Consider the following 55,862-nt stretch of genomic DNA (forward strand, 5'->3'; position numbering starts at 1 on the left):
TACAAAATAAAACGACAGAATATTAAAATAGTTATACTTAAAATATTATTAAATACTTATTATAATAAAACTATATGGTTTGAATTTATGTTTTATTTAAAGTTAGATTAAGAGTAAATTTTTTAGACTTTTATTGTTTTCTGTGTTTAGATTATAATCACTTCATTTTCTAAGTTTATGCCAAATTCTTCAAAGACTTTTTTTCTGGCTAATTTGATAAGAAAAAACGCATCTTCAAAACTTGCATTTCTTTTATTGATTAAAAAATTTGCGTGTTTATCGCTTAACATAGCATCTCCTTTGCTAAATCCTTTAAGTCCTACAGCTTCGATTAAACGTCCTGCAAAGTCGTTTTTTGGATTTTTAAAGATAGAGCCAAAGCTTGCTCCACTAGGTTGGTTGTTCCTTGCATTTTTTAAAGCTTTATCTTTAAGGGTATCAAAGCCAAAGTTTAGTTTAAATTCAGCCCAAAAAAAAGGCATATTTAAAGGACAAAAACGATAATCAAAATTTATATTTTCTCTTAAAATTTCGCCTTGAAAAGTAGCAATTTTGATTAAATTTTGACTAATACACTCTCCTTTAAGTCCTGCATTCATTTTCAAAAGCCCGCCAAGTGTACCAGGAATTTTGCTTAAATACTCAAAACCCTTAAGATTATTTTCTTTGGCAAAGCGATATATTTTGCTTGATTTTGTTTTGCAGCCTATGCGAAGATGGGTGAAATCTTTATTTTGATCTAAAATTTGTATAAAATCAAAACTATCTCCTAAAATTCCTATATTTTTAGGTTTAGGGCTGACTAAAAGGTTATTTGCGCCGCCTATTAAAAAACCATCAAAATCACAAATTTGATCCAAAACTAAAACTTCAAATTTATTTCCTATACGCACAGAAGAGTATTTTTTAAAATCAATGATCATTTGATAAAAGTTGGAATTTGATTTAGTATGTTTTCGGTAAAGTCAATCATAGTTGTAGTCATCCAAGGCATTAAAAAGATTAAAATAACTACAACCAGGATGATTTTAGGAACAAAAGAAAGTGTCATTTCGTTAATCTGTGTAGTTGCTTGAAAAATACTGATTACAAGCCCTGCAATAAGCCCTGCTAAAAGCATAGGCAAGGAAAGTAAAAGTGTGATTTTAAAGGTTTGCACTCCAAGAGCAACCAAGGTACTTTCATCCATTTTTATCCTTTTTAAGAATTTCTAGCTTCTTCGTATTCGCTAGGGATAAGATAATCATTTACATGTATGATTTTATCATAAAATTTATAATCATATCCTAGTTTAAAAAGCGTATCTACAGCTAAAAGTTGAGTTTGATTCATGCTAATAGAGTTTTTATTGGCATATAGATTAAGATAAGTATCCAGTTTTTCTTCATCAACACGGATAAGTTTTCTTTCCATAAGCATAGGGGTTAAAATTTTACGATTTGCATCGGCGATTTTTACAGCATTGGTTAAATCCTTTTCGATTTTAATCGCATCGCTTAAAGGCAAAGAGCGACGCAAAGCCATTCCACCTAAAGGCAAAGGTAAATTTTCTTTAGCAAATTCAAGCCATATATCCCAAAGTTCTGCTTCCACGCAAAGACTTTGATCAAATTCTAAAATGCTTTCATGGATCAAAACTCCTGCATCTACTTCACCACTTAAAACTGCATTTTCAATGTCTAAAAAATTCTTATAAATAATTCTAGCTTCAGGGTATTTCATACGAAAAATCAAAGCATTGGTGGTATTTGCTCCACTCAAAGCGACTTTAAAATTTCTTTTTAAATGCGTGTCTTTTTTCTTGATGAGTTTTGGCCCATAACCTTCGCCAAAACTCACTGCTGTGCGTAAAAGCGCATACTCAGAAGCAATTAAAGGATAAAGCCCAAAAGAAATAGCCGTAGCATCAAATTCATTTTTCAAAGCAAATTCATTTAAAGTTTGTATATCTAAAGCTGTATTTTCATAAGCAAAATCATTCCCCATCCACCCAAATTTAATAGCCATATACATAAAAATATCATCAGCATCAGGAGAATGTGCAATAGTAATTTTTTTCATCTATGCTTCCTTTAAATCTTTGCTTTAATTCTAGCAAAATAAACCATTATTTAATTTTATTTTGTTAAAATTCTAACTAAAAATTTAGAAATTTCAAGGAAAGTTATGGATGATAATAAAAGAAAATCCCTAGATGCTGCCCTAAAAAGTTTAGATAAAACCTTTGGAAAAGGCACTATCTTAAGACTAGGGGATAAAGAAGTCGAGCAAATCGATAGCATAGGTACAGGTTCAGTTGGGCTTGATCTTGCTTTAGGTATAGGCGGTGTTCCAAAAGGAAGAATCATAGAAATTTATGGGCCTGAAAGTTCAGGTAAAACCACTCTAACTTTACACATTATCGCAGAATGCCAAAAAGCAGGTGGAGTTTGTGCTTTTATCGATGCAGAACATGCGCTTGATGTAAAATATGCTAAAAATTTAGGTGTAAATACAGATGATTTGTATGTTTCTCAGCCTGATTTTGGAGAGCAAGCCTTAGAAATTGTAGAAACTATAGCAAGAAGTGGTGCAGTAGATCTTATCGTAGTAGATAGTGTTGCAGCACTTACCCCAAAAGCAGAAATTGAAGGCGATATGGGCGATCAACATGTAGGACTTCAAGCAAGACTTATGTCTCAAGCTCTAAGAAAACTTACAGGTATAGTTCATAAAATGAATACCACAGTAATTTTCATCAACCAAATTCGTATGAAAATCGGTGCTATGGGTTATGGTACTCCTGAAACCACAACAGGTGGAAATGCGTTAAAATTTTATGCTTCTGTGCGTTTAGATGTTAGAAAAGTAGCAACCTTAAAACAAAACGAAGAACCTATAGGAAATCGTGTAAAAGTAAAAGTAGTTAAAAATAAAGTTGCTCCTCCATTCAGACAAGCTGAATTTGATGTGATGTTTGGAGAGGGTTTAAGCCGTGAAGGTGAGTTGATTGATTACGGTGTAAAACTTGATATTGTAGATAAAAGTGGTGCGTGGTTCTCTTATAAAGATAAAAAACTTGGACAAGGTAGAGAAAACTCAAAAGCTTTCTTAAAAGAAAACCCTGAAATTGCAGATGAAATCACAAAAGCGATTCAAAATTCTATGGGAATAGAAGGTATGTTCAGCGGTAGCGAAGATGACGAAGGAGAAGAATAATGTTAGTAATTGAAGATGTTAGAGCCTATGAAGTTCTTGATAGTAGAGGAAACCCAACCGTAAAAGCTGAAGTTACGCTAAGCGATGGAAGTGTAGGTGCGGCCATAGTTCCAAGTGGTGCAAGTACAGGTTCAAAAGAGGCTTTAGAATTGCGTGATAATGATGAAAGATTTGGCGGAAAAGGCGTTTTAAAAGCTGTTGTAAATGTCAATGAAACCATTGCAGATGAAATTTTAGGGCTAGATGCTTTTAATCAAACTCAACTTGATGATACTTTGCGTGAGCTTGATGGAACAAATAATTACTCAAATTTAGGCGCAAATGCGACTTTAGGCGTGTCTATGGCAACAGCTCGTGCAGCTGCGGCTGCTTTGGGAATGCCTTTGTATCGCTACTTAGGTGGTGCAAATGCAAGCATTTTGCCTGTACCAATGTGTAATATCATAAATGGCGGTGCTCATGCAAACAACAATGTAGATTTTCAAGAATTTATGATCATGCCTTTTGGTTTTACTAGTTTTAAAGAAGCTTTGCGTTCAGTTTGTGAAATTTATGCGATATTAAAAAAAGAACTCGCAAATTCTGGACATTCTACGGCTTTAGGTGATGAAGGCGGTTTTGCTCCAAATTTAGCTAACAACACAGAACCTATCGATCTTTTAATGACTTGTATCAAAAAAGCAGGTTATGAAAATCGTGTAAAAATCGCTCTTGATGTAGCAAGTACAGAATTTTTCAAAGATGGTAAATACCACATGGAAGGCAAGGCTTTTTCAAGCGAGGATTTGATCGAACGCTATGTAGAACTTTGTGCAAAATATCCAATTTGCAGTATCGAAGATGGCTTAGCTGAAAATGACTTTGAAGGTTGGATCAAGCTTACTGAAAAATTGGGCAATAAAATTCAGCTTGTGGGTGATGATTTATTTGTAACCAATGAAGATATTTTAAGAGAAGGCATCATCAAAAAAATGGCAAATGCTGTACTTATCAAGCCAAATCAAATCGGAACTATTACCCAAACTATGAGAACTGTGCGTTTAGCGCAAAGAAATAACTATAAATGTGTGATGAGTCATAGAAGCGGCGAAAGTGAAGATGCTTTTATAGCAGATTTTGCCGTAGCTTTAAATACAGGACAAATCAAAACAGGAGCTCTAGCAAGAGGCGAAAGAACCGCAAAATACAATCGCTTGCTTGAAATTGAACTTGAAAGCGATGAATACTTAGGAGAAAAGCTCTGAGCGATTTACTTAAAGAATACGATGAAAGCACAAGAAAAAAAAGTTTTTATACCCATGTTATAAAAATGATTTTTTGGGCTTTTCTTGTTGTAATTGGAGCGATTTATTTTGGCAATATGTTTTTTGGGCAGTATTCTTTGGATACTTTATTAAGCTTAGAAAATACCAAAGAAGAGCTTAATAAAAAGATTATTTTACTTAAAGAACAAAACGCTAAAGCACAAAAAGATTATTTTGAATTAAAAGGATTATATCCAAATGAAAACTAGAATTTTAGCAATATTTTTTATTTTTACCTCTCTTTTATATTCTGATGAAAATCCTTTCAAGGCAGATCAAAATATAACCTTGGTTGCTCCACCTGAATTTCAAAAAGAGGAAGTTAAATTTAATTCTAGTGCAAGAATTTTAAAAAGCATCACTTTTAATTATATCAATTTAGACGGAAGTGAAGATAAGATTGATTTAGATGTTAATAAAAGTATTGATTGGCACGATACTTATACTATATCAAGATTTAAAAGCCCTGATCCTTCAAAAGTACTCGATGTTTCAGTTACTATACCTGAAAAAAATAGCTCTAAACAAGAATCAAACTCAACAGCCAATGTTGAAATACCTTTACAGGTTGCAAAGATTTATGATTTTATTTCTTACGCGGTTTATAAAAACAAAATAAAACTTAACACTAGTGATGAAATGATCACAGATTTTTCAGTAGGAAATCCAAGCAAAATCGTTATAGATTTTAGATCTAACTTGATTAGTCCTACAAAAAACATACGCCTTAGCAATTCTATTTTTAAACGCATAGACTTTGGATCTCACAAAGGATATTATCGACTTGTAATATATCTTGATGGAACTTATAATTATAATATTCAAAAAGATGCAACTGGATATATGATTAATCTGCTTTGATGAGATTTATTTTTTTAATATGTTGTGCTTGTTTAGTTTTTGCTAATGAAATTTTACTTCTTAGCAAATTCGATAAGCAAGATTTTAACTCTAAAGATTTTAATGCTTACTTGATGAGCGAAAAATTTGATGGAGTACGTGGAATTTGGGATGGAAAATATCTAAAAACTCGCCAAAATTATAAAATAAAAACTCCTGACTTTTTTACAAAAAATTTCCCTCCTTTTGCTATTGATGGTGAGCTTTGGATAGCAAGAAATAAATTTGATGAAATTTCAGCTTTAATTCGTAGCGGAGATAGCAATTTGACCTTATGGAAGGAAGTAACTTATAATATTTTTGATGTACCAAATGCTTGTGAAGAATTTCAAATTTCTACTTGCACCCTTAAAAATCGTTTGGCTGTTTTAGAAGAGTATTTGCAAAAATATCCTAGTGCCTATATAAAAATTATTCCTCAAATTCCAGTTGAAAATCAAAATAATTTAAATCAATTTTACGAAAGCATTATAAAAAATCAAGGTGAAGGTATTGTCATACGCAAAAATTTAAGTCCTTATGAAAAAGGCAGAAGTAAAAATGCTATGAAATTAAAACCCTATGATGATGCAGAGTGTGAGTTAGTAGGATTTCGCAAGGGCAAGGGTAAATTTGAAAATCAAGTAGGTGCCTTACTTTGTAAAATGCCTAATGGACAAATCATTAAAATAGGCAGTGGTTTAAAAGATGAAGATAGAAAAAATCCTCCAAAAATTGGTAGTATTGTGACTTATAAATTTAATGGATTAACCAAAAATTCCTTACCTCGCTTTCCGGTGTTTTTAAGAATAAGAGATGAAAATCCTTGACTTTAAAATTATTTTGTGATAAAATATTTCCTTTTATTTATTCGGGGTGTAGCGCAGTCTGGTTAGCGCACTTGGTTTGGGACCAAGGGGCCGAAGGTTCGAATCCTTTCACCCCGACCATTTTTTATAAATTTATACAAAATGGTGAGTGTAGCTCAGTCGGTTAGAGCATCAGATTGTGGTCCTGAGGGTCGTGGGTTCAATTCCCATCACTCACCCCACTAAGCGCTCGTAGCTCAACTGGATAGAGCAACAGACTTCGGATCTGTAGGTTATGGGTTCGATTCCTATCGGGCGCACCACCAAGATTTTATATGCGTTCATAGCTCAGCTGGATAGAGCAACGGCCTTCTAAGCCGTAGGTCAGAGGTTCGAATCCTCTTGGGCGTACCACTTTAGCGGATGTGGTGAAATTGGCAGACACGCCAGACTTAGGATCTGGTGCAGCAATGCGTGAAGGTTCAAGTCCTTTCATCCGCACCACTTACTTTTATCATTTTCAAACAAGAGTTGATTTCTCATAAATTTTTATTTCATTTTAAAATTTCTTATGATTGTTAGATAAAATGCAAATTTAATTTAGATAAATTTAAAAATTATCTTGCAAAAGATTTGAAAAATAATTAAAATATACAAAATTCAATTCAAGGAGATAAAATGAAAAAATTAGGTTTAGCGTTAGCAGCTTTAGTTGCTTTAAATGTGTCAGCATTTGCAGATTTGATAGTTATCAATAAAAAAGATTTAGTTCCAGTTTCAGCAAGTGAAATGCAAAACAAATATTTCCAAGAGAGCATCAAACCAATTATAGGTCAGCCACTTTTTAAAAAGGCAACTTTTTATGAAGCAGATATTGTTGCAAAAGTTGATCCAAAAGAATATAATTCAACTCAAGCTATAATACAAAAAGAATATTCAGATAAAAGCAAATATGTTTATTATAAGACAGTTCTTATATTAACTAGTGATGGTAAAAGAGCTAAGCTCTCTACTCTTTCTTGCGAAATTGCAAGTTTTGATAAGAAGGGGTATTTATGTGGAGGAACAAGCGATCATAATTATTCTATTAAGTAAATATTGCAAATAAAAATCCGCCTTGAGTTTTCACTCTTGGTGGAAATCCACTATTAGAACATACTATGAAAAAACATAGTAAGTATAAAGTATATCTAAATTTTAAGCTTTTTAAGTTAAAAAATTCTAGTTTTTTTTAAAATCGTTTTATCTTTTATATCTTTGCCGTAAAGACAAAATCAGCACCCATTAAAAATCTTTTTCTTGATTAAATTTTTGTAAATTCATTTTTAGTGTTAAAAATGTGATGGTATTAACTTTATAAAAGTATTATTACATATTTTTTACTTAGGATAGCAATTATGAAAAAAACAATTTTAACCATTCTTTTTTTACTCACTCTTACGCAGGCTAAGGAAATACAAGTTTATGAAAGTCCTACTTGTGGCTGTTGTGATCTTTGGGTTGATTATATGAAAGCTAAGGGTTATGAGGTTAGTATTCATAAAACCAATGATTTTCTTAAAATCAAAGAAAAAATGGGTATAAAAGATGAGTATCAAAGTTGCCATACGGGTGTGATCGAAGGCTATGCTATTGAAGGGCATGTTCCTGAAAGTGCTATAGCATGGTTGCTTGAAAACAAACCTAAAGACGTTATAGGAATTTCAGCTCCTGGCATGCCGCAAGGAAGCCCAGGAATGGAACAAGGTTATAGTGAAAAATATCCTGTAATTTTGATGAAAAAAGATGGAAGCTATGAGCTTTATGGATATTTTATAGGAGATAAAAAGCTTTAAAGTAAATTTTAGCTTTTTACTTTTTTGATTTCTTTTTCAAGTATGCTATAAGGAGTTAAGCCTATGAATTTTTCATCCATTTTTCCTTCTTTGAAAAAACTAAGCACAGGCACTCCATATATTTCCCCAATGGCACTTGAAAGGTATTTAGCTGCTCTTTTTTCATAAAACATTGCTAAATTAGATAAACCTTTTTCATCAGCCCAAGCTTTTGCATCATTTGCATCATTTGCATCGCCTAAAACCACAAAGATATTAAAATCATAATTTTTAGCCAAATTCTGTAAAATAGGAATTTGTTCTTTGCAAACTCCACAATCTTTTGTGAAAAATATTAAGGCAAAATTTTGTGCTTTATCATTTAGTTTTAGGCTTTTTTCAAAACCATTGTAGGCAAAATTATAGGTTTTATCACTATTTAAAGCTTTAAAATTTTCTCCACTATCACAAGCTACAAAAAATAAAGCTATGATTAAAGCAAAGAAATAAGCTTGGATTCGAAAAATTCCCATGGTTTTTCTCCTAAAATTCTATCTTTTATCATCCCATCTTTAATGATGATGGTAGTAGGGGTTGCAAACACAGCATAACGATCATTGGTGATTTTAAGATCGTCTTTTAAAACTTTTACATTTTTAAAGTCAAATTGTTCGGCTAAAACTTTAACCACATTGGCATTATCGATGGAATTTATAGCATAAACACTGATTTTATTGGGGTGATTTTGTATGAATTCATCCAAAGAAGGGAGTTCTTTTAAACAAGAAGGGCAGCCATTTTGAAAAAAGACTAAGACTTTTAAACTTGTATTATCATCAGCAAGTTTTACAGCTTTTCCTAAAGTATCTTTAGCTGAAATTTCAGCGCTTTTTTCTCCAACTTTTCCAGTATCTTTTGAATTTTCAAAAGAACAAGCATTGAGCAAAAACAAAATGCTTAAGATTAAAAGGCTTTTTTTCATTTTAACACCCCATGTTGTAAGATAAGGGTTCGATCTGCGAATTTGGCTAAATCAGGATTGTGTGTGATTAAAACTATGGTTTTACCTTCATTTTTTAATTTTTGCAAGGTTTGAAGAACGATTTGTTCATTGGCTTCATCTAAATTCCCTGTGGGTTCATCTGCGAGTAAAAGCTCTGGGTTGTTGATCAAAGCTCTTGCTATACAAACTCTTTGTTGTTCCCCGCCACTTAATTGGCTAGGTAAATGAGTGAGTCTATGTGAAAGTCCTACTTTTTCAAGAACCATTTTAGCATCTTCTTCATCTACGCTTGAGTGATAATACTGAGAGAGCATAACATTTTCTAAGGCGTTAAGATAGGGGATAAGATGAAATTGTTGAAAGACAAGTCCTATTTTTTCACGACGCAAGGTGATTTTTTGCTCTTCATCCATTTGCTCTAGGTTTTCATTGTCTAAGATATACTCCCCAGAGCTTGGAGTATCCATGAGTGATAGTATGTTTAAAAGCGTTGATTTTCCACTTCCTGATGGACCCATGATGGCAAGCCATTCTCCTTCATAGACGCTTAAGTTGATATTGTTTAAGGCTTTAACTTTGCCAAATTCTTTATTTAAGTTATTTATTTTAATAAGTTCTTTTTTCATCATTCACCTTTCAAATTTTCACACACATTGATTTTTAATGCTCTTTTTATAGGAAAAAATGCAGCCAAAAAGGCAAAAATCAAAGAAATGATTAAGGCTATAAAAACAGCTATAAATCTAAAATCAATACTAGAATTAAAAATCAAATAACCAAAGACATTGGCTAAAAATATCCCACAAAAAGCTCCGATTAAACTAGCAAAAAAACTTACTATAAAGCATTCACTAGCAAAAAGTTTAAAAATTTCACTTTTTTTTGCACCCAAGGCTAAACGCAGTGCGATTTCTTTTTTGCGAGAAAATATAATAGAACTTAAGGTCGTATTAACGCTAGTAGTGACTATGATCAATACTACAAGTATGATTAAAAACATTAAAGCTTTGATTTTTCCAAGTACTAAACCTTCGCTTAAGGATACTGAAGATATAGGTTTTGCATCGATGAATTCATTGTTGATTGCTTGTGTTTTGGCTTTAACTTCATCAAAATTTCCATAAACTACAGCATTAGCATAGTTAATACCGGCTCTATCGCTTAAATTTTGCACCACGCTTAAAGGGGCTAAAACAATGCTATCAAATTCATCATTGCTTGAAAGTATGCCTTTTATGGTAAGTTTTATGCTTTTTCCGTTGTTTGGATTGTAAATTTGAAGTTCATTGCCTGTTTTTAGGCCTAGTTGCTTGGCTAAATTAACCCCTAAAAAGGCTGAATTTTCATCAAAATCATTTAGAGAAAAGCTTCCTTCTTTAACTTCTAAAAAAGGTTTAGTGATTTTTAAAGCCCTAAAATCAGTGCCTAAAACCACTCCGCTTGTACTACCTAAATTTAAAAAATCATACAAAAAAGGAGTTAAAGCTCTAGCCTTTAAATTTTCTTTTATTTTTTCATACTCAGCATTGGAGATAAAATTTTCATCCTGCTTCGGGCTTATCATTACATTTGCTCCATAGGCTTTTAATTCTTTAGAAAGTTTGGTGTCAATATCAAAATAAATATTTAAAAAAGCTGAGCAAGTAAGTGCTCCTATAAAAACACTTAAAACTATTATAAAAAGTCTTTGATAAGAAAAGCTAATGCTTTTAAAAAGCTCATTAAGGAAAAACTTATCTACCATAAAGCACTCCTGCAGCTGAAAGTTGTGTGATATTTTTGATAGGAAGCAAGCAACCTAGCAAGGCAATAAGTCCTGCAAAAATAAAGCTTAAAGGTAAAGCTACAAAGGCTATATCAATAAAATATCCAAAAATGCTAAGGCTGATGATTTGAGAAAGTGCTGTGCCAAAAATAAAGCCAAATAAAGCAGCAAATAAAGCTACGATTAAATTTTCACTAGCAAAGATGAGATAAATTTGAAAAGTATTAGCACCAAGTACTTTTAAAAGTCCTATTTCTTTTTTTCTACGATGAATTTCAGAACTCATCAGACTTGAAATCGCAATACTTGCAACAATAAGACAAATAATACAAGTAATGCCCATTAAGGATTGGATCTTTTTAACCACCAAGCTTTGAGCATCGCTTATAGCATTTAGAGCTTTTGCATCAGCACCTGGTAAGCCATCACTAATTTGACTAGCGATTGAGCCTACATAAGCTGAGCAATACCATTTGTCATATTCTAACTGATCTAATTTTTCTTCGCCCATGCGACGCACTTTTTCAGAAAGGGCTGATTCAGGTATGGTAAAAGCTCTTACTTCTGCACTTGAGTAAAGCCCTTGTTTGTTGAGTAAATCTTGAGCTAAATTTAAAGGAGCGATGATTTTATTTGACATTTTAGGATTGGCATGAAGTAAAATGCCTACGATTTTTGCTTCTTTGCTTTGATTGTTTTCTCCTATGAGTTTGATAGTATCTCCTAATTTTAGTTTATTGTTTTTAGCAAAGTCTTCGCCTAGCATGATTTCATTGCTATCATCTTTTGCCCATTCCCCTTGGACTGCTAAATAAGGATAAAGACTTTTTATACCTGTGATAAAATCATCATCATCTTTAATTTTTATGGCTTTTTGAAAATAAGTGCCATAAATAAGTGCTTTTTGCTGGGAGTTTTCAATTGCGATTTTACCTTCTAAAAAAGGAGCAAGTGCGGTGATGTTGTTACGCCAATAAATGTCTTTAATCATATATAAATTTTTTTCTTCTAGGTAGTTTTTGTTTTTTAAGGGTTCATAAAGTTCATTACCTATTTCTATACTAAGGCTTGAGCCTTTGGGTAAAACAAGGATATTAGAGCCATAGCTTTTGAGTTGTTTAGTTACTTCATCGCCTATACTTAGGGTAATATTTAGCATAGTAGAGAGTAAAAGCGTGGCTAAAAAACAAGTAAGAAAGGCTAAAAATTTTTGAATTTTGTTTTTAAATATAGAGTTAAAAATCATTTTAGCCAACATCGTTTCTCCTTTGGATTAAAAATTGGGCTTCGTTTTCTTCTACATATTTTGCAGGATCTTTTTTAAATTCTTCATAGTTGTTTTGATTTGAAAAATAATAAGTAATCCCTTTATAGCTATAAGAAAAAGGAGCTTGGGTGTTTATAATTTTTGTTTTTGATACAGGATCTTGCACTTCGATTTCTTTGATTTGACTAAAATAATTAGATCCTGCTATTACATCTTTAACATCTATGGTGATTTTTTTACCATCGTATTCGTATTTGAGTGGGATAGGATTGCAACCCCCGCTTTTGCCTACACTAGGCAAGAAAATACGCACATTGCAAGAAATGCAAATGAGTTGTCCATCTTTTTTGATATAGCCCATATCTCCACAAATCATACAAGCATCAAAAACAGCTACAGGAGAATCCTTATCTTCTCTTTTGTTGATAAGAAAAAACCTTATCACTTTGCCTTCAGCACTGATATAAGCAAAGCGGTGGAGTTTGTTATCCCTTAAAAGAGCTATATCAAAGATAAATTTGCCATTCTTATCGGGTAAAATTTCTTTAGGCTCATCTATGGTTAAAGGCTTAGAGCTTACCATAAAAAAGTATAAAACAATGCAAAAACTTATAACACAGGAGATAAAAACACTGGAAAAATAGCGATTAATAAGACTTGTTTTAGCTTCATTTTTGCGATAATTTATATCTAAAATTTGTTTTTTGCTTATATTTTTTTTGCGAATTTTTAAGCTTAAGAATGCTAAAAAAGTGATGAAAATTAAATAAACATAAATTCCAAAAACACCAAAATAATTACTTTTTCCTACAAAACTCACCAAAAAAGCATGAGTTTCTATGATGGAATTTCGCATTAAAGCAAGCAAGATATTGGCTAGAGCTTTATCGCTTTCTATAAGGATAAGCAGTAAAAACAGCATAAAGCTTGTTTTTTGATTAAAATTTTTTTGCCATTTTAAAAAGAAGAAAATCAAAATACAAACAAGCAAGGCTAAAGCAATAAAACCTAAAGAACTTATACCTTCGCTATCGATTAAAGAGCTAGTAAAAATAGGGAAATCTTGACTTAAAAAATAATAATGCAAAGCGGTGCAAAAACTTAAAATTCCTAATAAAATAAAATTTAAAATTTCAATTTTTTTCCAAAAATAAAATATAAAGCTTACTAGCAATAAACCTATAAAAACAAAATCAAAATTAAAGATTAAATTTTCGGTTTTTAAAAATTGTGCCGCGATAAAAAAAGCAAAATATCCAAATAAAAAGCCCAAAAAAACTACTAAAAAACTTTTAAAAATATATTTTTTATCAGGAGTGATAAAGGCTATTAAAATACTTAGTGGCAAAACACTGATAAGAAAATGCACAAAATATATACTCATAATTTACTCTTTAAACATTGTTATTTTAATTTTTTCAAATAAAAATAAAAATATTTAAACACTCGGAAAATCCGAGCGTAAAATTATTTTGGCGTGCCTGTGTATTTGAATTTATAATCTACTTTAAAAGGCTCAAACCACTTGCCCACGCCTGTTTCTTCATCAACATGGCGTCCAAAACCTTGTTTTTCTGGATTTGAGATATAAAAAGTAAGTTCATAATTTCCTACGCCAAAGCCACCTTTTTTATCTTTTTCCATAGCAATATTTGCACCATAGTGAGGACCATCATCAGCCACCATAGGCATCAAAGTTCCACGTTTAATTGCACCTGTGTCGGTATTTTTAAGTTCATAAGCTATAGTTAAATAAGGCATCCAAAAACCTTCTGGAAAACCATTTGGATTGTTTTTAAGTGCGTGAATGTCAGCTTCTAGGTGAATATCTGCTAAAGATGCAGCTAAATCAATACCTCTTGGCTCCATTTCAATAGGTTGTAAATAAACAGCGGCTATTTCCATGCCATTAAGTTCTTTTGGATCGCCGATCGGCACTTCGCCTGCAAATAAATTTGTACTAATAACCGCAGCTGCAGCAACTACTGATAAAACTTTTTTTATCATGATTCTACTCCTTTTTTTGAAATTTGTTTTGTTATCAAAATGCCAATAATTAGCATGATCAAAACTATAAATTGAGGGATTAAGGTTTCATAGTAAGGATAAATTCCAAGCCATAAAATCGGTTCAAAATTCATAGGTATAAGACTAGGAATGATGACTTTTCCTTCTATGAGTTCAGCTATGCCTTTGCCTGTAAAAACAAAAACCATGTAAAAAATAATGTAAGAAGTGATATAGAAAAATTGTTTTACAGGTATGCGAATGGCTCCTGCTTTTAAAAGAAAATATAAAACAATAAGTATTAAAATTCCAAGTCCAAGCCCACCAAAAACAGCACTAAAATCAGTGCTTGTTTTAGCATCAAAAAGCAAGGCTTGATAAAAAAGCACAGTTTCTGCACCTTCTCTATAAACAGCTAAAAATACGGTGATCCAAAGGGTTTTTGCACTATTGTTTGATATAGCATCTATAGCACCTTGTTTGATAAAGCTTGTCCATTTTTTATTTTGTGCGTTTGAAAGTAGCCAAAAGCCCACATAAAAGAGTAGTAATACGGCTATAAGCATGGTAATACCCTCTATAAGCTCTCTACTTTGTCCTGTATTTTCTTTGAATAGCCAAGAAACTCCAAAAGCGGTAATAAAACTTAAAATCACTCCTGTAAAAAGAGCACTATAGGCGATATTTAGACGATTTTTGTTGCCACTTTGCACAAGATAAGAAACAATGGCTACAACGATAATCAAAGCTTCCAAGCCTTCACGCAAAATAATGCCTAAAGCCCATATAAACAACGAATAAGGGGTGGAATCTTGAATTTTGTCCACGCTACTTGCTATGAGTTGTTCTAAGTCATTAAAAGTGGCTTCAAGCTCTTTTTTATCTGCACTTGCTTTAATCAGTGCTACGCCTTTGGAAAATAAACTTTCTATTTTAAGTTTTAAGCCGCTATCTACAGCACCGATTTTATTTTCCATACCGCTTGCTTCAAAAGTATCTAGATAAATTCCTTGCAAATCATCTACTATAGAAGCGCTAAAGCCATCATAATTTTTCAAAATTCCATCTAAGGCAAGTTTGATATCATTAGAAACTTTGGCATAATCTTTGCCTTTTGTTTCATCATTAAAGCCTGAAATTTGCAAACTTGAAAGTTCTGAATTTGGAATTTGTAAGAAAACATCAAAAATTTGTTCTTCTATGTTATCTAAGCCATTTCTTAAGTCTTTTTCATCTATTTTTGCATCGTTGATTTGGCGTATAAGGGTGCGTATGGCTTGTTGAATTTTTTGATCGTTTCCTGCTTTGGTAAATTTATTTACTAAAATTTCTACTTTGGTATTGCGATAATCACTAAATAAGGCATCATTTAAAAAATCTTTACTAGCTTGGTAGTTTTTTTCTTTAAAAGCATTAGCAGCCTGTGAAAATTTGGTAGAGATATTATCTAGTATAAATTGCAATCTTGCGTCCATTGCAGCAGCAGCTTGTAAATCAGCGCTTGCATTATCATCTGTAAGTTTGCTCGTGTCGTTGTTTGTAGGTGTATTAGGAGTTTGAGTGCCTAAAGAACTTTGTGCTAAATCTTTTTTGTCCACGCCCATCATTTGTGCGATTAAAGCTTCTGCATCAGCTTCGCGTTTGGCATTGGCTTCTAAGCTTGATTTTTCAGCTTTAGCCTTATCATAGTTTGTATCGCTTGCTTCTGCTTTTAAACGATATCCATTTTGTAAGATTGGGGCTACTTCATCAAGATCATAATAAAGACTATCAATTAAAGCATTAATTTGTGTCAAAGGAGCTTCATCTTTATACATGCGACGCAAATTTACAAATTTACGCTCCATGGTGATGGCTTTTCTTCCTATATTTCTTCCTATAGGGCCTTCCATATTTTCAAAATGTTGAAAATACGCATCTTCGCTAAGCTTTTTAGCACCTAGATTATCCCCCTTTTTATAAGTTTCTATGCTTTGTTTTAGCATATCTTTGATAAGATTTGCTTCATTAATATAATCATCAACTCTAGCAAAAGCTGAGCTTGATAAAAAAATACTTATAATTAAAAATATAATTTTAAAAATTTTCATTATCATTATCCTTGGTTTTTGATAAAAATAATATTTATTATCAAAATAAATAATGGCTAGTATAATATTAAAAATCTTAAATAGAACTAAAAAATAAGCTTTTGTATCGATAATATTTTTTATTAATTATATTTAAGATATATTTTAATAAATTTTTAAATATATTTTATTTTTGTGATTTAATATGGGTTGTTTTTAAGTATCGCAAGGTTTTCTTCTAAGCTATGCACTTTGGGATATTGTTTTTGTATTTTTAATTTTTCCTTTTTTGATGTTTTAAAAGCTTAATAAAAATCAAAAAATCATTTATTGTGTATTCTTCAAGGAGATGGTTATAGCATATTTTAGATTAAGTAGATATATCCAAAAGTTTATCTTTTTTGTTGGTATCTGTGTTTGTAGAATTGCTATTGTCTTTATTTGCTTCTTCTTTCTCAGCTTTAGCTTCTACTTTTTCTTTTTTTTCTTGAAATTTTAAAGTTGAAGTTATATTAATTCTTTTACTTTCAAAATTTGTATCTACTATTCCCCTACAAGGTGTATTAAGTAACATTAGCAAACTCCTATATAATTGTAATAGCCTTTTAAGTTGTAATTTTTGATTATATTATAATATAGTATAAAATAAGATAAAACTTAAATTTATTGAAGTAAAATTTTATCTATTTAATTTGCTTCTAAAAGTATCAACCATTTATATTTTGCTTATTGCTTCATAGTGTAAAATTTTTTAAAATAGGATTTTATTTTAAAAAATTTATGATTTTTAATTTCAGATATTGGTTTCCTTAAAAATTTTAAAAAGTTTAGTAAAAAATATTAAGTTTTAAAAATATCATCCGATTTAAATAAAGTCTTAAGACTCAATCTAAAAGGAGGATGATATGGTTTCAGATGTTTCTATGGGTAATGCTAATTTAATGACTGCTGTTAATACTTCAGTTTTGAAAAAATCTATGGACACAAACGAGGCATTGATGAATGAACTCATCGAAGGTATGGAAGGTGTCTCTCAAGCCTCCGCTCCACAAGTTTCTAGCTCTAGTGGTTTGGATATTTACGCTTAAATATCTTAAGAACAAGCTTAAGAACTTGTTGGTATCTTGGGCTTGTTTTTTTAAATAATTATTTCTTTAGTATTTTTTCGTTATAATTTTGCCATTTTATTTATCGTATTAAATTTTTATAATATTTATTTAGGAGCAAGGATGCAAGTGATAAAGAAGATGGTTTTAAGTGAAACTTTCCCTGGTATTTTGCTTATATTTTTTACATTTTTAGCCTTATTATGTAAAAATTCTTCTTTAAGTGTTATTTATACAGATTTTTTTCATGCTAATTTTACAGTAGGATTTGATCATTTTCAAATTTCAAAGTCGTTGGATTTATGGATAAATGATGGTTTGATAGCTATATTTTTTCTATGTATAGGACTTGAGTTAAAATATGAAATTTTACGCGGACAGCTTAAAAATATAAGAGCTGTATCTTTACCTATATTTGGAGCTTTGGGGGGTATGATTACTCCTGCTTTAATTTTTGCTGCTATTAATTATTCTCATGATTTTGCTATGAAAGGTTGGGCAATACCTACAGCAACCGATATAGCTTTTGCAGTGGGTATTTTGATGCTTTTAGGAAATAAAATTCCTACAAGTTTAAAGCTTTTTTTACTTTCTTTAGCTATTTTTGATGATTTGGGCGCTATTGTTATTATTGCTTTATTTTATACAGATCAGCTTTCAGCTTTGGCGATTATTATTTGTTTGTTTTGTATATTTGCTCTACTTTTGTTAAACTATTATCACATCACCCATCTTTCTTTGTATGTGTTAGTAGGTGTTGTATTGTGGATAGCTATGCTTAAAAGTGGAGTGCATGCGACTTTGGCTGGTGTGATTATTTCTTTATTTATACCGCTTGATACAAAAAATAAAAAACCTTATTTGCATGAAGTTCTTAAGGATTTAAATCCTTGGGTGGTTTATTTTATCTTGCCTTTATTTGCTTTTGCCAATGCTGGAATTGATATCAGAGATATGCATCTTGGTTCGGTATTTTCACCTGTAAGCCTTGGAATTATTCTAGGATTATTTTTAGGAAAGCAACTAGGTGTTTTTACTTTTTGTTTTATTGCTATCAAACTTAAGCTTGCAAAACTACCTGAAAATATTAAATATGGAAAATTTTATGGTATATGTATTTTAACAGGCATTGGTTTTACGATGAGTTTGTTTATTGATGGTTTGGCTTATAAAAATAGTGATATTTTTGAACATGCGGATAAACTTGCTATTTTAATAGCTAGTTTTTTAAGTGCCATTGTTGGTTTTATTTATCTTAAGATTGTTAAATGAATAATATAGTACATAAATTAAAAACTTTAGTTTTAAATGAGGCTTTTGGTGGTGTTTTACTTATAGTTTGTACTTTGCTTGCTTTGCTTGTGCAAAATGGATCTTTTAGCGAACATTATCGAGAATTTCTAAATTTAAAAGTCGGATTTAGTGTAGGTGAATTTGAGCTTAATAAACCTTTTTTGCTTTGGATAAATGATGGGCTTATATCTATATTTTTCTTTGCTATAGGGCTTGAGCTTAAGAAGGAATTTTTGCATGGGGATTTTAAAAATCCTAAAAATATTGTTTTACCTTTTATGGCTGCTTTAGGGGGTATACTTATACCAGCAATGTTGTTTGCTTTGGTGAATATAGGAGATGCTTATACCTTAAAAGGTTGGGCTATACCTACAGCTACAGATACAGCGTTTGCCTTAGCGATTTTAATGATGTGTGGTAAGCATATTCCATCAAGTTTAAAAATTTTCTTACTTTCTTTGGCTATTTTTGATGATGTGGGTGCTATTTTAATTATAGCTATTTTTTATACGACAAAATTATCAATAGTTGCTTTTGTCGTTGCAGGAATTGCTATTTTGGTAATGCTTGTTTTAAATATTTTAGGAATAACAAGAAAGTCTTTTTATTTTATTTGTTCAGTTATTCTTTGGATTAGTGTTTTAAAAAGTGGTGTGCATGCAACTTTGGCTGGAATCATAACAGCATTTTTTATACCGATGCAAACTAAAAATGGAGAAGCATTTTTAGAAGAAATCTATGAAAGTCTAAAATTTTGGATTGCTTTTATTATTTTACCTTTATTTGCTTTTGCTAACGCTGGGGTAAATTTATCCAATATCGATATGGGAGCAATTTTTTCAGGTGTAAGTATAGGTATTTTCTTGGGGCTTTTTGTAGGTAAACAAGTGGGTGTATTTTTGTTTTCTTATTTGGCAATCCGCTTTAAATTTGCAGCCTTGCCCCAAGGTTCAAATTTGAAACAACTTTATGGGGTTTGTATACTTACAGGTATCGGTTTTACAATGAGTTTGTTTATCGATGGCTTGGCGTATGAAGTCAGTGATATTTTTAATTATGCAGATAATTTAGCTATTCTCATAGCTTCATTTTGTTCTGGGATTTGGGGTTTTATTTATCTTAAATTCTTTGCTGCTCGATCTTAAGGGGACTGATGAGGCATATTTTTTTCATCATCACGATTGTATTCTTTATAAGTGGATGTAGTTTTTATCAGAATTTAAACTATACTCGTCCGATTTATAATACAAATAAAGAAACAAAACTTAAGACTATAGCAAATGAATGGAAAAAAACTCCTTATGTTTTAGGTGGAACTACTAAAAAAGGTGCTGATTGTTCAGGATTTACACAGAGTGTATTAGCTCAGCTTAATATACGCATACCTCGCACTACAAAAACTCAATTAGGTTCTGGGAGAAAAGTTTCTAAATCAAAATTGCAAACAGGAGATTTGGTATTTTTTAAGACAGGTAGAGGGCCAAATGGTATGCATGTTGGTATTTATACGAGCAAGGGAAAATTTATACATTTATCTACTAAAGGTGGAGTAAAAGAAGTCGAGTTAAATAGTTCTTATTGGAAGGCTCGTTATATAGGAGCAAGAAGGTATTAAAGTGAAAATAGGTGTATTTGATAGCGGAGTAGGGGGGCTTAGTGTTTTAAAATCTCTTTATGAAGCTAGACTGTTTGATGAAATTATCTATTATGGAGATACCGCAAGAGTTCCTTATGGGGTGAAAGATAAAGATACTATTATAAAGTTCTGTCTTGAAGCATTGGAATTTTTTGAACAATTCCAAATTGATATGCTTATCATTGCATGTAATACTGCTAGTGCTTATGCTTTAGATGCTTTAAAAGCAAAAGCACATTTTCCAGTATATGGTGTAATTGATGCAGGGGTTGAAGCAACGATAAAAGCTTTACATGATAAAAATAAAGAAATTTTAGTCATTGCAACAAAAGCAACCATTAAATCAGAAGAATACCAAAAGCGTTTATTATTTCAAGGATATACAAATATAAATGCTTTAGCTACAGGGCTTTTTGTGCCTATGGTTGAAGAAGGTATTTTTGAAGGAGATTTTTTGCAAAGTGCTATGGAGTATTATTTTAAAAATATCACAACTCCAGATGCTTTGATACTCGCTTGCACTCATTTCCCTTTACTAGGTCGTTCTTTAAGTAAGTATTTTGGCGATAAAACAAAATTAATTCATTCAGGAGATGCTATAGTTGAATTTCTTAAAGAAAGAGAAAATATAGATTTGAAAAATCATAAAGCAAGATTGCATTTTTATGCTTCAAGCGATGTTGAATCTTTAAAAAATACTGCTAAAATTTGGCTAAATTTATAAGGAAATAAAATGATAGAATTGAAAAAACCAGATGAAATAGAAAAATTAAGAATAGCAAATCAAATTGTAGTAAAAACTTTAAATTTTTTAGAGAATGAAATTAAAATAGGAATGAGTTTAAAACAAATTGATAAAATGGCAGAAGATTATATTTTAAGCCTTGATGCCAAGCCATCATTTAAGGGACTTTATGGTTTTCCAGGTGCCATTTGCACATCTTTAAATCAAGTTTGTATCCATGGAATTCCAGATGATAAAATTATCAAAGAGGGTGATATTTTAGGTCTTGATGTGGGAAGTTTGATTGATGGGTATTATGGGGATGCAGCAAGAACTATTGCTATAGGAGAAGTTTCACCCACTGATAAAGCTTTAATCTCTTGTGCTAAAGACGCGTTATATCATGCTATAGATATTATTCATGATGGAATGCGTTTTAAGGAACTTTCAGCTGCTTTAGGCGAATTTATCCATGCAAGAGGTTTTGTCCCACTTCGTGGATATTGTGGACATGGTATAGGACGAAAGCCCCATGGAGAGCCTGAAATTTTAAACTATTTAGAAAAAGGTGCGAGTGCAAAAAGTGGCCCTAAAATTAAAAATGGAATGGTGTTTTGCATAGAGCCTATGATATGCCAAAAAGATGGAACACCAAAACATTATAATGGAAAATGGGATGCTGGAAGTATTGATGGGCTTAATGCGGCTCATTATGAACATTGTGTTGCTGTGATTAATGGGCGTGCTGAAATTCTTTCTATGATATGATATTAAATTATAAAAATAATATTTTTTTCTTAAAATCCTAAAAATTTAAAATTTTTTAAATAATATTGTAGTAATATTCTTTAATAATTTAAGTTACTAAATAATATTTTTATCATATATTAAGTGTTATTAGAATAAAGTGTCACATCGTATTAAACTAAAACATAAATATGGTTTAGATAATTTAATAATTTTTATTAAATTATCTAAATATTTATTTTAGTTTAAAGAGATCTTTTAAGATCTCGTTTGGGTTAGGCTATTTCCCTCCCCCTTTTTATTCGTAGCCTAACTCTCTTTTAGAGTTTGGAAAATCTCTTTAAGCTAAAATATATTATATTCGCTTAAAGAGAACAAATGATTACTATTCTTATTTAAATAAATTTTTAAAATCCATTGTAGAGTTATAAATTCCAGCATTATCCATAGTTTCGCCCATGGTGATTGCGGTTGCTAACTCTGATAGAATGATTTTTATTTCATCTTTTTTATCTTGTATATAGGCCAATACACCTTCGTAATTACTTGTTTGAAGAATTAAAAGTGGATTAGCAATTTCAAATTCAAAAAGTTTTTTACCAACATAAACATTGAAAATATTTCCAAAAAGAGCTGTTCCCATGAAAGAGCAGTTTTGTATAAGTTGTGATGCTGTGGCATCAAGAGTTCTTTTTTGCATATCATCTGAATTTTCATCTATTCTTTCTAGAATGCTTTTTTCTATTTTTTTTAAAGACATATCAAGTACTTGAAGTGCTCCTATAAAATCATTTGTATCATTGATTTGAGAACAAATTTGATTTGCTTTAAATTCATTCACGCTTTGAATTTCGCCTAAGTATTTTTTAAATATATCTAAATCACTTTTCATTGTTTACCTTTCAAAAATATTGCTAAATATTTAAAAAGCAAAAAGTGTTCCTAAATTAGGATAAATTAGAATTTACCCAAAAAACAATCTCATTTCCAATTTTATTTAAGGCTTTTTGAAAAGCATTATAAGTAGAGCGGATATCTTTTTTTTCTATTTTTTCTTTAGTATTGAAAATTTTATGAGCTATTATTTGATTGTTTTCAAGATTTATGAAATTTACGCTTATAGAAATTTGGGCGTAGTTTTCATTGTTGTTAAGAATTTGTTCAAAAGAGTTAATCCTGCTTTCAAGGGCATAATCCGCATTTAAAGAGCTTGTTGAAGAAAGTAAGGTTGTAAAAATATTGCTTTGTTCAAATTTTGATAAAATTAAAAAAGAATAAAGATTGCTTGGTAAGTCTCCCCAGAAATAATGTGCGTATTTGTTGCTAAAACCATTATCTATATAAACAATAGCTCGCGAGTTTAAATACAAAGGTGCATTTGCATTGCGAATTTTAAGAATTTTACCGGTTTTTTTAAAAAAAATATTTGAGTCTATTCCTTCATCTTTTAATATGATATTTTCATTTTTGTTGATGGTTTCGTGTCTTAAAGAGCATCCGCATAATATAAAAATAAAAGTCAAAATATAGAATAATTGCTTTAGCATTATTTTTCTCCTGGTCCTAGTTTAGGTTTAGTTTCTTTAAAAATCAAATCAGCAGGGCTGTTTTGTAAATTTTCTATTAGAATATTGCTTTCAATTAAAATTCGTTTAAAAAGCTCTAAATTTTGCATCAAAGATGCTTTAATATCATCATAAGTGTTTAATTTTTCATCAGCTTTTTTTATGAAATTTTTTAAAATCATCGTGCTTTCTTTTATGTCTTTAAGACTGGAGTTGAAATTTTGCGCACTAAGGCTTATATTATCAGCCATTTTTCCTATTTTTAAACTTGTGTTTGAAAGATTAAGGCTTAAATTTTTAGAATTAGCATTTAAATTTGCACTTAATTCTGCTAGATTTTGCAAAAAGATTTCTAGATTTTTAAGATTTTTTTCGCTTAAAAGTTCTTTTGATTTATCATCGACCGTTTTAACCAAAGAAAAAATATGTTCACTTTGTCTGTCTATGGTTGCTAAAAAACTTTCTTTAAAAGGAATGACTGGAAGTTTTCCCTGTATAGATACTAAATCTTTGCTATTTTTACTTCCGCCTTGAAGTTGGACAAATTTAAGTCCTGTGATACCTTGAAGTTGCAAAGTAGCAAAGGTGTCTTCTTTTATAGGGGTATTGTTTTTGATCTTAATGCGTATGTTAACGCCGAGTTCATCTTGATTGTAAATGCTGATTTCTTCTACGCTACCTACTTCCACGCCCAAAAGCCTTACGGGTGCTTTTATGCCAAGTCCTGCAACGGATTCTTGTGTGTGAATTTCATAATACTTAAAACTTTCTTCTTTAGAGTATCCACCAAGCCAAAGTATGAAACCAAGGCTTGCAAAAAACACTCCAAAAACAAAAAGTCCTACAAAAAAATAATTTGCTCTATTTTCCACTTTTACTCCATAAATCTTTTAAAAAGTCGTTTATTTTGCAGGCGTAATTCTTCATAAGTACCGCAAAATCCAACTTTTTTATTTTCTAAAATGATAAAGCGATCGAGTAAATTTTTCATACTTTCTTTATCATGTGTAACCAAAATGATATTTAAATCAAAACTTTTTTTTAATTCTAAAACCAAATCGTCAAATTCGCGACTACTATGAGGGTCAAGTCCTGAGGTAGGTTCATCTAAAAAAAGTAACTTACTATCAAGTGCTAAAGCTCTGGCAATTGCCACTCTTTTTTGCATACCACCACTAAGTTCGCTTGGAAATTGTTTTAAAACACTTTCGTTTAAACCTACCATTTTTAACTTCATTAAAACCAGTTCTTGTATGCTATTTTCATCTAAATGAGTGTATTCTTTTAAAGGAATGGCGATATTTTCATAAACATTAAAAAAGCTAAAAAGTGCAGCAAACTGAAAAACCACACCCCATTTTTTACGCAAAGCAAGTGCATCTTCTTCGTTGATATTTTTAAGCTTATAGTCTAAAATTTCATATTCTCCACCATCAAAATGTTCAAGCATAAGCATTTGTTTTAAAAGGACGGATTTTCCACTTCCGCTACCTCCTAAAATACCAAAAATTTCGTTTTTTTTGATTTCAAAACTTACGCCATCATGGACGATTTTTTCTCCAAATTTTGTAATGATATTTTGCGCTTTAATAACCATTTAAATTCCTGCAGAAGTTAAAATAACAGAGAATAAAGCATCAAAAGCTATCACCCAAAAAATAGCATTTACAACGCTTTTTGTGGTATAAATTCCTATGCTTTGTGTAGTGTTTTTTACCTCAAAACCACGAAAACAAGCAATAAGCCCTATTAAAAATCCAAAAATAGGTGCTTTTGCAAGTCCTATAAAGATATGTTTTATATCTACAGCTTCTCTAAAGCGTCTTAAAAATTCGGCAAAAGAAATATCAAGATTTAATTTTGCAACCATCATTCCACCTATAATACTGATCGCATCGCTAATGGCAACGATTAAAGGCATAGCCACTACCAAAGCCATGACACGTGGAATAATAATAAATTCAAAAGAACGAAAACCCATAGTATTCATAGCTGCAATTTCATCAGTGATTTTCATCACTCCAATTTGTGCGGTATAAGAACTTGCACTTCTTCCTGCGATCACTATGGCAGCAATTAAAGGTGCAAGTTCTCTAGTGGCTGAAATTCCCATCAAATCTACTATGAAAATATTGGCTCCAAATTGTGCGAGTTGATAAGCGGCCTGATAGGCTAAAACCACTCCTACTAAAAGAGCAGTTAAAATAACTATAGGTAAGGCTTTAAAAGCAGAATTTTCTATATGATATAAAAAAGCAATAAAGCGAAAATTTTTAGGATTTTTAAGGCATAAAAAAAGACTTGTGAAAAAAGCTCCTGTGAAATTGATGAATTTTCTTAAAATTTTTAAAAGTTCTAAACTTAATTTTCCAAGATCGATAAAGTATTCACTGAAATTTTTATGTGATTTTTTTGTTTTGCTTAGTCTTTGGTAGTTTTTTTCACAAAGTTCAAAAAGGGTTTGAAAGCGTGAATTTAAGCCTTCTTTGGTGATTTTAATATTTTTATCTTTAAGGTCATTTTCCAAAGCAAGGAAAAATATCACTCCAGCGGTATCGATTGCTTTTAGATCTTTAAAATCAAAAATCACTTCCTTGCTTTGAATCAAAGCTAAAAAATCTTTTATTTTTAACTTATAAATACTTGTTTTATCCCAAATTCCAAAGATAAAAAGAGTGTTATTTTGAAATTTGAAATTTGTATTCATTTTATTTGCTAAGGATAAAATTTACAAGCTTTGAAACGCTAAAGCCAAAGTGTTCAAACACATCTTTGTCTTTGCCACTTTCTCCAAAACTTTCTATACCATACACTTTATGGCAAAATTTATAAAGTTCATTAGAATGTGCTGCTTCAACACCTATAACTTCACCTTTTAACAATCTTTCTTGATAAGCTTTATCTTGTTTTTCAAAAAGTTCAAAACAAGGCATGGAAACAACATTACAAGCAAAACCTTGTTTTTCAAGTTCGTTTGCACTTTCTAGACAAAGCCAAACTTCGCTTCCGCTCGCTAAAAGTGTAAATTTAGCATCTTTGCTTTCTTTAAGTAAATATGCTCCGTTTTTTACATCTCCAAAAACGGGTTCATTTAGAGCTTTGAGTTTTTGGCGTGAAAGCACAAAAGCACTTGGAATACCTGCATTTAGGGCTATTTGCCAAGCTTTGACATTTTCCACTCCATCAGCAGGTCTAAAGGTTAAAAAATTTGGCATAGCCCTAAAAGTGCTAAGTTGTTCTATAGGTTGGTGTGTTGGTCCATCTTCGCCCACACCTATGCTATCGTGTGTGAAAATGAAAAAATGTTTGATTTTCATTAGGGCTGCTATTCTTGCGGCAGGTTTTAAGTACTCACTAAAGATGAAAAAAGTTGCTGAAAATGGTAAGAAAATTCCATATCTTGCAAAAGCATTGTTAATCGCTGCCATAGCGTGTTCTCTGATACCAAAATGGATATTTTTACCTTCTACAAAGTCTCCCATGCCGTGAAGTTCTGTTTTATTTGAAGGGCCTAAATCCGCACTTCCACCTAAAAATCCTTCTAAATTTTTAGCTAAAACATTTAAAATTTCACCATTGCTATCTCTTGTAGCAAGATCTTTTCCTTTAAAATCAGGATAAGCTATCTTGTTAAAATCAGGATTTAATAGCCTTTCTAAAAGTTCTTTTTTACCACTTTTTTCAAGCTTATCTTTCCATTTTGCTTCTTCTAAATCCCCAAGTTCTACAGCACTTTCAAAGCGGATTTTGCTTGCTTGTGGGATATGAAAACTGATATTTGGATCAAAACCTGCTTGTGCTTTGGCTTTTTTAATCATTTCTTCGCCCAAAGGTGCACCATGGCTTTTATGACTGCCTTCAAGCTCTCCTGCACCCTTTGCTATAGTTGTTTTTGCGATGATAAGACAAGGTTTTGTGGATTTTTTAGCTTGTTCTAAGGCTTTATTGATTTCTTCGTAATTGTGTCCATTTATACTTAAAACTTCAAATCCTTGTGCTTCAAAACGCATTTTTACATTTTCGTTAAAGGCTAAACCTACATCGCCTTCTATGGAGATATTGTTGCTATCGTAAATAAGTATGAAATTATCAAGCTTGTGAAGTCCTGCTAAAGAACAAGCTTCATAAGAAATGCCTTCTTGTAAATCCCCATCTCCGCAAAGACAATAAATTTTATGATCGATTAAATCACTGCCTAGCAAATTTTGCGCTTTTTTTGCTGCCATAGCAAAGCCTACAGCATTTGCAACGCCTTGTCCTAAAGGGCCTGTAGCGATTTCTACTCCAAGAGTTGAAATTTCAGGGTGTCCAGGAGTTTTAGAATGAAGTTGGCGGAAATTTTTAAGATCTTCTAAGCTTAAATCATAGCCACTTAAATGTAAAAAACTATAAAGCAAAGCACTTGCATGTCCGCCTGAAAATACAAGTCTATCACGGTTTAGCCAAGTGGGATTTTTAGGATTGTGTTTTAAATGATAACTTAAAACACTTAAAATATCTGCCAAACCCAAAGGTGCACCTGGGTGTCCTGAGTTTGCTTTTTGCACCATATCAGCACTTAAAAATCTTAGAGTATTTGCCTGTTCTTGTAAAATTTGAATGTCCATTTTTTGCCTTTATAAGTATTGAATTATTAAATTTTGTATCATTTGCGCGAGTTTTTCATTGAGTTTTTCTAAGTCTTGTTCGCATTCACTAAGAAGATTTTCTTTTGTTTTTATGGCTTGTTCAAGTCCAAGCAAATTGACAAAAGAATTTTTATGAGTATCGTTGTTAGTAGGCTTTCCACTTTGTTCTTGGCTTGTAGTTACATCGATAATATCATCATTGATTTGAAAAATCAGTCCTAGTTTTAAACCAAGTTTGTAAATTTGATTGTTTTCTTCGTTGTTAAGTTCGCAAATTTCACAACCCATTTTTAAAGCTGCAGCGATTAATCTTGCGGTTTTATGTGTGTGCAAAAACTCAAGTTCATTTAAACTCAGTCTTTTGTCTTCAAAAAAACAATCAATAGCTTGTCCTATGACCATTCCATTAAGCCCTGCATTAAAGGCAAGAGTTTTGATGAGTTTGATTTTGATTTCATCTTTTAAATGAGCATGACTTAGAACTAAAAAAGCTTCAGTATTTAAAGCATCGCCCACTAAGATGGCTGTAGTTTCATCGTAGCTTTTGTGTAAGGTTGGAATTCCTCGTCTAAAGTCTGCATTATCCATAGCGGGTAAATCATCGTGTATGAGTGAATAAGTATGGATAAATTCCAAAGCCAAAGCCACATCTAAAGCTTGATTTAAAAGTTCAGGTTTATTGCTTTGTACTACGCTTAAAAGCAATTGTGCGCGAAAATGCTTTCCTCCTGCTTTTAGCATAAGGGCTAAAGCTTCATTAAAAAAAGGATGAAAGCTTTCAACCTTAGGTAGATTTTTTTCTAAGTGATGGATAAAAAGTTCTTTTAAATTCACTTAGTAAGCCTTATGAAAAATTGAAATTTACCATCGCCACCTGAGTTGGCATTTCCGCCTAGTTCATTGTTGAAATTTGATAAAGGTAATTTAGTACTTTTGCGTTCAATCAAGATGCTAAAGTCATTACCAGCGCTTAAAATATTTTGTAATTCTTTAAAATTATTTAAAATAATATTATTAACACGTAAAATTTTATCTCCTACCATAAATCCTGCATTTGATGCTTTTGATTTTGGATCTATTTTGGTTACAACAAGACTAGTATTAACCGTTAAACCAAGATTGCTTGTGAAATTTGTAATTTTTGGTTTTGGTTTAGAATCAGGAAGGTTAAATTTGCTCAAATCTTTTGCAAAAACTTCAGTAGAAATATTTAAATCCATATTATCACGCAACACTTGAAAATAAAGAGTGCTTCCGCGATCTGCAAAAAGAATTTTTTCATTGAGTTTTCTTAAATCATTGGCGGGCAAGCCATCAACACTTATAACTTGATCGTTGATTAAAAATTGTGGATTTTTTCTTACATTGTTAACATAAATTTTATTTTCTCGAACAACAAAATCAACGCCAATATCCCCCCAATAAACATCGTTATATTTCATAAAATGTTTTAAATAGCGATTGCCTATAAAAGAGCTATTATTTAAAGCAATCCCCATCATTTCACAGCATGGAGTCCCTAAAAGTCCTATTTTAGAATTAAAATCAAGTTGATCTTTTTCATCAATATTTTGAGCTAAATACTTAATATGCCCTATATAAGGTTTATTAGGATCCCAAATTCCAACCCAATCATTACGAGTAAGTTTTTCTTCATCACCCATAGGAGTAGGGATTAGGCTAAAGTCAGTTCTTACAAGATATAAATTTAAAAATGGATCGTATTTTACATATTTGTTAAGCTTAGCATTAGGTTGTTTTAATACAGCAAGTAAATTTTCACTGAGTGCAAAAGCTGGCATTCCTTCATAGTTGAGCATGCTTGCCTTATTTCTTTCATAACCTGCTAAAAAATCTTCAAATTTAGGTCTTTCTATACCAAAAGACAAAGTAAAAAGCATGCAAATAATTAAAATTTTTTTCATAATTTCATACCTCCAAAACCGCCTAAAACATCATTCGCCATATTGGAACGATTTTGCGCAACCATAGCCAAAACATCATTAATTGCAGAAATAAGTAAAATTTGCAAGGACTCTTTATCTTCAAGTAAAGAATCATCAATGCTAACATCGATAATTTCACCTTTTCCATTGGCGCTTACTTTAACAAGTCCTGCTCCACTTTTGGCGCTAAATTCACGATTTGCAAGTTCTAGTTCTATATTTTTTGCTTTTTCTTGAACTTGATTTAAAAGTTCTCCCATTTTAGAAAAATCCATATTTTCAAACATTGATTATCCTTGATTTTTTAAAATTTCATTAACAACTATTTTATCGCTAAAAGGATATTTTATCCCTTTAATTTCTTGAGTAGTTTCATCACCTTTGCCTAAAATAACGACTAAATCGTCATTTTCTTTTAGTTCTAAAGCTTTTTTTATGGCTTCTTTTCTATCTTCTATCATTAAAACTTTTTCTTTTTTAGCAAAGCCTGATAAAATTTCTTCCATGATGGTTTTTGGTTCTTCGCTGCGTGGATTGTCACTTGTAATGATAGCAATTTTTGCAAAATGTTCGACGATTTTTCCCATTAAAGGGCGTTTGGTTTTATCCCTATCTCCACCTGCTCCAAAAACAACGATGAGCTTTTTATTTTTAAGAGCGTCAAGCACTTTTTCAATGCCATCAGGCGTATGAGCAAAATCCACAATCACGCCTTTTGCTACTTGCTCTACTCTGCCACAAACCCCACCAAATCCACTGATAGCATTTTCCAAGTCTTTTAAATCAGGCTTTACGAGTTCATTCACACAAGCACTAGCAACTAGAAGATTGTAAAGATTAAAAAGTCCTAGCAAGGGCGAGTCTATGTGAAAAGTTTGATTTTTATTTTTTACAATAGCGCTAATACCTTCTTCTAAAGAATAAGCTTTGATTTGATATAAAGCAGGATTTTCTATGCCATAAGTAAAAGCATTACGCACATTAAATTTAATAGCCAAAGCATCTTTGTTGATAAATTTTAAACTCTCATCGGTAAAAAAAAGCTCTTTTGCTTCTTTATAATTTTCAAAAGTACCGTGAAAATCTAAATGATCTTGAGTGATATTGGTAAAAATTTTAGCAGCAAAATTTAAGCCTTCGATGCGGTTTTGAATTAAGGCGTGTGAGCTTACTTCCATGATAAAAAAATCACATTTTTTTTGAGTGGCTATTTGTAGGTATTCTAAGGTTTTAAGAATAGGGGAGGTGGTTAAGGATTTTTCATCAATTTGTTCATCGTTGATAAAGGCCCCTCTTGTCCCACAAAGCCCACACTTATAACCTAAATCCAATAAGATAGAATAAATCGCTGCTGCGGTTGTGGTTTTGCCATTGGTTCCTGTGATTCCTATGATTTGAATCTTTTCATCGATTTTTAAAAGTTTTTTACACTCATTTACATCAATGATTTTTGCACCTTTTTCTAAGGCTTGAGCGTGAAATTTAGCATTTTGTGTGGTTTGCAAAAAAAAGCATTCTTTTTCACACTCTAAGGTATTATCTGTAATGAATGAATTTTCAAGTTTTAATTTCACTTTTAAATCCCATGAGTTTTTCTTGGAGTTTGATAAATCTATCATTTGCCCAAAAATGAGGCATAACATTTTCTATGTAATTTAAAGTCATATCTTTATAGCCATTATCAAGTAATTTTTCCAAAAAATCTAAAAAATCATCACGATTATCAATAACTAATTTAGTGCTGTTAATGATATTTTCAAAACTTTTTTGAAAGCCAAGTTCTTCTTCGCTTTTTAAAAAATCTTGATAATTTAACGCATGCCCATCTTCAAATTCGTTTTCCTGTTTGTTTTCTTGTTTTTTAAATTCAATTGTACTTAAAATTTCTTCTAAGTCTTTATCAATGCTAGAGATTTTGTAATGTTCTATATAAAAATCAAAAAGTAAAGAAGCTTCTTTAGGAGATTTTAAAGCAAGATCACAAAGGCAGATAAAATTTAGCAAGCGTTTATTTTTGCGTTTTTCATAAGCCATAGAAAAATATATTTTTGCAGTTTTAAAATCTTTCTTGTAAAAATGTTCAATTCCAAGTTTTTTATAATTTTGCAAATTCGTCTGCTCCGCCGTTTAAATTGATTATAGTGATTTCTGGATGAATATCAATCTTAAGTTGCCTTTCAAGACCATATTTTAGCGTTGTTCCACTCGATGCACAGCCTTTACAAGCTCCTATTAAATGGATATAAACGATCCCATTTTTAATTCCTAAAAATTCAAGCCCTCCGCCATCACGTTCAAGCATAGGCAAACTCTTTTCTAAACTTGCTTTAACAGGATTTATAAGCTCTTCATCACTAAAAGGAATCATAATTTATCCTTAAAAATTTTTATATACTTTAGCGTGATTGTGTTTAAAAAAAGGTAAATTAAGGCTTGAAATTTAAATAAATTAAAAAGGTTCGTCATTATCTTGCGCGCTAAATCCTAAATCATAAACTGTAAAGTTTTTATTGCCAAAAATTCCATTTAAGTTTCTAAATGATTGTTGCAGAATTTCTTCGTTTTTTTCATATTTTAAGAAGCTTAAATATTCTTTTAAAAAATTATTTAATTCTTCGGTATTTAAATTTTTAATTAGAAGATTTAAATTTTTATCAATAAGCGTAAAAAGTTGTTTTTTTAATGCGAGTGTAGAATTTTTAATTTTTACATTGTTTAAAAAAGCTAAATTAACCTTGCAAATACCTAACAAGAATTCGCTATAGTTTAAATTTTTTCGAATATTTTTACTTTCAAATTCTCTAATATCACTATCTTCATAACCTTTTTTTTCTAAAATTTTATCCAATAAAATTTTATGCTTAAAACAAACACTATCACTAATTTGCTTAAAATCGTTGCATATATCTGGATGCTGTTTTAAAAAAGCTATAAGTTCTAATTCTGCAATGTGAATTTTTTCTTTAGGAAAATTGTATTTATTTTGAGAAATTAAAGGGGTTTGTATGGTTTTTTTTGAATTTTGTGATAAGACGATAAATTTTTCATCCACTTTTAATAAATTTGAAACTAGACTAGTGTAAGAATTTGCCACTAAAGGTTCAAGATTAAAGGTAAATTTTTGTATAGTTTCTAAAGCTTTTTGTTTATCAAGAGCAGAAATTATGGAATGAGTGGATATTAAGTGTCGGATATAAAATTCGCCAAGCTCTATTCCTTCATCGAATATATTATGGAGTTTTGCGCTTTCATTTTTTGCTACGAGCTCAGCAGGATCTTTTCCGCCTTGCAAAATTGCCACTTTACCGTCTATTTTATTTGTGCTTAATAAAAATGCAGATCGTGTCGCAGCTTTTAATCCTGCTTCATCATTGTCAAAACATAAAATCACTTTTGCATCATAACGGCGGATTAAAGGTAGATGATGTTCGGTTAGTGCTGTTCCAAGAACTGCTACAGCATTGTTAAACCCTGCTTTGTGAAAAGCTATTGCATCCATGTAGCCTTCACATACTATTATTTCTTTTTTTTTGGCTATATTTTCTTTAGCGATGTTAAAAGCATAAAAAATTCTACTTTTATCAAAAAGTATATTTTGGGGTGAATTTACATACTTTGCCGGTACATTGGGATTTAAAGTACGCCCTCCAAACCCTACTAATAAGTCTTTATGATCGTAGATTGGAAAGGTGATGCGCCATATAAAACTTGCGTAAAATTCATTATTTTCATCTTTTTTTAAAGCTCCAACACTCATAGCATCTTCTAAAGAAATTTTTTGATTTTGCAATAATCTTATACTATCTTCACTTGCTCCTGCAAAACCTAATTCGAATTTGGCTATATCTTTGTCGTTTAAAGATCTTTGGTAAAGATAGGTTAAAACTTCTTTGTGGTGTTTGAGATTATCTTTAAAATACGCATTTAAGCTTGGTAGTATAGATTTTAGCTCTTTTTTATTTTCTTGTTTTTCTTTTGTATAACTCAAAGTAAAATTACTAAGGCTTGCAACTTTTTCAACTGCATCGGAAAAACTTAATTTTTCATAATCCATTACAAATTTAAAAGCATCTCCACCAGCTTTGCAAGCAAAACAATGATAAAAACCTTTGGTAGGATTGATATGCATAGACGGGTTTTTATCCGCATGGAAAGGACAGATACATACAAAACTAGAGCCTTGTTTTTTTACTTCAATATAATTTTCTATAATATCAACAATATTAAGTCTTTGGGATAAATTTTCTATACTTTCTTTAGTTATCATTTTACAAACCTTGTTAAAATTATACAAAGATTTGGCTATAATTTGGCATAAAATTTTTAGAGCGAGACTATGGATTTTTTCTTTGTAGAATACAGAGACCCTTTAGTAGGGCTTATAATTTTAACCATTTTAGTATTTGTTGTAGCTGTTGCAAATTATATTTGGAAAATATTTGCTAACAAAGATGAAGAACAAAAGCTTGAAAAATTTATAAAAAAATTTGAAATGGATAACGCTCATAAAGAGTTGTTAAGAAATAGTAGCTTGAGTTTTGGAAATTTAAGTTTTTTGGCTGAAATTTTTACTAAAAGCGGGGAATTTGAAAAAGCAACTCAAATTTATTTGATTGCTCTTGAAAAATGTAAAGATAAACAAGAAAGAGAATTTATTTTCCTTTCTTTAGCAAAAGTTTATTTTAAAGCAGGATTTTTAGAGCGTGCAAAAGAAGTTTTATTACAAGCTTTAAAACTGCGTCCAAGAAATATACAAGCCTTAAAACTTTTAAAAATTGTTTATTTAAAACTTCGTTCTTATAAAGAAAATTTAGAACTTTTAGAATGTCTTTTTGAGCTTAATGAGGATGTGCAAAAAGAGCATGATTTTATCAAAGCTTTAGAACTTTGTACTTTTAATATCACTGATGAAGAAAAAAAGAAAAAACTTTTAGAATTTAAAATAGAAGATAATCCTATGTTAGGGCGTTTAGTTTTTGAAAAATATCATATGTTTTTAGGGCAAAATTTTTTTGATATTTGTGATTTGCTTTATAGAGAAAATGAAGCGTTTAATTTAGAAAATCAAGATTTTTTAGAATTCTTTTATGCTTTGGGTAAAATTTCAAAGCATGATGATACGCATCAGTTTGTTTTTAAAAATTCTAATTTTAAAATGTTAAAAATTTTAAAAGATAATTCTTTTAATGCGAGGTTAGAATTTTCATACCGTTGTTCTGAGTGTAAAAATGTTATGCCTTTGTTTTTTTATCACTGTCCTGTTTGTTATGAGTTTAATACTTGTAAAATTATTTATGAAGTGAAAAACAATGAAACACATTGAAATTTATACAGACGGTTCATGTCTTAATAATCCAGGTTTTGGCGGATGGGCTTATATTTTGCGTTATAAAGAGTATCAAAAGGAAGGTTTTGGAGCTGAGGCTAATACCACTAACAATAGAATGGAGCTAATGGCAATTATTGAATCTTTGAAGGCTTTAAAAGAGCCTTGTGAAATTTCGCTTTTTACAGATTCTAACCTAATGGTTCAAAGTATTAATGAATGGCTAGAAGGATGGATAAAAAAGGATTTTAAAGGTAAAAAAAATATAGATTTATGGAAGGAATATATTAAAGTGGCAAAATCTCATAAGATTAAGGCTTTTTGGGTAAAAGCACATAATGGACATTTGGAAAATGAAAGATGTGATACATTGGCGCGTGAAGCTGCTTTGAAAATTGCAAGGGAAAATGATGAAAAACATTGAAAAACTAGAGCAGAGTTTAACTTATGAATTTAAAGATAAAAATCTTCTTATACATGCTTTAACCCATAAAAGTTTTAAAAAATCTTACAACAACGAACGCTTGGAATTTTTAGGTGATGCCGTGCTTGATTTAGTTGTGGGTGAATACCTTTTTCATAAATTCGCCAAAGATGCCGAAGGAGATTTATCTAAGCTTAGAGCGGCTTTAGTGAATGAAAAGTCTTTTGCAAAAATTGCAAATAGTTTAAATTTGGGCGATTTTATTTTTATGAGTGTTGCTGAGGAAAACAATGGAGGAAAAGAAAAGCCTTCTATACTTTCAGATGCGTTAGAAGCCATTATAGGTGCTATACATTTAGAAGCTGGGTTTGAGTTTGCAAAAACTATTGCTTTAAGGCTTATAGAAAAAAATTTCCCTCAAATTGATGCAAAAATTCTTATAAAAGATTATAAAACAAAATTACAAGAGATTACACAAGGAAAAATCGGACAAACTCCGCAGTATGAAACAGTGCGTGCTTTTGGTCCTGATCATTTAAAGCAATTTGAAATCGCTTTAATGCTTGATGGTAAAGAACTTGCAAGAGCTATTGCGGGAAGCAAAAAAGAAGCACAACAAATGGCAGCAAAAATTGCACTTGAGAAATTAGGAGCTTTATAGTGAATACCTTTGGTACAAGATTGAAATTTACAAGTTTTGGTGAGTCTCATGGTGTGGCTGTTGGATGTATTATTGATGGAGTGCCTGCTGGAGTTAAATTTGATGAAGAATTTTTACAAAATGAGCTTGATAAACGCAAAGGCGGAAGTAAATTTGCAACACCAAGAAAAGAAAGCGATAAAGCTCAGGTTTTAAGTGGAGTTTTTGAAGGATATACAACGGGTCATCCTATAGCTATAGTAGTTTTTAATGAAAATGCTCATTCTAAGGATTATGATAATTTAAAAGATCTATTTCGTCCTGCTCATGCGGATTTTGCTTATTTTTATAAATATGGCATAAGAGATCATAGGGGTGGAGGTAGATCAAGCGCTAGAGAAAGTGTTGCTAGAGTGGCTGGTGGTGCAGTTGCAGCGATGCTTTTGCGTGAATTTGGTATTTGTGTTCAAAGCGGTGTTTTTGGAGTAGGAACTTTTGTATCAAATTTGAAAGAAGAAGAATTTGATTTTGAATTTGCTAAGAAAAGTGAAATTTTTTGCCTTGATCCAAAACTAGAAAGTGACTTTAAAAATGAAATTTTAAATGCTAGAAGTTCAAAAGATAGTGTAGGCGCTGCCGTTTTTACAAAAGTTAGTGGTATGCTTGCGGGACTTGGAGAAGTTCTTTATGATAAGTTAGACTCTAAATTAGCTCATGCTTTAATGGGAGTTAATGCTGTTAAAGCAGTTGAAATAGGTGAAGGTATTAATGCAAGCAAAATGCGCGGATCGTGTAATAATGATGCTTTAAAAGATGGCAAGTTTTTAAGCAATCATAGTGGAGGAATTTTAGGAGGAATTTCAAATGGAGAAAATCTTATTTTAAAAACTTATTTTAAACCTACTCCTTCTATTTTTGCCAAGCAAGAAAGTATAGATAAATTTGGCAATAATTTGGAATTTGAACTCAAAGGTAGGCATGATCCTTGTGTAGGTGTTAGAGGAAGTGTTGTAGCTAGTGCTATGGTGCGTTTAGTTTTGGCTGATTGTTTGCTTTTGAATGCGAGCGCGAATTTAAACAATTTAAAAAATGCTTATGGATTAAAATAAAAAAAAGCCCATTTTAATGGGCTTGATTGCAATATTTTGAAAAGATTCGAATACTATATCGCTTGTTTTGCTAAATACTTTACACTTTAACTAATAAAAAATTGATTAATATCAGCCTTATTTTCAAAAGCTATACTTGTATAAGCTTGATTTTTAAATTTAAGTTCATAGCTTTTTCCTGCTTCGTGTTTAGTATAGGTAAGGGCTATTTTTAAGGCAAGTTCTAAGTCTTTTTCTGAAATTTTTTCATCTACCAAAGAGTAAGCTCCGATTAAATCCCCAAGTTCTATTACTTCATATTTAGAAGTTTTTAAACCTTTTAAAAGAGTATTTTCAAGTTCATTTCTACCTATGATCATTTTAGCTCCATTAGGCAATCTTAAATGACGACCATATTTTAAAAGTTGTGCGTCATTAACCTGCATATCTTTGTCAAATTCTATGAAATCTCGAATTTTTTTAGCAAAACTATCAAGAGTTAGCAAACAACCTCCACCTGGACTTTCAAAGTCTTCTAAGCCAAATTTAGCTGCAAGTTCAAGTTGTCTTTTGCGACTTCTTCCACTAATACCTTCGAGTTTTTCTCTATCTACCCAACCTTCTCTTTCGGGTTTGGTTAGTGGTAGGTTTTTTGCACACATAGGACGCAAGATTAAATCTTCTTCATCAAGAGCAAGTTTTTTAACTTTTGCCATCGCATCACTTCTTTGACTCATAGGGCGTTGTCCTAAAACTTCTCCTGTGATGATAAAGCTTGCATTTTCTTCTTTTAACATAGCAAGAGCAGTTTTAAACATAAAAGCATGACAATCTATACAAGGATTAAAATGTTTGCCATAGCCATATTGTGGGTTAAAAAGCACTTCTTGAAGATAGGAATTTCTTACATCTATCATTTCAAAATCCGCACCTACCATTTCCGCACGCTTTTTCATGATTTCGCTTTTATCGCTTGTGCTTCCAAAACCTATGTTGATATTTAGGGCTTTAACTTCTATGCCTTGCGCAGTGATGAGTTTCATTGCAAGCATACTATCAAGCCCACCGCTAAAAAGAGCTAATGCTTTCATTGATTCCTTTCTAAGATTATAAAATTTTTTAAGATTTTGTCGATTATAAAAGGTATAATTTTAACTAAAAAATCTTTAAAATAAGGATTGGAAAGTGTTAAAAATAATTTTGGTTTTAAGCATTTTGAGTTCTTTTGCTTTTGCAAATTCTTGTGCTAACTACGAGCAAGAACTTAAAAAGTGTAATTCTTTAAAAAATTCACATGAGAGAAAAATGTGTCGTTTAGGTTTATTTGCAAAATGTAAAAAAGGATAAATAATGAAAATCGATACTTCTGCTAGTTTAACCCATTCTTTAACTAATAATGTTGATAAAAAAGAGCTTAGCGTATTAAAAAAAGAAGATCAAGATAAAATTCCCGTGCAAGATCTTTCGAGTTTAAATAGCGATGGTGTTAAGGTTGTTTTTGAAAATAAGCAAGGTGAACTTATAGCTTTAAATTTAAGCGATGAAAATTATAGTAGTTTGCAAAAAAATTTTGGTTCTTATACGAATTATGTTGCTAGAAATGATGGTAGCATAAGGCTTAATGGCGAAGCAAATCAATTTGTTTCAAATTGGTTTGAAAGTGTAAAAGATAATTTTGATTCTTTAAATTCAAATTTAAATAATAAACAACAAAGTGTAAAATTAAATTTTAATACAAGTACCCTTCAACAAAGTATGCAAAATTTAGGCTTTAAAACAAACGATGAAAAAATATCTGATGATGCAAATATAGAAGAAAAATTAAATTTTTTTATTGATAAAGATGTAAATAAAGATGGTAAAGTTGATGATAGCGATGTTAAAGAACCTAGCATGAGAGAAATTTTAAGTGACATTAAAGAGGCATCAGGTGGTGGAGCTAGTGCTATGAAAACCATAGATCCGCAAAAAATCAATAAAAAAGATGATAAGGAAAGTAATATTAAAGAAAAAGAAGACGAAGATTTGCTTCAAAAAGCCCAAGAAAAAGGTTTAAGTGCTTTAAGTGCTGATGAGCAGGCAAAGCTTGAGACTAGTAATCCTGAAGAATTTGAAAAACTGAAGCAAAAATCTTTGCAAGAATTAAGTCAGAATTTAAGTAAAGATTTTCAAAATAAAATTGAAAATCAAGAAACACAAATTGTAGATAAGAGAGTGTAGTAAATTATAATTTTACCCTCTTAGGGTTTTAAAATCATATATAATAGGTAGTGTAATTCTTAAATCTCCGTTATACTGTGGAAAATTTAAAGAAGCTTTTTTTATGCTTTCTAAAGCACTTTTATCTAATAAATCATATCCTGAGCTTTCTATGATTTTTAAATCTGCTAAAGTTTTGTTTTCTTTCCATAAAAATTCTACTTTTACAGTTCCTTGCATACGCATTTTTTTTGCTTGCCTCGGATAAAATTGTGCTTGTTGTATAGCTTTTTGAATTTCTTTTAATACAGGGTGATTATCTTTTCCTTGTGTTAATTGGGTGATTTTAGGTTTGACATTTGTATCAGTTGTTTTTGTAAAAGTTTTAACTTCTTGAGTTGGTGCTATTGGGGTTTTATTTGGTATTGGATGTGAAAGTGTTTTTTTTATCTTTTTTTGAATTTTTTCAGGAGTTTTTTTAATAACTTTTGGCTGAGGTTTTGGTTTGATGGGTTCTATAATGGATTCTGTTGGTTTAGTCTCATTTGTTGGATTAGTTTGGGTAAATTGTTTTATTGCTAAAGAAAAATAATCTTCATTTTTAATTTCCATTTTAAAAAAGTCATTTGAGTGAAAAATGACAAAAAGTAAAGGTATAAAGACTATAAAAGTTATATAAGAAGCTTGGTATTTATGATTTAAAAATAAAGTTTTCATTTGTTTTTCTCAGTAAGAATTTGAAAATTTTCATGTTCTTTGGCTTTTAAAAAATCTATAATTTTTACAAAACTTTCAAATTTAGCATTTTTATCGCTTTTTAGTTCTACTATGGTTTTTTTATCAAGCGAAAAAATAGCATTTTTAACTTCATTTAAATCAGCTAATTTATCATTTAAATAAAAAGTATTTTTTTCATCTATGGCTATAAGAAGTTTTTTTTCATTATTACTTATATTGGTAGCATTTTCACTTGAAGGAAGTGAGATTTGAATTTTTCCATGCGCAATAAAGGTTGAAATACTAAGTACTATAGCAAGCAAAACAAGCATAATGTCTATAAATGGAACTATATTTAAACCTTCATTTTTTGGTAGTTTAAGCATTTTTATTTGCCTTATAAGCATTGCTTAAGAGGGAAACTTTTCTAAGTAAGGCATTATAAGCCATTAAAGCAGGAATAGCAACCAAAAGTCCCAAGGCTGTAGCTTTAAGAGCTAAAGAAAGTCCTACGACTATAGATTTGACATCTATATTGCCTGCCAAGCCCATTTCGTAAAATGTAACCATTATGCCTATTACAGTGCCTAAAAGTCCTATATAAGGGGCATTAGAATAAATGATATATATAGTGGTTAAATTTTCACTAATTGCATCATCAAATTGCTCTTGATTCTCATAATTTTTAAAGTTAATTTTTCTAAAAAATAGCATTCTTTCTACAACACACCAAAAAGCTATAAATGCCATAATTCCTAGAATTAAAAAGATAATTAAATCGATGTAATCTTTTAGAAATTCCACATTTTTCTCCAAAAATATATTTACTAAATTTTAAAAGATTATACTATATAAAAAATAAATTTATAATTAATATCAATTATCATAATTTTTAAGAAATTCTTGTTTATAATTTTTATTTTTATTAGGTTATAATTTATAAAAATTTAATAGGGTTTAACATGACTATAGATTTAAATCATAATTTTACCTCTTTTGTTCTTCTTGATGAAGTTGATTTTAATTTTTCGGAGTTAAAAAGCATTTTAGAAGATAAATTTAATATAAAAATAGCTGATGAAAATTTTACCAAAGAGGGCGTGATTTTTTTATATGAAAATATGTTGGTTACTCTAAATTTGATTAAAAATCCTATACCTAATCACGAAGCAGAATACTATGCAAATTTTAATTTTATGTGGAAAGATGCCTTAGAGCAAACTAAAAAACATAAAGCTCATCTTCTTATAGCGGTGCTAAGTCAAGATCAAAGCAAATTAGAACAAGCTAAAATGTTTACGAAAATTGCAGCTTTATGTTTGGATAATAAACATGCTTTAGGTTTTTATACAGGTGCAGTTGTTTTAGAGCCCAGTTTTTATATAGAAAATGCAAAAATGTTAGATGATAATCGCTTGCCGGTATATAATTGGATATATGTTAGTGTTTATCCTAGTGAAAATGGAGTTAATGCTTATACTTATGGGCTTAGAAATTTTGATAAATTAGAACTTGAAGTTTGTGATTTAAACATAGAAGAAAAAGAACTTTTCTTTTGTATTTATGATATTGTTTTGCATATTTTAACTTATGATATTAATCTAAAAGATAAAGATATTTTAAAATTTGAAGATGGAAAAGAAATAAAATTTATAAAAAGTCAAGGTATAAGTGTTGAGAATGAAAGCTTGAAAATTATTTTTTAAGTTTCACATTCACTTCACAGTTTTGAGTTAAACTTTCGCCAACCAAGACAAAAAAGGAGAAACTATGAAAGCAAAATTAACTTTACTTGCTTTGTTGGGTGCTACGGTGCTTTTAGCTAAAGATATGGTTGTTCCTGCTAGCGAACTTCCAAATAATGCCAAAGAATTTATTTCTAAAAATTTTAAAACCGCTCAAATTGGTTTGGTGAAAAAAGATATAGATTCTTATGATGTAATTTTAAATGATGGAACTGAAATTGATTTTACGATCAATGGAGATTGGAAAGAAGTTGATGGAAAATACAAGGCTTTACCGCATACTATTTTACCTAGTGTTATGAAAAAAGTGAGTGCAACTCAACCAAATGCTCAAATTATTGAAATAGATAAAGAAATTAATGGTTATAAATTTAAGTTTAATAATAACATGAAAGTTTATACGGATATGCAAGGAAATGTCCTAGGTCAAAAATTAGATTAATTTTTGAAAATTTAACCTTCTTAATTTGGAAGCATAGTCTTCCAAATTTTTATTTTTTGATTGTAAAACCCAAAATATATTTAGTTTTAAAATAATACTTTATTGATACAAGTGATTGTTTTTTTATAAAATTAAATTTACAAAATGTTACATAAAATTTAAAATATTTTTTAAAAAAAATAATTATTTATAAATATTTTGCTAAAATAAAAGAGATATAATCTTGCAATTTTAAGGAAGAATAATGAATACTCCTAAATGGACTAGTCACGATACAAGGTGGGTTTTATCTCTTTTTGGAACAGCTATTGGAGCCGGTGTACTTTTGTTACCTATTAGTGCTGGGCTTGGTGGATTGATACCTTTGTTAGTTATACTTGTTTTAGCTTTTCCTATGACTTACTTAGCTCATAGAAATTTATGTCGCTTTGTGCTTTCAAGTTCTAATCCAAAAGATGATATTACTTTTGTTGCAGAAGGTTATTTTGGCAAAGGCGGTGGATTTTTAATTACACTTTTGTATTTTTTTGCTATTTTGCCTATTTTATTGGTTTATAGTGCTAATCTTACAACAACTTTGCTTGAGTTCTTAATCAATCAGTTTAATTTCAATGCAGATCTTACTCATGCTGCTCGTTGGTGGGTGAGTTTTTTGATTGTTGGAGTTTTGGTTTTGATTTCTATTCTTGGTGAAAATGTTGTAACAAAAGCAATGAGTTTTCTTGTTTTTCCTTTTATTATATTTTTATTTATTTTTTCATTGCTTTTAATTCCACAATGGAATTCATCATTATTTACAAATGTTGACTTTTCCGTAATTTCAACAAGTAATTTTTGGGTTACTTTATGGCTTGTTATTCCTGTGATGGTGTTTAGTTTTAATCACTCTCCTATTATTTCTTCACTTGCTTGTTATTGTAAAAAAGAATATGGTGATTATGCTGAGCCTCGCGCTAGAAAAATTATTTCTTTGGCAATTATTCTTATGGTTTTTGTTGTAATGTTTTTTGTTTTTTCTTGTGCTTTAACCTTTACACCAGAAGATTTTGCATCAGCAAAAGATCAAAATATCAATATTCTTACTTTTATAGCAAATAAATTTCCTGAAGTTTCTTTACTAGCTTATGTTGGGCCTATTGTTGCGCTTGTGGCCATTAGTAAAAGTTTCTTAGGGCATTATCTTGGTTCTCAAGAAGGCTTAAATGGTATTTTATATAAAGCAAGTAATGGTAAAATTCAAGGTAAATTCGCTCAAACTTTAACAGCGATCATTACCTTTGCTATCGCTTGGCTTGTTGCGTATAAAAATCCAAGTGTTATAGGAATTATTGAGGCTATTGGTGGTCCTGTTTTGGCTATTTTGCTTTTCTTGATGCCACTTTATTGTATTTATCGTTTTGATATTTTGGCAAGATTTCGTAATAAATTTTTAGATCTTTTTATTTTGGTAATGGGAATAGTTGCAATTTCTGCTGCAATTCACAATCTTTTATAAATTAAGGATAAAAAATGAGTAATTTAAGCATTTTTAAAATAGGTGTCGGTCCTTCTTCTTCTCATACTTTAGGGCCTATGCTTGCCGGAAATTTATTCTGTAAAAAAGTTGCTAAAAGGCTTGATGAAATTGATAGAGTTGAAGTCACTCTCTATGGTTCTTTGTCATTAACAGGTAAAGGACACTTGAGTGATAAGGCTGTAATTTGGGGGTTAAATGGCCTAGAAGCTAAAAATTTAAGCGCGGCAATACAAGATGAAGTAAATAAAAATGCTATTGAAAATGCTCAAATTGATTTTTGTGGAGAAAAAAAACTTTGTTTTAATTATGAAAAAGATTTGATATTTTCCAAAGATTTTCTACCTTTGCATGAGAATGGTATGAAAATTAAAGCTTATGATTGCAAAGGTGGGTTAGTTGATGAAGAAACTTATTATTCTGTAGGTGGAGGCTTTGTTTTAACAGCTGCACAATTAGAAAAAAAAGGCAAAAATTCCAACCAAAACAAAAAGAAAAAACTAGATATAGAGCTTAACAATGCAAAAGAAGCTTTAGAGCTTTGTGATAAAAGAGATTGGGATTTAGCAGAGCTTTCTTATCGTTATGAATTGCAATTTCACACTAAAGAGGAAATTCGTGCTTATTGTCTTGAAATTTGGGAAGTAATGCAAGAAGTGTATTATAATGGTACACATCCAAATGAAGATTATTTGCCTGGAAAACTTCATTTAAAACGTAGAGCTAAAGGGCTTAAAGAAAGAGTGGCGATGACAACTGATCCTATGGGCATTATCGATTTTATTTCTTTATATGCTATTGCGATTGCTGAAGAAAATGCTAGCGGAGCAAAGGTTGTAACCGCGCCAACAAATGGAGCATGTGCTGTTATCCCTGCTGTTATGCTTTATCTTAAAAATCATACTATAGGTTTTAGTGATGAAAAGGCTATAGAGTTTTTATTAACAGCAATGCTTATAGGTTCTTTTTATAAGAAAAATGCAAGTATTAGCGGAGCAGAAGCAGGCTGTCAAGCAGAAATTGGTAGTGCTAGTTCTATGGCAGCTGCAGCTATGGCAACAGTTTTAGGAGCTAATGCTTTTAAAGCATGTAACGCTGCTGAAATGGCAATGGAACATCATCTAGGTTTAACTTGCGATCCAGTTGCAGGACTTGTGCAAATTCCTTGTATAGAAAGAAATGCCTTTGGAGCTATTAAAGCCATAAGTGCTGCTAGAATGGCAATGACACGTAAATCTACTCCTATGGTAAGCCTTGATGAGGTTATAGAAACCATGTACGAAACAGGAAAAGATATGAATTATAAATACAAAGAAACTTCTTTAGGTGGTCTTGCTACAAATTTAAAAACAGTATGCTAAAGTGTTTTTACACTTTAGTGTATTTTTTCATCCTTTGACTTAAAAATTCTTTCATTTCTTCTTTGGAAAAACTTTTAAGAATACGAATTTGCTTAAAAAGCAAGCCAAGATTGATTGCTCCCATCACTAAAAGCAATAAGCAAATCATTAAAAAAACAAGATCTATGGCTCCAAATTCATTAATCATAGCCAAACTTGCAAAAAATACACTCGCTAATAATAAAAAAAATAAAAGCAATATTTGTTTTAATTTTGCCTCATTAAAATTATCACAATTTTGAGTGAAATTTCTAAAAAGTATGATCTTTTTACCCAAATTTGAAACTAAAATTTCATCATTTTCTTTAAATAAGCTTTCTTTTAAACTTTTATAAAAAAAGATTTCATTGTTTAAATTTAGAGCATCTTTGTAGCTTGATAAGGTGTAGTCTTTGTAAAAAAAGGATTTTAATTCATTTTTCTTTTCTATTTTAAATAATCTTAAATCATTTCTTGCATAAAAAAATCCACTAAAGTTCATAAATGCCATAAGTATCACTCCCTAAAAAATTCCTATAAAGTGGCTTGAAATTTAAAGGTATTGTAACATTTTTTTCATCATTTAAACTTGAACTTTGGAAAATCAAAAACATATCTATTTCATCTTTAAAGATTTTGAGAAAATTTTCTCCACCCTCATACATTAAAAATTTAGTCTCACTTGGAATTTGGGTATAAATTTGGCGGTTTGGAACTTTAAATAAAGGGATATTTTTATCAAAATTATCTATATTTTGACGGCTTAAGATACAAAGATTAGGCGCTTTTGCTTTGCAAAGCCTAGCATCTAGTATAGGGTGATCTTTTCTTATGGTTTCTCCACCGACTACAAGCAAATCAATCACTGCTCTAATTTTATGTGCATAAGTACGACTTAGCTCATTGCTTACGATTTTACCAAAAGGTGAGCCGTTCATAGAAAGGGCTAATTTAAAAAGTTTAAATTGCCCTTTTTGCCATTTTAAAAAAGGTTTTAAAAGTTTTTCCCCTTCTTCTTTAAGTATGTCAAATTCAACCTCTACACCTTGTTTTTTTAAAAACTCAGCTCCACCGCTTGCGATTTTATTTTCATCTTTAACGCTGATTAAAATTTTTTTAAAACCTAGCTCGCTAAAGAGCTTTGCGCAAGGAGGCGTTTTTCCTTGATGAAAGCAAGGTTCAAGTGTCACAAAAGCTATACTATCTTTAAATACACCTTGATGGTTTTTACAAATAAACTCATGTAAAGCGTTTGCTTCTTTAGGCAATGAAATTTCAGGTCTTAAGCTTTTAAAAGCATGAGCTATGGCATTAAGTTCTGCATGAGCCAATCCAGCTTTTTCATGAGCTTTTATGGCTAAAATTTTTTCATTTTTATCTAAGATTACACAGCCTACAGCCGGATTTGGATAGGTTAAAAACTGATATTTCCAAGCCTCATTTAAAGCTAAATTCATATAAAATTCTTTCATTTGCCTACCTTGTATTTTAAAATTTGACATATTTTTAAAATTTTATATTTTTGTTTTAAGATAATAAATTCTAAATTTTCCATTTGTATTTCTTATTTTTAATTATATTAGCCATAGTTTTTCTAAGTTTTTTAGGATATAACAAAAATAGTAAGACTGAAGTATTATTTTTCATTTGTAGTATCCTTTATAATTTCAGGAATGATATAATTGATAAATTAGAAAGTCTTGGTGGCCGGGAGAAAGGGATTCGAACCCCTGGAGGTGTGACCCTCAACGGTTTTCAAGACCGCCGCTTTCGACCACTCAGCCATCTCCCGATAAAGTAAAGTTTTGCCTTTTGGAGGCGACATCCGGATTCGAACCGGAGATCAAGGCTTTGCAGGCCCATGCCTTACCGCTTGGCTATGTCGCCCTGATAATGTTGAAAAAGTGGTGCCCGAGGCCGGACTTGAACCGGCACGGAAGAAAAATTCCGAGGGATTTTAAGTCCCTTGTGTCTACCAATTCCACCACCCGGGCGGGTGATTATGGAGCGGGAAACGAGATTCGAACTCGCGACCCCAACCTTGGCAAGGTTGTGCTCTACCCCTGAGCTATTCCCGCATAAATTTCTGAAAGAATTGAAGATAAAAGTATAACAAAATAAACTTAAAAGGAGTTTATTTTGCCTTAAGTTATTTGCAAATAAATAAAGCTTTTGCACTTAAAATTTGTTCTTTTTCGCCGATAATTGGAGATGAAAGTTCCATATTATCAGATTTCGTATTTAGCATTCTAGGTGCGATATTGGCATTTGTATTTACTTGTAAATTTTTCAATACACAAGTTTTATTAAGATCCAAAGAGTAAGTTTTTTCATATTCGTATGATGTTTTTAAAAGCTCTTTGTAGAGATTTTCTTTGTTGTTGTTTAGTGTATCTTTTGAAAATTTTGTTTGTATGGCTGGTGTTGAAACGCTGATGAAATTATTTTTAGCTATGATAGAATTGATATCATTTAAAAGCCTGTTAAAATCTGCAAGTTGGTTTTCTTTAAATTCACATTCTAAATTCGCATCAAATCTTTGGCCTTTTGGAGTTTGTATACCATCTTTATAGGAAAAATTAGGTTCTAAAGAAAAACTTCCTCCGCTACAAAAATTTTCTTTTTTTGAGCGTTCTAAAATTTGATTGAAAGTATTTGTGATTTCGGCTTTTTCACTATTGTCTAATGTGATTTTTGAACTTAAATTTTCATTTGCCCAAAAATTAATATTTGCATATAAAATATCGGGTTTTAGTGTATTTCCTACTTCTATATTTCTTGAAAAATATAAATCATGATTAGAGTCTTTTTTGCCTAAAAATTCTACATTAAAAACTACTCCCGCAACAAAAAGTAATAAACATAAAAAACCCACGCCTAAACCTTTAAAAAAAGCTAACATTTAATATCCTTATATAATTTAATTTTTAAAATTAATATCCTTTTTTAAAAAATTTTATAGGATTTTTGCATTTTTTACACTTAAATTTGGCATTATCACTCTGAATTTTTTTATGAATTCCAAAAGGTACATCATGCATTTGTCCTATACAATCACAAGTATAAAAATAAATAACTGCTTCATCTTCATCTCCATCTTTTATTTCTTCAAAGCTTATATCAGCTCCATCTTCAGAGCTTAAAGCTCCTATTCTCCATTGTTCTACTTTCATGTCTTCATAAAGTATATGTTCTAAAAGCCATTTTTTTACCATGGTATAAAGTTTTTCTTTTAAATCATTTGTAGTTTTTATGTTTTGAATGATTTCTACCATAGATTGAATAATTTCTTTGTGAATTCTACGATGTCTTTCAAAATCAGGATATCTAATAAATATCATGTATTTTTCTTCATCGTTAAAATGGTATTTCATGTAGTTAAAAAAATCTGTAAGTAAAATTTTAATTTCATTTCTATTTACAGGTTTATCAAAGATATGCTCAACTTTGGCTGCTAATTCAAATAGTTTTTTATGTTGATCATCAATTTTTCCATTTCGGACACTATAGCTTTTATCCCATTTTGGAAGCAAATTTTATCCTTTGTAAGTTTTCTCTTCGCTTTTGACAAAAATCAAAAGTTTGTGACATTTTTTACATTTCATAACTTTACCATCATTCATTACACTTACATGGTCTTTAAAAGTTAATCTATGGTTTATTTGACATGGGCAAGAATAAATAAATTCAAAATTTTCTTCATACATCATAATTTGTTCTTGAATCTGTTCTCGGTTAATTGGAGCTCGTGTTTTTTCTTGATCTTTTATTAAATTCTCATTAATCCAAGTAACTATCATTACATCATGGCTTAGTATATGTTTAGATAGCCAGTTTGACATAATTGAATATAATTTTTCTTTAAGGTCGTTTGTAGTTTTTATATTCTGTATTAGTTGAGACATTTCATAGATAATATTTTTATGCATTTGTTTGTGTTCATAAAGACGCGGATACTGAATGCTTTGCATAAATTCTTCTTCGTCATGAAAATGTTCCTTCATATAAGTAAAGAGTTCAATTAAAATTTCTTTTAATTCATCTCGTTTAACAAATTTAAAAACAGCATTTTCAACTTGTGCTGCCAGCTCAAAAAGTCTTTTATGCTGAGTATCGATTTTTTGATTATTGATGTTATAGCGCTCATCCCAAATAGGGATTAGTCTTTACCATCCATTTTTCCAATCCTTGGAATTCATTTAAATCATATGGTAAAATTATATCAAAAATTTTGATTTTATAAAACATTTTTAATGGTAAAAAATATAATAAATTATATGCTTACAAAAGTTTTAAAATTTTTTGTTATACTCTCATTTATGCAAAAAAAAGAGCTTGAAAAACTACAAGAAAATTTACTTCTTTGGTATGAAAAAAATGGACGCAAAACTCTACCTTGGCGTAATTTACAAAGTCAAAATTGTGATGAAAGTTTAAAGCATATTGATAGAGCCTATGGGGTTTATATCAGCGAAATTATGCTTCAGCAAACTCAAGTTAAATCAGTTTTAGAAAGGTTTTATTTCCCCTTTTTGCAAAAATTTCCTACTTTAGAAAGTTTGGCTAATGCTAATGAAGATGAGCTTTTAAAGACTTGGCAAGGGCTTGGCTACTACACTCGTGCTAGAAATTTAAAAAAGGCAGCCTTAGAATGCATGGATAAGTTTGAAGCTAAATTACCCAAAGAAGTTGAGGATCTAAAAAAATTAAGCGGTATAGGAGCTTATACAGCAGGCGCTATAGCTTGTTTTGGCTATGATCAAAAAGTTTCTTTTGTTGATGGTAATATACGCCGTGTGTTTTCTCGTCTTTTTGCTTTAGAAAATCCTAGTATGAAAGAACTTGAAAAAAGAGCTAAAGAGCTTTTAAATTTAAATCATGCCTTTGATCACAACCAAGCTTTGCTTGATATAGGGGCTTTGGTTTGTGTGAGTAAAAATGCAAAGTGTGGAATTTGTCCTTTGTATGATTTTTGTCAAGGTAAATTTAATACAGAGCTTTATCCAAGAGTTAAAAAAATACTTTATGAGAGTTTAAATTTAAATCTTTTTTTGTTTGAATTTAATAAAAAATTTGCGATACAGAAAAGCCAAGATAAGCTTTATAAGGGTATGTATAATTTTCCTTTTTTTAAAGAAGGAGAGTATAAACTTTCTAAAGATATGAGTTTTATAGGGGAGTTTAAGCACGGCTATACTAAGTATAAACTTCATATCAAGGTTTATCATCAAATTTTAAACAATGAAAATAAAAATTATGAATTTAAAACCTTAAAAGAGTTAGAAAGTACCGCGCTTTCGGCACTTTCTTTAAAAGCGTTAAAAATTAATTAAGCTCTGATTTTTTAGGCAAGCATAAAGTAGCTATAAGCATGATGATTGTAAAAATAGCTATATAGATAAAAAAGCCATTTTCTATACCTGCATTTTTAAATTGCAAAGCAACCCAAGGAGCAGATCCTCCAAAAACAGCATTTGCAATAGCATAACCTAAACCTGTCCCTAAAGCTCTTACATGTTCAGGAAAAAGTTTTGCTTTAAAAATCCCCGCAACTGAAGTATAAAAACTTAAAATAACAAACAATAATACCACTAACATAAATGTCAAAGAAGAATTATTTTGTGCGTTATTGGCTATAAGTGAAAAAATAGGATAAATTCCTACCAATGCCAAAATACAAAATACAATTAAAGATCGTTTGTGACCTATTTTATCTCCTATATATCCAAAAAGAGGTTGAATGATCATTAGTATAAATAAAGCACCTAAGAAAAGATTATTAACAAGCATTTTATCCATACCCGTATTTTCCATAAAAGTTTTAGTATAAGTTGTAATAGTATAAAAAGCTAAAGAACCTCCAGAAGTAACTCCAAGCACCATTAAAAAAGGTTTCCAAGATTTACATAATGCTTTTAAAGTACCACGATCTTCATGCTGGTGAAGTTTTGTAGCACTTTCATTCATCATTTTTCTTACAAAAAGCGAGCCTAGTGCTAAAATTCCACCTATTACAAAAAGTATTCTCCAAGCATAATCTTTCATATCATCAATGCTAAAAAATAAAAACATTATACTAATGCTTGCAACGGCCAAAAGTTGACCGCCTATTAGGGTTACATACTGAAAAGATGAGTAAAAACCGCGTTTTCCTTCTGTAGCAAGTTCTGAAAGATAAGTAGCTGCTATGCCATACTCCCCGCCTACACTAAGACCTTGAATGAGTCTTGCTATTAAAAGTAAGATAATAGCAAGATCTCCCACTGTATCTTTGCTTGGTAAGGCTGCTATCATAAAAGAGCCCAAAGCCATTAAAACCACTGATATAACCATAGATTTTTTACGACCTACTTTATCAGCTAAAGAGCCAAAAAGCCAAGAACCTATAGGACGCATAAAAAACCCTGCTGCAAAAACCCCAAAGGCATTGATTTGCTGGATAACAGGATTATCTGAAGTTGAAAAAGTATGAGCAAAATAAGTTGCTGTAAAAGCATAGATATAAAAATCAAACCACTCTACTAAATTTCCGCTACTTGCAGCAATAATAGAGCGAATTTTTTTCGTGCGAGTAAGCTCTTGCATAAACCCTTCCTTAATTTTAGATTTTTATTTAAGTATAGTGTGATTTTTGTTTAATATATTTAAAAATAAAGAAGAGAAATAAAAAAGATAAAAATATCGATAAAAATGTTACATATTTTAATAAATTTCATAAATTTTGGTAAAATGTTTACTCTAGGAAATATAATGAAATTTAAAAAAATATATATAGAATTAAGCGATATTTGTGGTTTAAAATGTGATTTTTGTCCTTCTCAAAAAGGAATTCGCGGGGTAATGAGTGAAGAAAAATTTCAAAACTTAGCTTATGAAATTTCTAATAAAGCTGAGCTTTTTACCTTTCATCTTTTGGGCGATCCTTTGCTTTTACCTAATTTGGAAAATTATCTAAAAATCGCAAAAGATGAAGCTATGAAACTTGAAATCACTACAAGCGGCTTTTATTTAAATTCTAAAAATCAAGCTTTATTGTTAGGGTATGAGAATATCCATCAAATCAATATTTCTTTAATGTCTTTTTTAAGTCAAAGCAAAATTTCTTTAGAACAGTATTTTAAGCCTATTTTAGAACTTTGCAAAAAGCATTTAGAGCAAAAAAGCCTTTCTTTTATCAATCTAAGACTTTGGAATTTAGATGCTAATTTTAAAGCACCTAAGTCAAATTTAAAAATTTATGAGTTTTTAGCTAAAGAATTTGAAGTTAAGATCGATACAAACTTAAGTAAAAATCGCTTGCAAAGACATATTTTGCTTCATCAAAATAAACTTTTTAAATGGCCAAATTTAAAAGATGAACCCCTTTATAAAAAAGGAAAATGTCATGCTTTAAAAGAGCAAATTGGGATTTTAAGTGATGGAAGTTTAGTGCCTTGCTGTTTGGATACTAAAGCAGATATTAACTTGGGAAATGTTTTTGAAAATAACTTTGATAAGCTTTTTAAATCACCGCGTATAAAGATGATGAAAAAAGCTTTTGAAGAAGATAAACGCATAGAAAAACTTTGTCAAACTTGCGAATTTTTTAAAGCAAGATTGGGTGATTAAAAATTGTTATTTTCTAGCTTTGTTTTAAATTCTTGAATTCTATCTATTATCTTAGGACTAAGGCGTAATAATATATGTGTATCTTTGTTAAAATAAATACTTCCTGTTTTAACTGCTTTGGTATTTTTCAATAAAGCATTTGTATCTAAAAGATTGTTTTTGGCATTCATTCCAAGAATGAGTATGTCTGGATTTTGTTTCAGTATATATTCTGCTGATATAACAGGTCTTGAAATTTGACTTTGCGGACTTAAATTTTTAATCCCTATGAGTCTTAAAATATCAGCTATTAAAGAATTATCATTAAAGGCCATTAAAGGGTTGCTAGAATAAAGATAAATCGCACTTTTATTTAAGGGTTTATCGCTTAATTTTTTTAAATTTTGGGTAAATTCTTGTTCTAAAAGCTCCGCTTCTTTTTCTTTTTTGGTGATTTGGCCCAAGGTTGTGATATTTTTTGTTATATCTTCTAAACGCTCGGCTTTTAAATTGATACTTTTGATACCAAAATTTTTAAGTCCTTCTTCTAAATTTAAAGAATAAGAGCTTAAAATCACCAAACTTGGTTTTAGTGCTACTATTTTTTCAAGTGAAGGATTTGAAAAAGTGCCTACGCTTGTAAGTTTTGAGGTTTGATCTTTAGGATAGATATTTGAGTGTTGTAAAGTGGCAATGCCTACGATTTGATCTTCAGCCTTAAGCATAAAAAGGGTTTCTATGCTTGCAGGATCAAGCACTACAAGGCGTTCTTTTGCATTTAGTGTGATTAAAAACAAACTCATAATAATTAAAATTTTTTTCATTTTTTCTCCTTTAAAGCTAAAATATAAGGTTTAGAATTTTTATAAATAATCTCACAGTTTAAATCATAAATTTCTTTTAAAATTTCTTGAGTAAAAAGCTCTTTGCTCGTTCCAAAATACTTTATCTCCCCTTCTTTTAAAAAAAGGATTTTATCGCAGAACATAGAAGCTAAATTTAAATCATGCAAGATAGAAACAACGGCTATATTTTTTTCTTTAACTAGTTTTTCGCAAAGAGTTAAAAGCTCTATAGCATAGTTTAAATCAAGGGCTGAAGTAGGTTCATCTAAAAAAAGAATTTTTGGCTTTTTAAGCAAAGCTCTTGCTAAAAGCATTCTTTGAAATTCACCCCCACTTAAAGAAAGTATGCTTCTTTCTAGAAAATTTTCAAGTCTTAAATCCTTAGCAAATTCTTTAATTTCTAAAATATCTTCTTTAGAATAAGAACTAAAAGCGTGTTTTAAATTCGCATATTTGCTCATTAAAAGCACATCGATGACTTTTAAAGGGGTGTTTAATTCTGATTTTTGAGGCACAAAGCCACAAATTTTGGCAAATTCTTTAAGAGAAAAATCTTTGATATTTGTGTTAAAAAGACTTATCTCTCCTTTATTTGGACTTAAATTTTTAAGTATAAGTTTTAAAAGAGTGCTTTTGCCCGAGCCATTTGGCCCTAAAATTCCTATAAAAGCTTGGTTTTTAAGTTCTAAATGAATGTTTTTTAGTAAATCTTTTTGGTGATAAGCAAAGCTTAAATCTTGTATTTTTAGCATTATAAAAATCTCCTAGCGCTTAAAGTCAAATATAAAAAAATAGGAGCTCCAAAAAATGCAGTTAGGATTCCAATCGGAATTTGCACAGGGGCTAAAAGAGTTCTTGCTAAAGTATCACAAATAAGTAAAAATAATCCTCCAAATGCTGTACATAAAGGGATAACTAAGGCATTATCATAATTTTTAAGCAAAAGTCTTATAGTATGAGGAATGATGAGTCCAACAAAGCCTATAAGTCCGCTAAAAGCAACCGCAAAAGATACAGCCAAAGATGAGACGATGAGTAAATTTATCTTTAATTTTTGAGCATTTACCCCTAGATTTCTAGCTTCATCATCTCCGCTTAAAAGTATGTTTAATTCGTTTTTATGAGCGTAAAAATAAAACAAACAAAAAATTAAAGGCAAGATTAAAATTCCCACACGAAACCAAGAAGCATTGCCTATATTTCCCATAAGCCAAGCGACTATTTTAAAAGAATCCTCGCCTATAAGATAAGTGAAAAAAGAAGTAAAAGCTCCTAAAAAAGATGAAGCTGCTATGCCGATAATGAGTAAAGTTGCTATAGAAGCTTTAGAAGAAATTTTAAAAACTCCTAGGGCAAAAAAGGCAGAGCAAACAAAACCTAAAATTCCATAATAATAATCATTCAATTTTAACAAATACGCCAAAACCGCTCCAAAGGTTGCCGCAGAAGCTATACCTATGATATAAGGATCAGCTATAGGATTTGAAAATACATTTTGAGTGATAGCCCCACTACTAGCTAAAAGCATACCGATTAAAATCGCCATTATAATGCGTGGCAAGCGTCCATCTATGATGATTTGTCTTAAAATTTCATCTTGGCTAAAGATATATGAAAAAAGTTCTTTTGGGTTTAAATTCTCATCTCCTAAGCAAAGTGCTGTAAAAGAAGCGATTATATAAGCTACAAAAAGCCCTATAATCACTAAAATTTTAGAATGCGTATTTAAATTCAACATAGTAGTTTCTGCCATTTCCAACTAGGTATTGATCATTTATACTGTCTTGATAGGTGTAGTATCTTTTATCGAAAAGATTGCGAATTCCTGCTAAAATTTGTAATTTTTTATAATTATATTTCATACCAATATCTGTTAAAAAATAATCCCTTATCCAAGAATTTTTAGACATTTTTCCTGTATTTTCATCTATGGTTCCACCATCTTTTGCTCTAGAAAAATAGGTTAGATCAATAAAATTTGAGAAATTTTTATTCCAAGCGTATTCGAGTCCAGCTGTGGCTTTGATTTTTGAAACATAAGGAATTCTCATGCCGTCATTAACACCTTTAGAAATTTTAGCATCAAGATAAGTTAGACTTTCTCTAAAGATTAAATCATCATCTAAGAAATTTTGACTCAGGCTTAATTCTACTCCTAAACGGCGAGTTTGATCTATATTATAATATTTCCACCAAG

64 protein-coding genes and 9 tRNA genes (1 of these 73 running past the window's edge) are annotated in these 55,862 nt (G+C 30.6%); 30 read left to right on the top strand and 43 right to left on the bottom strand.

What is annotated here, in order from left to right; all coding sequences use genetic code 11:
• Positions 1–146 precede the first annotated feature (146 nt).
• From AJ881_RS08495 to AJ881_RS08505, 3 genes are read right to left on the bottom strand one after another with little or no spacing between them, the layout of a single operon-like run.
• A complete protein-coding gene (locus AJ881_RS08495; protein ID WP_070283288.1) occupies positions 147–923 on the bottom strand; it encodes a UDP-N-acetylmuramate dehydrogenase in 777 nt (258 codons plus the stop codon).
• The gene (gene fliQ, locus AJ881_RS08500) at positions 920–1,189 is read right to left on the bottom strand and encodes a flagellar biosynthesis protein FliQ (RefSeq protein WP_002851290.1); all 270 of its coding nucleotides are present in this window, start codon (positions 1,187–1,189) and stop codon (positions 920–922) included. Before fliQ ends, AJ881_RS08495 begins: the two co-directional genes overlap by 4 nt.
• A gap of 11 nt (positions 1,190–1,200) precedes the next feature.
• On the bottom strand, positions 1,201–2,061 hold the full coding sequence (locus AJ881_RS08505; protein WP_070283287.1) for a menaquinone biosynthesis family protein: 861 nt from the start codon (positions 2,059–2,061) through the stop codon (positions 1,201–1,203).
• A 105-nt stretch (positions 2,062–2,166) separates the two neighbouring features.
• Between AJ881_RS08505 and recA the strand changes: the two genes are divergently transcribed.
• From recA to AJ881_RS08570, 12 genes are all read left to right on the top strand, one after another.
• Entirely contained in the window at positions 2,167–3,198 is a 1,032-nt protein-coding gene (gene recA / locus AJ881_RS08510) for a recombinase RecA (protein WP_002862302.1), read from the top strand.
• Positions 3,198–4,442 carry a phosphopyruvate hydratase gene (gene eno, locus AJ881_RS08515; RefSeq protein WP_070277714.1) on the top strand — a complete coding sequence of 415 codons (1,245 nt, stop codon included), beginning with the start codon at positions 3,198–3,200 and terminating at the stop codon, positions 4,440–4,442. Before recA ends, eno begins: the two co-directional genes overlap by 1 nt.
• A 65-nt stretch (positions 4,443–4,507) precedes the next feature.
• Entirely contained in the window at positions 4,508–4,711 is a 204-nt protein-coding gene (locus AJ881_RS08520; protein WP_002839177.1) for a hypothetical protein, read from the top strand.
• Positions 4,701–5,363: a glycoprotein CgpA gene (cgpA, locus tag AJ881_RS08525; protein WP_070283286.1), complete on the top strand. Its 663-nt coding sequence runs from the start codon at positions 4,701–4,703 to the stop codon at positions 5,361–5,363. Before AJ881_RS08520 ends, cgpA begins: the two co-directional genes overlap by 11 nt.
• Positions 5,363–6,211: a DNA ligase gene (locus tag AJ881_RS08530; RefSeq protein ID WP_044794075.1), complete on the top strand. Its 849-nt coding sequence runs from the start codon at positions 5,363–5,365 to the stop codon at positions 6,209–6,211. Before cgpA ends, AJ881_RS08530 begins: the two co-directional genes overlap by 1 nt.
• A gap of 42 nt (positions 6,212–6,253) precedes the next feature.
• Positions 6,254–6,331: transfer RNA gene (locus tag AJ881_RS08535), tRNA-Pro, on the top strand.
• A 24-nt stretch (positions 6,332–6,355) separates the two neighbouring features.
• Positions 6,356–6,432, top strand: a tRNA-His gene (locus tag AJ881_RS08540).
• A gap of 4 nt (positions 6,433–6,436) precedes the next feature.
• Positions 6,437–6,513, top strand: a tRNA-Arg gene (locus AJ881_RS08545).
• A 14-nt stretch (positions 6,514–6,527) separates the two neighbouring features.
• Positions 6,528–6,604: transfer RNA gene (locus AJ881_RS08550), tRNA-Arg, on the top strand.
• Positions 6,605–6,609: 5 nt separating this feature from the next.
• Positions 6,610–6,694, top strand: a tRNA-Leu gene (locus AJ881_RS08555).
• Between the two features lie 174 nt (positions 6,695–6,868).
• The gene (locus tag AJ881_RS08560) at positions 6,869–7,285 is read left to right on the top strand and encodes a hypothetical protein (protein ID WP_070283285.1); all 417 of its coding nucleotides are present in this window, start codon (positions 6,869–6,871) and stop codon (positions 7,283–7,285) included.
• 302 nt (positions 7,286–7,587) lie between these two features.
• Positions 7,588–8,025: a DUF411 domain-containing protein gene (locus AJ881_RS08570; protein WP_044779906.1), complete on the top strand. Its 438-nt coding sequence runs from the start codon at positions 7,588–7,590 to the stop codon at positions 8,023–8,025.
• An 8-nt stretch (positions 8,026–8,033) separates the two neighbouring features.
• Here AJ881_RS08570 and AJ881_RS08575 read toward each other — a convergent pair whose 3' ends face one another.
• The 9 genes from AJ881_RS08575 to AJ881_RS08615 form a co-directional block, all read right to left on the bottom strand.
• Positions 8,034–8,537, bottom strand: coding sequence for a TlpA family protein disulfide reductase (locus AJ881_RS08575; RefSeq protein WP_002867533.1), 504 nt, complete (start codon positions 8,535–8,537; stop codon positions 8,034–8,036).
• Positions 8,498–8,986, bottom strand: a complete 489-nt coding sequence (locus AJ881_RS08580) for a TlpA family protein disulfide reductase (RefSeq protein WP_002851267.1) — start codon at positions 8,984–8,986, stop codon at positions 8,498–8,500. The genes AJ881_RS08575 and AJ881_RS08580 overlap by 40 nt, the downstream gene beginning before the upstream one ends.
• Positions 8,983–9,636, bottom strand: a complete 654-nt coding sequence (locus AJ881_RS08585; protein ID WP_002860103.1) for an ABC transporter ATP-binding protein — start codon at positions 9,634–9,636, stop codon at positions 8,983–8,985. The genes AJ881_RS08580 and AJ881_RS08585 overlap by 4 nt, the downstream gene beginning before the upstream one ends.
• Positions 9,633–10,751, bottom strand: coding sequence for an ABC transporter permease (locus AJ881_RS08590; protein ID WP_002862294.1), 1,119 nt, complete (start codon positions 10,749–10,751; stop codon positions 9,633–9,635). The genes AJ881_RS08585 and AJ881_RS08590 overlap by 4 nt, the downstream gene beginning before the upstream one ends.
• On the bottom strand, positions 10,741–12,030 hold the full coding sequence (locus AJ881_RS08595) for an ABC transporter permease (RefSeq protein WP_044779903.1): 1,290 nt from the start codon (positions 12,028–12,030) through the stop codon (positions 10,741–10,743). Before AJ881_RS08595 ends, AJ881_RS08590 begins: the two co-directional genes overlap by 11 nt.
• A complete protein-coding gene (locus AJ881_RS08600; RefSeq protein WP_070283284.1) occupies positions 12,020–13,423 on the bottom strand; it encodes a Fe-S-containing protein in 1,404 nt (467 codons plus the stop codon). Before AJ881_RS08600 ends, AJ881_RS08595 begins: the two co-directional genes overlap by 11 nt.
• An 83-nt stretch (positions 13,424–13,506) precedes the next feature.
• On the bottom strand, positions 13,507–14,046 hold the full coding sequence (locus AJ881_RS08605; protein WP_002778842.1) for an iron transporter: 540 nt from the start codon (positions 14,044–14,046) through the stop codon (positions 13,507–13,509).
• Entirely contained in the window at positions 14,043–16,136 is a 2,094-nt protein-coding gene (locus AJ881_RS08610; protein WP_070283283.1) for an FTR1 family protein, read from the bottom strand. The genes AJ881_RS08605 and AJ881_RS08610 overlap by 4 nt, the downstream gene beginning before the upstream one ends.
• 349 nt (positions 16,137–16,485) lie before the next feature.
• A complete protein-coding gene (locus tag AJ881_RS08615; protein ID WP_070283282.1) occupies positions 16,486–16,689 on the bottom strand; it encodes a hypothetical protein in 204 nt (67 codons plus the stop codon).
• Positions 16,690–17,020: 331 nt separating this feature from the next.
• On the opposite strand from AJ881_RS08615, the gene AJ881_RS08620 reads away from it, so the two are divergent.
• The 6 genes from AJ881_RS08620 (at position 17,021) to map (ending at position 21,642) form a co-directional block, all read left to right on the top strand.
• A complete protein-coding gene (locus AJ881_RS08620; protein ID WP_002856010.1) occupies positions 17,021–17,203 on the top strand; it encodes a YjfB family protein in 183 nt (60 codons plus the stop codon).
• Positions 17,204–17,344: 141 nt separating this feature from the next.
• A complete protein-coding gene (nhaA, locus tag AJ881_RS08625; RefSeq protein ID WP_070283281.1) occupies positions 17,345–18,493 on the top strand; it encodes a Na+/H+ antiporter NhaA in 1,149 nt (382 codons plus the stop codon).
• Positions 18,490–19,659, top strand: a complete 1,170-nt coding sequence (nhaA, locus tag AJ881_RS08630; RefSeq protein WP_070283280.1) for a Na+/H+ antiporter NhaA — start codon at positions 18,490–18,492, stop codon at positions 19,657–19,659. Before nhaA (AJ881_RS08625) ends, nhaA (AJ881_RS08630) begins: the two co-directional genes overlap by 4 nt.
• A gap of 8 nt (positions 19,660–19,667) precedes the next feature.
• Positions 19,668–20,129, top strand: coding sequence for a C40 family peptidase (locus tag AJ881_RS08635; RefSeq protein ID WP_053872195.1), 462 nt, complete (start codon positions 19,668–19,670; stop codon positions 20,127–20,129).
• 1 nt (position 20,130) lies between these two features.
• Positions 20,131–20,874, top strand: coding sequence for a glutamate racemase (murI, locus tag AJ881_RS08640; RefSeq protein ID WP_002862287.1), 744 nt, complete (start codon positions 20,131–20,133; stop codon positions 20,872–20,874).
• A 9-nt stretch (positions 20,875–20,883) separates the two neighbouring features.
• Positions 20,884–21,642, top strand: a complete 759-nt coding sequence (gene map, locus AJ881_RS08645; protein ID WP_070283279.1) for a type I methionyl aminopeptidase — start codon at positions 20,884–20,886, stop codon at positions 21,640–21,642.
• A 370-nt stretch (positions 21,643–22,012) separates the two neighbouring features.
• On the opposite strand, the gene AJ881_RS08650 is transcribed toward map, so the two are convergent.
• From AJ881_RS08650 to dnaG, 13 genes are all read right to left on the bottom strand, one after another.
• Positions 22,013–22,513: a flagellar FLiS export co-chaperone gene (locus tag AJ881_RS08650; RefSeq protein ID WP_070283278.1), complete on the bottom strand. Its 501-nt coding sequence runs from the start codon at positions 22,511–22,513 to the stop codon at positions 22,013–22,015.
• Between the two features lie 55 nt (positions 22,514–22,568).
• Entirely contained in the window at positions 22,569–23,168 is a 600-nt protein-coding gene (locus AJ881_RS08655; RefSeq protein WP_044779898.1) for an ABC-type transport auxiliary lipoprotein family protein, read from the bottom strand.
• Positions 23,168–24,058: an MlaD family protein gene (locus AJ881_RS08660; RefSeq protein ID WP_070283277.1), complete on the bottom strand. Its 891-nt coding sequence runs from the start codon at positions 24,056–24,058 to the stop codon at positions 23,168–23,170. The genes AJ881_RS08655 and AJ881_RS08660 overlap by 1 nt, the downstream gene beginning before the upstream one ends.
• Positions 24,059–24,060: 2 nt before the next feature.
• Entirely contained in the window at positions 24,061–24,783 is a 723-nt protein-coding gene (locus AJ881_RS08665; protein WP_070283276.1) for an ABC transporter ATP-binding protein, read from the bottom strand.
• Positions 24,784–25,893 (bottom strand): ABC transporter permease, encoded by a 1,110-nt coding sequence (locus tag AJ881_RS08670; protein WP_070283275.1) that lies wholly within the window; start codon positions 25,891–25,893, stop codon positions 24,784–24,786. It abuts the gene before it with no gap.
• A 1-nt stretch (position 25,894) separates the two neighbouring features.
• Positions 25,895–27,793, bottom strand: a complete 1,899-nt coding sequence (gene tkt / locus AJ881_RS08675; protein WP_070283274.1) for a transketolase — start codon at positions 27,791–27,793, stop codon at positions 25,895–25,897.
• Positions 27,794–27,802: 9 nt separating this feature from the next.
• Complete coding sequence (locus AJ881_RS08680; RefSeq protein ID WP_070283273.1) at positions 27,803–28,648, bottom strand: polyprenyl synthetase family protein; 846 nt, start codon at positions 28,646–28,648, stop codon at positions 27,803–27,805.
• Positions 28,645–29,739, bottom strand: coding sequence for a PDZ domain-containing protein (locus tag AJ881_RS08685; RefSeq protein WP_002870243.1), 1,095 nt, complete (start codon positions 29,737–29,739; stop codon positions 28,645–28,647). The genes AJ881_RS08680 and AJ881_RS08685 overlap by 4 nt, the downstream gene beginning before the upstream one ends.
• Complete coding sequence (locus AJ881_RS08690; RefSeq protein WP_052949887.1) at positions 29,736–30,047, bottom strand: YbaB/EbfC family nucleoid-associated protein; 312 nt, start codon at positions 30,045–30,047, stop codon at positions 29,736–29,738. The genes AJ881_RS08685 and AJ881_RS08690 overlap by 4 nt, the downstream gene beginning before the upstream one ends.
• Positions 30,048–30,050: 3 nt before the next feature.
• Complete coding sequence (locus AJ881_RS08695) at positions 30,051–31,334, bottom strand: UDP-N-acetylmuramoyl-L-alanyl-D-glutamate--2,6-diaminopimelate ligase (RefSeq protein ID WP_070283272.1); 1,284 nt, start codon at positions 31,332–31,334, stop codon at positions 30,051–30,053.
• The gene (locus AJ881_RS08700; RefSeq protein WP_070239887.1) at positions 31,318–31,869 is read right to left on the bottom strand and encodes a histidine kinase; all 552 of its coding nucleotides are present in this window, start codon (positions 31,867–31,869) and stop codon (positions 31,318–31,320) included. Before AJ881_RS08700 ends, AJ881_RS08695 begins: the two co-directional genes overlap by 17 nt.
• The gene (locus AJ881_RS08705) at positions 31,856–32,128 is read right to left on the bottom strand and encodes a NifU family protein (RefSeq protein WP_070283271.1); all 273 of its coding nucleotides are present in this window, start codon (positions 32,126–32,128) and stop codon (positions 31,856–31,858) included. The genes AJ881_RS08700 and AJ881_RS08705 overlap by 14 nt, the downstream gene beginning before the upstream one ends.
• 81 nt (positions 32,129–32,209) lie before the next feature.
• Entirely contained in the window at positions 32,210–34,027 is a 1,818-nt protein-coding gene (gene dnaG, locus AJ881_RS08710; RefSeq protein WP_070283270.1) for a DNA primase, read from the bottom strand.
• Positions 34,028–34,096: 69 nt separating this feature from the next.
• On the opposite strand from dnaG, the gene AJ881_RS08715 reads away from it, so the two are divergent.
• The 4 genes from AJ881_RS08715 to aroC are packed head-to-tail and all read left to right on the top strand — an operon-like array spanning position 34,097 to position 37,259.
• Positions 34,097–35,083 carry a CDC27 family protein gene (locus AJ881_RS08715; protein ID WP_070283269.1) on the top strand — a complete coding sequence of 329 codons (987 nt, stop codon included), beginning with the start codon at positions 34,097–34,099 and terminating at the stop codon, positions 35,081–35,083.
• On the top strand, positions 35,070–35,510 hold the full coding sequence (gene rnhA / locus AJ881_RS08720; RefSeq protein WP_002851277.1) for a ribonuclease HI: 441 nt from the start codon (positions 35,070–35,072) through the stop codon (positions 35,508–35,510). The genes AJ881_RS08715 and rnhA overlap by 14 nt, the downstream gene beginning before the upstream one ends.
• Positions 35,497–36,171, top strand: coding sequence for a ribonuclease III (gene rnc / locus AJ881_RS08725; protein ID WP_002862275.1), 675 nt, complete (start codon positions 35,497–35,499; stop codon positions 36,169–36,171). The genes rnhA and rnc overlap by 14 nt, the downstream gene beginning before the upstream one ends.
• A complete protein-coding gene (gene aroC, locus AJ881_RS08730) occupies positions 36,171–37,259 on the top strand; it encodes a chorismate synthase (RefSeq protein WP_070283268.1) in 1,089 nt (362 codons plus the stop codon). The genes rnc and aroC overlap by 1 nt, the downstream gene beginning before the upstream one ends.
• A gap of 86 nt (positions 37,260–37,345) precedes the next feature.
• Here aroC and AJ881_RS08735 read toward each other — a convergent pair whose 3' ends face one another.
• The gene (locus AJ881_RS08735; protein ID WP_070283267.1) at positions 37,346–38,329 is read right to left on the bottom strand and encodes an MnmA/TRMU family protein; all 984 of its coding nucleotides are present in this window, start codon (positions 38,327–38,329) and stop codon (positions 37,346–37,348) included.
• 94 nt (positions 38,330–38,423) lie between these two features.
• Between AJ881_RS08735 and AJ881_RS08740 the strand changes: the two genes are divergently transcribed.
• Together AJ881_RS08740 and AJ881_RS08745 are read left to right on the top strand one after the other, a co-directional pair.
• The gene (locus AJ881_RS08740; protein WP_002778908.1) at positions 38,424–38,585 is read left to right on the top strand and encodes a hypothetical protein; all 162 of its coding nucleotides are present in this window, start codon (positions 38,424–38,426) and stop codon (positions 38,583–38,585) included.
• 3 nt (positions 38,586–38,588) lie between these two features.
• On the top strand, positions 38,589–39,458 hold the full coding sequence (locus AJ881_RS08745) for a hypothetical protein (protein WP_070283266.1): 870 nt from the start codon (positions 38,589–38,591) through the stop codon (positions 39,456–39,458).
• Between the two features lie 12 nt (positions 39,459–39,470).
• Here the strand turns inward: AJ881_RS08745 and AJ881_RS08750 are convergent, their stop codons facing one another.
• From AJ881_RS08750 to exbB, 3 genes are read right to left on the bottom strand one after another with little or no spacing between them, the layout of a single operon-like run.
• Complete coding sequence (locus AJ881_RS08750) at positions 39,471–40,154, bottom strand: energy transducer TonB (RefSeq protein WP_070283265.1); 684 nt, start codon at positions 40,152–40,154, stop codon at positions 39,471–39,473.
• Positions 40,151–40,540 carry a TonB system transport protein ExbD gene (gene exbD / locus AJ881_RS08755; RefSeq protein ID WP_053872417.1) on the bottom strand — a complete coding sequence of 130 codons (390 nt, stop codon included), beginning with the start codon at positions 40,538–40,540 and terminating at the stop codon, positions 40,151–40,153. Before exbD ends, AJ881_RS08750 begins: the two co-directional genes overlap by 4 nt.
• On the bottom strand, positions 40,533–40,958 hold the full coding sequence (gene exbB, locus AJ881_RS08760) for a TonB-system energizer ExbB (protein WP_002851166.1): 426 nt from the start codon (positions 40,956–40,958) through the stop codon (positions 40,533–40,535). The genes exbD and exbB overlap by 8 nt, the downstream gene beginning before the upstream one ends.
• A gap of 158 nt (positions 40,959–41,116) precedes the next feature.
• On the opposite strand from exbB, the gene AJ881_RS08765 reads away from it, so the two are divergent.
• From AJ881_RS08765 to AJ881_RS08780, 4 genes are all read left to right on the top strand, one after another.
• A complete protein-coding gene (locus AJ881_RS08765) occupies positions 41,117–41,860 on the top strand; it encodes a DUF4261 domain-containing protein (RefSeq protein ID WP_002871245.1) in 744 nt (247 codons plus the stop codon).
• Positions 41,861–41,924: 64 nt separating this feature from the next.
• A complete protein-coding gene (locus AJ881_RS08770) occupies positions 41,925–42,341 on the top strand; it encodes a PepSY-like domain-containing protein (protein ID WP_002871244.1) in 417 nt (138 codons plus the stop codon).
• A gap of 244 nt (positions 42,342–42,585) precedes the next feature.
• Entirely contained in the window at positions 42,586–43,836 is a 1,251-nt protein-coding gene (locus AJ881_RS08775; protein ID WP_070283264.1) for an aromatic amino acid transport family protein, read from the top strand.
• A gap of 14 nt (positions 43,837–43,850) precedes the next feature.
• On the top strand, positions 43,851–45,215 hold the full coding sequence (locus AJ881_RS08780; protein WP_053872419.1) for an L-serine ammonia-lyase: 1,365 nt from the start codon (positions 43,851–43,853) through the stop codon (positions 45,213–45,215).
• A gap of 7 nt (positions 45,216–45,222) precedes the next feature.
• Here AJ881_RS08780 and AJ881_RS08785 read toward each other — a convergent pair whose 3' ends face one another.
• The 9 genes from AJ881_RS08785 to AJ881_RS08825 all read right to left on the bottom strand — a co-directional run bounded on the left by AJ881_RS08785 (position 45,223) and on the right by AJ881_RS08825 (position 49,393).
• A complete protein-coding gene (locus tag AJ881_RS08785) occupies positions 45,223–45,744 on the bottom strand; it encodes a hypothetical protein (RefSeq protein WP_052949868.1) in 522 nt (173 codons plus the stop codon).
• On the bottom strand, positions 45,725–46,735 hold the full coding sequence (gene ribD / locus AJ881_RS08790) for a bifunctional diaminohydroxyphosphoribosylaminopyrimidine deaminase/5-amino-6-(5-phosphoribosylamino)uracil reductase RibD (RefSeq protein WP_079463296.1): 1,011 nt from the start codon (positions 46,733–46,735) through the stop codon (positions 45,725–45,727). Before ribD ends, AJ881_RS08785 begins: the two co-directional genes overlap by 20 nt.
• A gap of 202 nt (positions 46,736–46,937) precedes the next feature.
• Positions 46,938–47,025 (bottom strand) — tRNA-Ser (locus AJ881_RS08795).
• A 21-nt stretch (positions 47,026–47,046) separates the two neighbouring features.
• Positions 47,047–47,120, bottom strand: a tRNA-Cys gene (locus tag AJ881_RS08800).
• Between the two features lie 18 nt (positions 47,121–47,138).
• Positions 47,139–47,227 (bottom strand) — tRNA-Leu (locus AJ881_RS08805).
• A 9-nt stretch (positions 47,228–47,236) separates the two neighbouring features.
• Positions 47,237–47,311, bottom strand: a tRNA-Gly gene (locus tag AJ881_RS08810).
• A 71-nt stretch (positions 47,312–47,382) separates the two neighbouring features.
• Positions 47,383–48,135: a hypothetical protein gene (locus AJ881_RS08815; protein ID WP_002871238.1), complete on the bottom strand. Its 753-nt coding sequence runs from the start codon at positions 48,133–48,135 to the stop codon at positions 47,383–47,385.
• Positions 48,136–48,166: 31 nt separating this feature from the next.
• Entirely contained in the window at positions 48,167–48,766 is a 600-nt protein-coding gene (locus AJ881_RS08820) for a bacteriohemerythrin (RefSeq protein ID WP_052949861.1), read from the bottom strand.
• A 3-nt stretch (positions 48,767–48,769) separates the two neighbouring features.
• The gene (locus AJ881_RS08825) at positions 48,770–49,393 is read right to left on the bottom strand and encodes a hemerythrin family protein (RefSeq protein WP_070285359.1); all 624 of its coding nucleotides are present in this window, start codon (positions 49,391–49,393) and stop codon (positions 48,770–48,772) included.
• A 159-nt stretch (positions 49,394–49,552) separates the two neighbouring features.
• Between AJ881_RS08825 and mutY the strand changes: the two genes are divergently transcribed.
• Complete coding sequence (gene mutY, locus AJ881_RS08830) at positions 49,553–50,566, top strand: A/G-specific adenine glycosylase (RefSeq protein WP_070283290.1); 1,014 nt, start codon at positions 49,553–49,555, stop codon at positions 50,564–50,566.
• Here the strand turns inward: mutY and AJ881_RS08835 are convergent.
• On the bottom strand, positions 50,559–51,818 hold the full coding sequence (locus AJ881_RS08835; RefSeq protein ID WP_052949859.1) for an MFS transporter: 1,260 nt from the start codon (positions 51,816–51,818) through the stop codon (positions 50,559–50,561). The genes mutY and AJ881_RS08835 overlap by 8 nt on opposite strands.
• Positions 51,819–51,983: 165 nt before the next feature.
• Here AJ881_RS08835 and AJ881_RS08840 point away from each other — a divergent pair, with 165 nt between their 5' ends.
• Positions 51,984–52,841: a radical SAM/SPASM domain-containing protein gene (locus AJ881_RS08840; RefSeq protein ID WP_044278227.1), complete on the top strand. Its 858-nt coding sequence runs from the start codon at positions 51,984–51,986 to the stop codon at positions 52,839–52,841.
• Here AJ881_RS08840 and AJ881_RS08845 read toward each other — a convergent pair.
• The 4 genes in view from AJ881_RS08845 to AJ881_RS08860 are tightly spaced (each overlapping or abutting the next) and all read right to left on the bottom strand, a layout consistent with a single transcriptional unit that may run on beyond the window.
• Complete coding sequence (locus AJ881_RS08845; protein ID WP_070283263.1) at positions 52,838–53,644, bottom strand: ABC transporter substrate-binding protein; 807 nt, start codon at positions 53,642–53,644, stop codon at positions 52,838–52,840. The genes AJ881_RS08840 and AJ881_RS08845 overlap by 4 nt on opposite strands.
• Positions 53,641–54,417 carry an ABC transporter ATP-binding protein gene (locus tag AJ881_RS08850; protein WP_002871290.1) on the bottom strand — a complete coding sequence of 259 codons (777 nt, stop codon included), beginning with the start codon at positions 54,415–54,417 and terminating at the stop codon, positions 53,641–53,643. Before AJ881_RS08850 ends, AJ881_RS08845 begins: the two co-directional genes overlap by 4 nt.
• Entirely contained in the window at positions 54,417–55,403 is a 987-nt protein-coding gene (locus AJ881_RS08855; RefSeq protein ID WP_070283262.1) for a FecCD family ABC transporter permease, read from the bottom strand. The genes AJ881_RS08850 and AJ881_RS08855 overlap by 1 nt, the downstream gene beginning before the upstream one ends.
• Positions 55,378–55,862: the 3' portion of a TonB-dependent receptor gene (locus tag AJ881_RS08860; RefSeq protein ID WP_070285360.1), read on the bottom strand. It continues 1,648 nt past the right edge of the window; 485 of the gene's 2,133 nt are visible here — the last part of the coding sequence; its start codon lies off the right edge, out of view; the stop codon is at positions 55,378–55,380. Before AJ881_RS08860 ends, AJ881_RS08855 begins: the two co-directional genes overlap by 26 nt.

Origin of the sequence: Campylobacter sp. BCW_6460, assembly GCF_001762705.1 — a bacterium.
Classification (GTDB): Bacteria; Campylobacterota; Campylobacteria; order Campylobacterales; family Campylobacteraceae; genus Campylobacter_D; species Campylobacter_D jejuni.

Excerpts from the sequence above, each read along its gene's own strand:
- AJ881_RS08735 (WP_070283267.1), bottom strand. The coding sequence starts at position 38,329 with ATGAAAGCATTAGCTCTTTTTAGCGGTGGGCTTGATAGTATGCTTGCA.
- AJ881_RS08855 (WP_070283262.1), bottom strand. The coding sequence starts at position 55,403 with ATGTTGAATTTAAATACGCATTCTAAAATTTTAGTGATTATAGGGCTT.
- exbD (WP_053872417.1), bottom strand. The coding sequence starts at position 40,540 with ATGCTTAAACTACCAAAAAATGAAGGTTTAAATATAGTTCCATTTATA.
- eno (WP_070277714.1), top strand. The coding sequence starts at position 3,198 with ATGTTAGTAATTGAAGATGTTAGAGCCTATGAAGTTCTTGATAGTAGA.
- AJ881_RS08770 (WP_002871244.1), top strand. The coding sequence starts at position 41,925 with ATGAAAGCAAAATTAACTTTACTTGCTTTGTTGGGTGCTACGGTGCTT.
- nhaA (WP_070283281.1), top strand. The coding sequence starts at position 17,345 with ATGCAAGTGATAAAGAAGATGGTTTTAAGTGAAACTTTCCCTGGTATT.
- AJ881_RS08765 (WP_002871245.1), top strand. The coding sequence starts at position 41,117 with ATGACTATAGATTTAAATCATAATTTTACCTCTTTTGTTCTTCTTGAT.
- AJ881_RS08775 (WP_070283264.1), top strand. The coding sequence starts at position 42,586 with ATGAATACTCCTAAATGGACTAGTCACGATACAAGGTGGGTTTTATCT.
- AJ881_RS08850 (WP_002871290.1), bottom strand. The coding sequence starts at position 54,417 with ATGCTAAAAATACAAGATTTAAGCTTTGCTTATCACCAAAAAGATTTA.
- rnc (WP_002862275.1), top strand. The coding sequence starts at position 35,497 with ATGAAAAACATTGAAAAACTAGAGCAGAGTTTAACTTATGAATTTAAA.
- AJ881_RS08685 (WP_002870243.1), bottom strand. The coding sequence starts at position 29,739 with ATGAAAAAAATTTTAATTATTTGCATGCTTTTTACTTTGTCTTTTGGT.
- mutY (WP_070283290.1), top strand. The coding sequence starts at position 49,553 with ATGCAAAAAAAAGAGCTTGAAAAACTACAAGAAAATTTACTTCTTTGG.
- AJ881_RS08520 (WP_002839177.1), top strand. The coding sequence starts at position 4,508 with ATGATTTTTTGGGCTTTTCTTGTTGTAATTGGAGCGATTTATTTTGGC.
- AJ881_RS08590 (WP_002862294.1), bottom strand. The coding sequence starts at position 10,751 with ATGGTAGATAAGTTTTTCCTTAATGAGCTTTTTAAAAGCATTAGCTTT.
- AJ881_RS08560 (WP_070283285.1), top strand. The coding sequence starts at position 6,869 with ATGAAAAAATTAGGTTTAGCGTTAGCAGCTTTAGTTGCTTTAAATGTG.
- map (WP_070283279.1), top strand. The coding sequence starts at position 20,884 with ATGATAGAATTGAAAAAACCAGATGAAATAGAAAAATTAAGAATAGCA.
- AJ881_RS08575 (WP_002867533.1), bottom strand. The coding sequence starts at position 8,537 with ATGGGAATTTTTCGAATCCAAGCTTATTTCTTTGCTTTAATCATAGCT.
- AJ881_RS08610 (WP_070283283.1), bottom strand. The coding sequence starts at position 16,136 with ATGAAAATTTTTAAAATTATATTTTTAATTATAAGTATTTTTTTATCA.
- AJ881_RS08655 (WP_044779898.1), bottom strand. The coding sequence starts at position 23,168 with ATGCTAAAGCAATTATTCTATATTTTGACTTTTATTTTTATATTATGC.
- AJ881_RS08595 (WP_044779903.1), bottom strand. The coding sequence starts at position 12,030 with ATGTTGGCTAAAATGATTTTTAACTCTATATTTAAAAACAAAATTCAA.
- AJ881_RS08570 (WP_044779906.1), top strand. The coding sequence starts at position 7,588 with ATGAAAAAAACAATTTTAACCATTCTTTTTTTACTCACTCTTACGCAG.
- AJ881_RS08665 (WP_070283276.1), bottom strand. The coding sequence starts at position 24,783 with ATGGTTATTAAAGCGCAAAATATCATTACAAAATTTGGAGAAAAAATC.
- AJ881_RS08750 (WP_070283265.1), bottom strand. The coding sequence starts at position 40,154 with ATGAAAACTTTATTTTTAAATCATAAATACCAAGCTTCTTATATAACT.
- AJ881_RS08745 (WP_070283266.1), top strand. The coding sequence starts at position 38,589 with ATGAAAATCGATACTTCTGCTAGTTTAACCCATTCTTTAACTAATAAT.
- AJ881_RS08705 (WP_070283271.1), bottom strand. The coding sequence starts at position 32,128 with ATGATTCCTTTTAGTGATGAAGAGCTTATAAATCCTGTTAAAGCAAGT.
- rnhA (WP_002851277.1), top strand. The coding sequence starts at position 35,070 with ATGAAACACATTGAAATTTATACAGACGGTTCATGTCTTAATAATCCA.
- AJ881_RS08505 (WP_070283287.1), bottom strand. The coding sequence starts at position 2,061 with ATGAAAAAAATTACTATTGCACATTCTCCTGATGCTGATGATATTTTT.
- AJ881_RS08650 (WP_070283278.1), bottom strand. The coding sequence starts at position 22,513 with ATGAAAAGTGATTTAGATATATTTAAAAAATACTTAGGCGAAATTCAA.
- AJ881_RS08670 (WP_070283275.1), bottom strand. The coding sequence starts at position 25,893 with ATGAATACAAATTTCAAATTTCAAAATAACACTCTTTTTATCTTTGGA.
- AJ881_RS08530 (WP_044794075.1), top strand. The coding sequence starts at position 5,363 with ATGAGATTTATTTTTTTAATATGTTGTGCTTGTTTAGTTTTTGCTAAT.
- AJ881_RS08495 (WP_070283288.1), bottom strand. The coding sequence starts at position 923 with ATGATCATTGATTTTAAAAAATACTCTTCTGTGCGTATAGGAAATAAA.
- AJ881_RS08605 (WP_002778842.1), bottom strand. The coding sequence starts at position 14,046 with ATGATAAAAAAAGTTTTATCAGTAGTTGCTGCAGCTGCGGTTATTAGT.
- tkt (WP_070283274.1), bottom strand. The coding sequence starts at position 27,793 with ATGGACATTCAAATTTTACAAGAACAGGCAAATACTCTAAGATTTTTA.
- dnaG (WP_070283270.1), bottom strand. The coding sequence starts at position 34,027 with ATGATAACTAAAGAAAGTATAGAAAATTTATCCCAAAGACTTAATATT.
- AJ881_RS08785 (WP_052949868.1), bottom strand. The coding sequence starts at position 45,744 with ATGGCATTTATGAACTTTAGTGGATTTTTTTATGCAAGAAATGATTTA.
- recA (WP_002862302.1), top strand. The coding sequence starts at position 2,167 with ATGGATGATAATAAAAGAAAATCCCTAGATGCTGCCCTAAAAAGTTTA.
- AJ881_RS08690 (WP_052949887.1), bottom strand. The coding sequence starts at position 30,047 with ATGTTTGAAAATATGGATTTTTCTAAAATGGGAGAACTTTTAAATCAA.
- AJ881_RS08620 (WP_002856010.1), top strand. The coding sequence starts at position 17,021 with ATGGTTTCAGATGTTTCTATGGGTAATGCTAATTTAATGACTGCTGTT.
- ribD (WP_079463296.1), bottom strand. The coding sequence starts at position 46,735 with ATGTCAAATTTTAAAATACAAGGTAGGCAAATGAAAGAATTTTATATG.
- AJ881_RS08600 (WP_070283284.1), bottom strand. The coding sequence starts at position 13,423 with ATGAGTATATATTTTGTGCATTTTCTTATCAGTGTTTTGCCACTAAGT.
- AJ881_RS08585 (WP_002860103.1), bottom strand. The coding sequence starts at position 9,636 with ATGATGAAAAAAGAACTTATTAAAATAAATAACTTAAATAAAGAATTT.
- AJ881_RS08580 (WP_002851267.1), bottom strand. The coding sequence starts at position 8,986 with ATGAAAAAAAGCCTTTTAATCTTAAGCATTTTGTTTTTGCTCAATGCT.
- AJ881_RS08615 (WP_070283282.1), bottom strand. The coding sequence starts at position 16,689 with ATGTTACTTAATACACCTTGTAGGGGAATAGTAGATACAAATTTTGAA.
- AJ881_RS08845 (WP_070283263.1), bottom strand. The coding sequence starts at position 53,644 with ATGAAAAAAATTTTAATTATTATGAGTTTGTTTTTAATCACACTAAAT.
- AJ881_RS08780 (WP_053872419.1), top strand. The coding sequence starts at position 43,851 with ATGAGTAATTTAAGCATTTTTAAAATAGGTGTCGGTCCTTCTTCTTCT.
- AJ881_RS08815 (WP_002871238.1), bottom strand. The coding sequence starts at position 48,135 with ATGTTAGCTTTTTTTAAAGGTTTAGGCGTGGGTTTTTTATGTTTATTA.
- AJ881_RS08835 (WP_052949859.1), bottom strand. The coding sequence starts at position 51,818 with ATGCAAGAGCTTACTCGCACGAAAAAAATTCGCTCTATTATTGCTGCA.
- nhaA (WP_070283280.1), top strand. The coding sequence starts at position 18,490 with ATGAATAATATAGTACATAAATTAAAAACTTTAGTTTTAAATGAGGCT.
- cgpA (WP_070283286.1), top strand. The coding sequence starts at position 4,701 with ATGAAAACTAGAATTTTAGCAATATTTTTTATTTTTACCTCTCTTTTA.
- AJ881_RS08635 (WP_053872195.1), top strand. The coding sequence starts at position 19,668 with ATGAGGCATATTTTTTTCATCATCACGATTGTATTCTTTATAAGTGGA.
- AJ881_RS08715 (WP_070283269.1), top strand. The coding sequence starts at position 34,097 with ATGGATTTTTTCTTTGTAGAATACAGAGACCCTTTAGTAGGGCTTATA.
- AJ881_RS08840 (WP_044278227.1), top strand. The coding sequence starts at position 51,984 with ATGAAATTTAAAAAAATATATATAGAATTAAGCGATATTTGTGGTTTA.
- fliQ (WP_002851290.1), bottom strand. The coding sequence starts at position 1,189 with ATGGATGAAAGTACCTTGGTTGCTCTTGGAGTGCAAACCTTTAAAATC.